At 43.6% G+C, this 57,671-nt stretch carries 57 protein-coding genes, 1 other RNA gene, 9 pseudogenes and 1 riboswitch (1 of these 68 running past the window's edge); of the genes and pseudogenes, 22 read left to right on the top strand and 45 right to left on the bottom strand.

Translation table 11 applies throughout. The features are described 5' to 3' along the window. A partial coding sequence (locus tag ABHN01_RS17000) for an IS3 family transposase (RefSeq protein ID WP_429876579.1) occupies positions 1–69 on the top strand: 69 nt, incomplete at its 5' end. Positions 70–148: 79 nt separating this feature from the next. On the opposite strand, the gene ABHN01_RS17005 is transcribed toward ABHN01_RS17000, so the two are convergent. From ABHN01_RS17005 to treP, 5 genes are all read right to left on the bottom strand, one after another. Next, the gene (locus ABHN01_RS17005) at positions 149–1,324 is read right to left on the bottom strand and encodes a NupC/NupG family nucleoside CNT transporter (RefSeq protein WP_429876514.1); all 1,176 of its coding nucleotides are present in this window, start codon (positions 1,322–1,324) and stop codon (positions 149–151) included. Positions 1,325–1,453: 129 nt separating this feature from the next. Further along, positions 1,454–2,272 (bottom strand): STAS domain-containing protein, encoded by an 819-nt coding sequence (locus ABHN01_RS17010; protein ID WP_429876580.1) that lies wholly within the window; start codon positions 2,270–2,272, stop codon positions 1,454–1,456. Between the two features lie 104 nt (positions 2,273–2,376). Continuing rightward, entirely contained in the window at positions 2,377–3,093 is a 717-nt protein-coding gene (gene treR / locus ABHN01_RS17015; RefSeq protein WP_429876515.1) for a trehalose operon repressor, read from the bottom strand. Positions 3,094–3,118: 25 nt separating this feature from the next. Further along, positions 3,119–4,804 (bottom strand): alpha,alpha-phosphotrehalase, encoded by a 1,686-nt coding sequence (gene treC, locus ABHN01_RS17020; protein WP_429876516.1) that lies wholly within the window; start codon positions 4,802–4,804, stop codon positions 3,119–3,121. Positions 4,805–4,879: 75 nt separating this feature from the next. Then, positions 4,880–6,289 (bottom strand): PTS system trehalose-specific EIIBC component, encoded by a 1,410-nt coding sequence (gene treP, locus ABHN01_RS17025; protein ID WP_429876517.1) that lies wholly within the window; start codon positions 6,287–6,289, stop codon positions 4,880–4,882. 458 nt (positions 6,290–6,747) lie between these two features. Between treP and ABHN01_RS17030 the strand changes: the two genes are divergently transcribed. Continuing rightward, positions 6,748–6,879: a hypothetical protein gene (locus ABHN01_RS17030; protein ID WP_290398349.1), complete on the top strand. Its 132-nt coding sequence runs from the start codon at positions 6,748–6,750 to the stop codon at positions 6,877–6,879. Positions 6,880–6,972: 93 nt separating this feature from the next. On the opposite strand, the gene ABHN01_RS17035 is transcribed toward ABHN01_RS17030, so the two are convergent. Continuing rightward, positions 6,973–7,731, bottom strand: a complete 759-nt coding sequence (locus ABHN01_RS17035) for a 2-phosphosulfolactate phosphatase (protein ID WP_429876518.1) — start codon at positions 7,729–7,731, stop codon at positions 6,973–6,975. Positions 7,732–7,960: 229 nt separating this feature from the next. On the opposite strand from ABHN01_RS17035, the gene ABHN01_RS17040 reads away from it, so the two are divergent. Next, the gene (locus tag ABHN01_RS17040; RefSeq protein ID WP_429876519.1) at positions 7,961–8,404 is read left to right on the top strand and encodes a MarR family winged helix-turn-helix transcriptional regulator; all 444 of its coding nucleotides are present in this window, start codon (positions 7,961–7,963) and stop codon (positions 8,402–8,404) included. 13 nt (positions 8,405–8,417) lie between these two features. Continuing rightward, positions 8,418–9,626, top strand: a complete 1,209-nt coding sequence (locus ABHN01_RS17045; protein ID WP_429876520.1) for an MFS transporter — start codon at positions 8,418–8,420, stop codon at positions 9,624–9,626. A gap of 145 nt (positions 9,627–9,771) precedes the next feature. On the opposite strand, the gene ABHN01_RS17050 is transcribed toward ABHN01_RS17045, so the two are convergent. The 6 genes and pseudogenes from ABHN01_RS17050 to ABHN01_RS17075 all read right to left on the bottom strand — a co-directional run bounded on the left by ABHN01_RS17050 (position 9,772) and on the right by ABHN01_RS17075 (position 15,823). After that, positions 9,772–10,845 carry an AbrB family transcriptional regulator gene (locus ABHN01_RS17050; RefSeq protein WP_429876521.1) on the bottom strand — a complete coding sequence of 358 codons (1,074 nt, stop codon included), beginning with the start codon at positions 10,843–10,845 and terminating at the stop codon, positions 9,772–9,774. A gap of 39 nt (positions 10,846–10,884) precedes the next feature. After that, on the bottom strand, positions 10,885–11,559 hold the full coding sequence (locus tag ABHN01_RS17055) for a response regulator (protein WP_429876522.1): 675 nt from the start codon (positions 11,557–11,559) through the stop codon (positions 10,885–10,887). Further along, positions 11,525–12,658 carry a PAS domain-containing protein gene (locus ABHN01_RS17060; protein ID WP_429876523.1) on the bottom strand — a complete coding sequence of 378 codons (1,134 nt, stop codon included), beginning with the start codon at positions 12,656–12,658 and terminating at the stop codon, positions 11,525–11,527. Before ABHN01_RS17060 ends, ABHN01_RS17055 begins: the two co-directional genes overlap by 35 nt. 70 nt (positions 12,659–12,728) lie before the next feature. Continuing rightward, positions 12,729–14,254 (bottom strand): annotated as a pseudogene (locus tag ABHN01_RS17065) (tripartite tricarboxylate transporter permease). A 32-nt stretch (positions 14,255–14,286) separates the two neighbouring features. Further along, on the bottom strand, positions 14,287–14,742 hold the full coding sequence (locus ABHN01_RS17070) for a tripartite tricarboxylate transporter TctB family protein (RefSeq protein WP_290398341.1): 456 nt from the start codon (positions 14,740–14,742) through the stop codon (positions 14,287–14,289). A 65-nt stretch (positions 14,743–14,807) separates the two neighbouring features. After that, a pseudogene (locus ABHN01_RS17075) lies at positions 14,808–15,823 on the bottom strand (Bug family tripartite tricarboxylate transporter substrate binding protein). A 182-nt stretch (positions 15,824–16,005) separates the two neighbouring features. Here ABHN01_RS17075 and ABHN01_RS17080 point away from each other — a divergent pair. Both ABHN01_RS17080 and ABHN01_RS17085 read left to right on the top strand, forming a co-directional pair. After that, a complete protein-coding gene (locus ABHN01_RS17080; RefSeq protein ID WP_429876524.1) occupies positions 16,006–17,493 on the top strand; it encodes a hypothetical protein in 1,488 nt (495 codons plus the stop codon). 159 nt (positions 17,494–17,652) lie between these two features. Next, positions 17,653–17,778: a hypothetical protein gene (locus tag ABHN01_RS17085; RefSeq protein ID WP_429876525.1), complete on the top strand. Its 126-nt coding sequence runs from the start codon at positions 17,653–17,655 to the stop codon at positions 17,776–17,778. A 64-nt stretch (positions 17,779–17,842) separates the two neighbouring features. Here ABHN01_RS17085 and ABHN01_RS17090 read toward each other — a convergent pair whose 3' ends face one another. After that, positions 17,843–18,487, bottom strand: coding sequence for a right-handed parallel beta-helix repeat-containing protein (locus tag ABHN01_RS17090; protein WP_429876526.1), 645 nt, complete (start codon positions 18,485–18,487; stop codon positions 17,843–17,845). 308 nt (positions 18,488–18,795) lie between these two features. Then, a complete protein-coding gene (locus ABHN01_RS17095; protein ID WP_429876527.1) occupies positions 18,796–19,062 on the bottom strand; it encodes a hypothetical protein in 267 nt (88 codons plus the stop codon). Between the two features lie 222 nt (positions 19,063–19,284). Between ABHN01_RS17095 and ABHN01_RS17100 the strand changes: the two genes are divergently transcribed. Genes ABHN01_RS17100 through ABHN01_RS17110 form a run of 3 tightly spaced genes read left to right on the top strand, consistent with a single transcriptional unit; the run spans position 19,285 to position 21,696 of the window. Beyond that, on the top strand, positions 19,285–20,457 hold the full coding sequence (locus ABHN01_RS17100; protein WP_429876528.1) for an MFS transporter: 1,173 nt from the start codon (positions 19,285–19,287) through the stop codon (positions 20,455–20,457). 48 nt (positions 20,458–20,505) lie between these two features. Continuing rightward, a complete protein-coding gene (locus ABHN01_RS17105; RefSeq protein ID WP_429876581.1) occupies positions 20,506–21,240 on the top strand; it encodes a threonine/serine exporter family protein in 735 nt (244 codons plus the stop codon). Between the two features lie 12 nt (positions 21,241–21,252). Next, positions 21,253–21,696, top strand: coding sequence for a threonine/serine exporter family protein (locus tag ABHN01_RS17110; RefSeq protein WP_290398329.1), 444 nt, complete (start codon positions 21,253–21,255; stop codon positions 21,694–21,696). 32 nt (positions 21,697–21,728) lie between these two features. Here the strand turns inward: ABHN01_RS17110 and ABHN01_RS17115 are convergent, their stop codons facing one another. The 4 genes from ABHN01_RS17115 to ABHN01_RS17130 all read right to left on the bottom strand — a co-directional run bounded on the left by ABHN01_RS17115 (position 21,729) and on the right by ABHN01_RS17130 (position 25,010). Then, complete coding sequence (locus tag ABHN01_RS17115) at positions 21,729–22,259, bottom strand: chromate transporter (protein ID WP_290398328.1); 531 nt, start codon at positions 22,257–22,259, stop codon at positions 21,729–21,731. After that, positions 22,256–22,831, bottom strand: coding sequence for a chromate transporter (locus tag ABHN01_RS17120; RefSeq protein WP_429876529.1), 576 nt, complete (start codon positions 22,829–22,831; stop codon positions 22,256–22,258). Before ABHN01_RS17120 ends, ABHN01_RS17115 begins: the two co-directional genes overlap by 4 nt. A 30-nt stretch (positions 22,832–22,861) precedes the next feature. Next, entirely contained in the window at positions 22,862–24,508 is a 1,647-nt protein-coding gene (locus ABHN01_RS17125) for a gamma-glutamyltransferase family protein (RefSeq protein ID WP_429876530.1), read from the bottom strand. A 145-nt stretch (positions 24,509–24,653) separates the two neighbouring features. Then, a complete protein-coding gene (locus ABHN01_RS17130) occupies positions 24,654–25,010 on the bottom strand; it encodes a winged helix-turn-helix transcriptional regulator (RefSeq protein ID WP_290398325.1) in 357 nt (118 codons plus the stop codon). A 191-nt stretch (positions 25,011–25,201) separates the two neighbouring features. Here ABHN01_RS17130 and hxlA point away from each other — a divergent pair, with 191 nt between their 5' ends. The 4 genes and pseudogenes from hxlA to ABHN01_RS17150 all read left to right on the top strand — a co-directional run bounded on the left by hxlA (position 25,202) and on the right by ABHN01_RS17150 (position 28,445). Continuing rightward, positions 25,202–25,834, top strand: a complete 633-nt coding sequence (gene hxlA / locus ABHN01_RS17135; protein WP_429876531.1) for a 3-hexulose-6-phosphate synthase — start codon at positions 25,202–25,204, stop codon at positions 25,832–25,834. A 12-nt stretch (positions 25,835–25,846) separates the two neighbouring features. Further along, positions 25,847–26,404 carry a 6-phospho-3-hexuloisomerase gene (gene hxlB / locus ABHN01_RS17140; RefSeq protein WP_256224478.1) on the top strand — a complete coding sequence of 186 codons (558 nt, stop codon included), beginning with the start codon at positions 25,847–25,849 and terminating at the stop codon, positions 26,402–26,404. 71 nt (positions 26,405–26,475) lie between these two features. Further along, on the top strand, positions 26,476–27,192 hold the full coding sequence (locus ABHN01_RS17145; RefSeq protein ID WP_429876532.1) for a 3-ketoacyl-ACP reductase: 717 nt from the start codon (positions 26,476–26,478) through the stop codon (positions 27,190–27,192). Positions 27,193–27,323: 131 nt separating this feature from the next. Then, a pseudogene (locus ABHN01_RS17150) lies at positions 27,324–28,445 on the top strand (zinc-dependent alcohol dehydrogenase). Positions 28,446–28,483: 38 nt separating this feature from the next. On the opposite strand, the gene ABHN01_RS17155 reads toward ABHN01_RS17150, so the two are convergent. The 6 genes from ABHN01_RS17155 to ABHN01_RS17180 all read right to left on the bottom strand — a co-directional run bounded on the left by ABHN01_RS17155 (position 28,484) and on the right by ABHN01_RS17180 (position 34,337). Continuing rightward, a complete protein-coding gene (locus ABHN01_RS17155) occupies positions 28,484–29,629 on the bottom strand; it encodes an ABC transporter permease (RefSeq protein ID WP_429876533.1) in 1,146 nt (381 codons plus the stop codon). Continuing rightward, a complete protein-coding gene (locus ABHN01_RS17160) occupies positions 29,630–30,751 on the bottom strand; it encodes an ABC transporter permease (RefSeq protein WP_429876534.1) in 1,122 nt (373 codons plus the stop codon). It lies immediately after the preceding gene. Positions 30,752–31,032: 281 nt separating this feature from the next. Then, positions 31,033–31,968, bottom strand: a complete 936-nt coding sequence (locus ABHN01_RS17165) for an ABC transporter ATP-binding protein (protein WP_429876535.1) — start codon at positions 31,966–31,968, stop codon at positions 31,033–31,035. A gap of 122 nt (positions 31,969–32,090) precedes the next feature. Then, positions 32,091–33,191 carry a sensor histidine kinase gene (locus tag ABHN01_RS17170; RefSeq protein ID WP_429876536.1) on the bottom strand — a complete coding sequence of 367 codons (1,101 nt, stop codon included), beginning with the start codon at positions 33,189–33,191 and terminating at the stop codon, positions 32,091–32,093. A gap of 11 nt (positions 33,192–33,202) precedes the next feature. Further along, positions 33,203–33,841 (bottom strand): response regulator, encoded by a 639-nt coding sequence (locus ABHN01_RS17175; protein ID WP_429876537.1) that lies wholly within the window; start codon positions 33,839–33,841, stop codon positions 33,203–33,205. 151 nt (positions 33,842–33,992) lie between these two features. Then, positions 33,993–34,337, bottom strand: a complete 345-nt coding sequence (locus ABHN01_RS17180; RefSeq protein ID WP_290398321.1) for a DUF3870 domain-containing protein — start codon at positions 34,335–34,337, stop codon at positions 33,993–33,995. 177 nt (positions 34,338–34,514) lie between these two features. On the opposite strand from ABHN01_RS17180, the gene ABHN01_RS17185 reads away from it, so the two are divergent. Both ABHN01_RS17185 and ABHN01_RS17190 read left to right on the top strand, forming a co-directional pair. Next, complete coding sequence (locus ABHN01_RS17185) at positions 34,515–34,919, top strand: MerR family transcriptional regulator (protein WP_429876538.1); 405 nt, start codon at positions 34,515–34,517, stop codon at positions 34,917–34,919. Continuing rightward, positions 34,916–35,843: pseudogene (locus ABHN01_RS17190) on the top strand (DMT family transporter). The gene ABHN01_RS17185 and the pseudogene ABHN01_RS17190 overlap by 4 nt, the downstream one beginning before the upstream one ends. 31 nt (positions 35,844–35,874) lie before the next feature. On the opposite strand, the gene ABHN01_RS17195 reads toward ABHN01_RS17190, so the two are convergent. The 8 genes and pseudogenes from ABHN01_RS17195 to ABHN01_RS17230 form a co-directional block, all read right to left on the bottom strand. Next, positions 35,875–36,483 carry a DedA family protein gene (locus ABHN01_RS17195; RefSeq protein ID WP_429876539.1) on the bottom strand — a complete coding sequence of 203 codons (609 nt, stop codon included), beginning with the start codon at positions 36,481–36,483 and terminating at the stop codon, positions 35,875–35,877. Positions 36,484–36,558: 75 nt separating this feature from the next. Beyond that, a pseudogene (locus tag ABHN01_RS17200) lies at positions 36,559–36,865 on the bottom strand (MATE family efflux transporter); the annotation flags it as partial. After that, positions 36,843–37,067, bottom strand: a pseudogene (locus ABHN01_RS17205) (MATE family efflux transporter); the annotation flags it as partial. The pseudogenes ABHN01_RS17205 and ABHN01_RS17200, both read right to left, overlap by 23 nt. A 43-nt stretch (positions 37,068–37,110) precedes the next feature. Continuing rightward, positions 37,111–37,466: pseudogene (locus ABHN01_RS17210) on the bottom strand (GIY-YIG nuclease family protein). A gap of 19 nt (positions 37,467–37,485) precedes the next feature. Next, complete coding sequence (locus ABHN01_RS17215) at positions 37,486–38,238, bottom strand: DUF2087 domain-containing protein (protein ID WP_429876540.1); 753 nt, start codon at positions 38,236–38,238, stop codon at positions 37,486–37,488. Between the two features lie 136 nt (positions 38,239–38,374). Further along, on the bottom strand, positions 38,375–39,568 hold the full coding sequence (locus ABHN01_RS17220; protein ID WP_429876541.1) for a nucleoside transporter C-terminal domain-containing protein: 1,194 nt from the start codon (positions 39,566–39,568) through the stop codon (positions 38,375–38,377). Positions 39,569–39,735: 167 nt separating this feature from the next. Then, positions 39,736–39,842: riboswitch (purine riboswitch) on the bottom strand. A 79-nt stretch (positions 39,843–39,921) separates the two neighbouring features. Further along, entirely contained in the window at positions 39,922–40,803 is an 882-nt protein-coding gene (gene purU / locus ABHN01_RS17225; protein WP_429876542.1) for a formyltetrahydrofolate deformylase, read from the bottom strand. Positions 40,804–41,044: 241 nt separating this feature from the next. Beyond that, positions 41,045–44,263: an efflux RND transporter permease subunit gene (locus ABHN01_RS17230; protein ID WP_429876543.1), complete on the bottom strand. Its 3,219-nt coding sequence runs from the start codon at positions 44,261–44,263 to the stop codon at positions 41,045–41,047. Positions 44,264–44,447: 184 nt separating this feature from the next. On the opposite strand from ABHN01_RS17230, the gene ABHN01_RS17235 reads away from it, so the two are divergent. The 4 genes from ABHN01_RS17235 to ABHN01_RS17250 all read left to right on the top strand — a co-directional run bounded on the left by ABHN01_RS17235 (position 44,448) and on the right by ABHN01_RS17250 (position 47,148). Continuing rightward, positions 44,448–45,335, top strand: coding sequence for a TetR/AcrR family transcriptional regulator (locus tag ABHN01_RS17235; RefSeq protein WP_429876544.1), 888 nt, complete (start codon positions 44,448–44,450; stop codon positions 45,333–45,335). Between the two features lie 373 nt (positions 45,336–45,708). Next, positions 45,709–46,140, top strand: a complete 432-nt coding sequence (locus ABHN01_RS17240; protein ID WP_429876545.1) for a MarR family winged helix-turn-helix transcriptional regulator — start codon at positions 45,709–45,711, stop codon at positions 46,138–46,140. Positions 46,141–46,188: 48 nt separating this feature from the next. Next, complete coding sequence (locus ABHN01_RS17245; protein ID WP_429876546.1) at positions 46,189–46,824, top strand: nitroreductase family protein; 636 nt, start codon at positions 46,189–46,191, stop codon at positions 46,822–46,824. 30 nt (positions 46,825–46,854) lie between these two features. Beyond that, positions 46,855–47,148: a putative quinol monooxygenase gene (locus ABHN01_RS17250; RefSeq protein WP_429876547.1), complete on the top strand. Its 294-nt coding sequence runs from the start codon at positions 46,855–46,857 to the stop codon at positions 47,146–47,148. Between the two features lie 71 nt (positions 47,149–47,219). Here the strand turns inward: ABHN01_RS17250 and ABHN01_RS17255 are convergent. The 8 genes and pseudogenes from ABHN01_RS17255 to ABHN01_RS17290 form a co-directional block, all read right to left on the bottom strand. Further along, positions 47,220–47,399, bottom strand: a pseudogene (locus ABHN01_RS17255) (ATP-binding cassette domain-containing protein); the annotation flags it as partial. A gap of 522 nt (positions 47,400–47,921) precedes the next feature. Next, positions 47,922–47,966, bottom strand: coding sequence for an erythromycin resistance leader peptide (locus tag ABHN01_RS17260; RefSeq protein WP_105980607.1), 45 nt, complete (start codon positions 47,964–47,966; stop codon positions 47,922–47,924). A 144-nt stretch (positions 47,967–48,110) separates the two neighbouring features. Beyond that, entirely contained in the window at positions 48,111–48,509 is a 399-nt protein-coding gene (locus tag ABHN01_RS17265; protein WP_429876548.1) for a VOC family protein, read from the bottom strand. A gap of 183 nt (positions 48,510–48,692) precedes the next feature. Next, positions 48,693–49,145 (bottom strand): hypothetical protein, encoded by a 453-nt coding sequence (locus ABHN01_RS17270; RefSeq protein ID WP_429876549.1) that lies wholly within the window; start codon positions 49,143–49,145, stop codon positions 48,693–48,695. A gap of 100 nt (positions 49,146–49,245) precedes the next feature. Beyond that, entirely contained in the window at positions 49,246–49,668 is a 423-nt protein-coding gene (locus ABHN01_RS17275) for a DUF1801 domain-containing protein (RefSeq protein ID WP_429876582.1), read from the bottom strand. A gap of 207 nt (positions 49,669–49,875) precedes the next feature. Then, positions 49,876–50,295 carry an arsenate reductase (thioredoxin) gene (gene arsC, locus ABHN01_RS17280; RefSeq protein ID WP_290398307.1) on the bottom strand — a complete coding sequence of 140 codons (420 nt, stop codon included), beginning with the start codon at positions 50,293–50,295 and terminating at the stop codon, positions 49,876–49,878. 22 nt (positions 50,296–50,317) lie between these two features. Then, on the bottom strand, positions 50,318–51,616 hold the full coding sequence (locus ABHN01_RS17285) for an arsenic transporter (protein WP_429876550.1): 1,299 nt from the start codon (positions 51,614–51,616) through the stop codon (positions 50,318–50,320). A gap of 18 nt (positions 51,617–51,634) precedes the next feature. After that, positions 51,635–51,982 (bottom strand): ArsR/SmtB family transcription factor, encoded by a 348-nt coding sequence (locus ABHN01_RS17290; protein WP_429876551.1) that lies wholly within the window; start codon positions 51,980–51,982, stop codon positions 51,635–51,637. Positions 51,983–52,287: 305 nt separating this feature from the next. Between ABHN01_RS17290 and ABHN01_RS17295 the strand changes: the two are divergent. Next, positions 52,288–52,967, top strand: a pseudogene (locus ABHN01_RS17295) (protein teg). Between the two features lie 162 nt (positions 52,968–53,129). Here ABHN01_RS17295 and ABHN01_RS17300 read toward each other — a convergent pair. Continuing rightward, positions 53,130–53,669 carry an AAA family ATPase gene (locus ABHN01_RS17300; RefSeq protein WP_429876552.1) on the bottom strand — a complete coding sequence of 180 codons (540 nt, stop codon included), beginning with the start codon at positions 53,667–53,669 and terminating at the stop codon, positions 53,130–53,132. A 163-nt stretch (positions 53,670–53,832) separates the two neighbouring features. Then, positions 53,833–54,279, bottom strand: coding sequence for an ArsI/CadI family heavy metal resistance metalloenzyme (locus tag ABHN01_RS17305; protein ID WP_429876553.1), 447 nt, complete (start codon positions 54,277–54,279; stop codon positions 53,833–53,835). A 338-nt stretch (positions 54,280–54,617) separates the two neighbouring features. Here ABHN01_RS17305 and ABHN01_RS17310 point away from each other — a divergent pair, with 338 nt between their 5' ends. Both ABHN01_RS17310 and ABHN01_RS17315 read left to right on the top strand, forming a co-directional pair. Beyond that, positions 54,618–54,956 (top strand): ArsR/SmtB family transcription factor, encoded by a 339-nt coding sequence (locus ABHN01_RS17310; protein ID WP_429876583.1) that lies wholly within the window; start codon positions 54,618–54,620, stop codon positions 54,954–54,956. A gap of 74 nt (positions 54,957–55,030) precedes the next feature. Then, a complete protein-coding gene (locus ABHN01_RS17315; RefSeq protein WP_429876554.1) occupies positions 55,031–55,204 on the top strand; it encodes a hypothetical protein in 174 nt (57 codons plus the stop codon). A gap of 200 nt (positions 55,205–55,404) precedes the next feature. On the opposite strand, the gene ssrA is transcribed toward ABHN01_RS17315, so the two are convergent. From ssrA to rnr, 3 genes are all read right to left on the bottom strand, one after another. Beyond that, positions 55,405–55,765: a transfer-messenger RNA gene (gene ssrA, locus ABHN01_RS17320) on the bottom strand. A 121-nt stretch (positions 55,766–55,886) separates the two neighbouring features. Further along, positions 55,887–56,354 carry an SsrA-binding protein SmpB gene (smpB, locus tag ABHN01_RS17325; protein ID WP_290398301.1) on the bottom strand — a complete coding sequence of 156 codons (468 nt, stop codon included), beginning with the start codon at positions 56,352–56,354 and terminating at the stop codon, positions 55,887–55,889. 105 nt (positions 56,355–56,459) lie between these two features. Next, on the bottom strand, positions 56,460–57,671 hold the 3' portion of the coding sequence (rnr, locus tag ABHN01_RS17330) for a ribonuclease R (protein WP_429876584.1). 1,125 nt of this gene lie beyond the right edge of the window; only the last 1,212 of its 2,337 coding nucleotides appear in the window; its start codon lies beyond the right edge, outside the window — the gene reads right to left on this strand; it ends in the stop codon at positions 56,460–56,462.

A 57,671-nucleotide genomic window follows, 5' to 3' on the forward strand; every position in this document is an offset into this window, starting at 1 on the left:
CGAATTAAGGCAAAGTTAAAGGGTATGAGTCCGGTTCAATACCGGACTCAGGCCCAAGAAGCCGCCTAATATTTTTGTCTAACTTTTTGGGTTCAGATCATCAGCAGCTGCGGTTGTTTTTTTAAATAAGGCAGACCTCTTATTAACACTAGATCATCATCCCAGCCACCGCTGCTGATAACAAGCTGACGAGCGTTGCTCCATAAAGCAATTTCAATCCGAATTTTGCTACTTCGTTCCCTTTTTGTTCATGAAGCCCTTTAACCGCTCCTGTAATGATTCCGATAGAAGAGAAGTTGGCAAAAGAAACGAGAAAAACCGAAACAATGCCGACAGTACGCTCAGAAAGCCCTTTAAGCCTGGTGAGATCAAGCATGGCCACGAACTCATTGGATACAAGCTTTGTTGCCATAATCGTCCCTGCTTTAACCGTTTCGGAAGAAGGAACTCCTACAATAAATGCGAATGGAGCAAACACATATCCTAGCAGCTTTTGAAACGTAATGCCGAATGCCAAATTGAATACATCATTGATCGCGCTGATAAGCGCTACAAAACCAATCAGCATGGCCCCTACGATGATGGCTACTTTAAAACCGTCCATTATATATTCACCCAGCATTTCAAAAAAGGTTTGCTTTTCCTCCTGAATATCGATGATATCCTCTTCTGCCGTTACTTCGTATGGATTAATGATATTTACAATGATGAATCCGCCCAGAAGGTTGAGCATTAAGGCCGTTACAACATACTTGGGGTCAATCAGCGTCATATACGCACCAAGAATGGAGGCAGACACCGTAGACATCGCAGATGTACACAGCGTATACAGACGATGACGCGGCATATGGCGAAGCAGCTTTTTAACCGAAATGAATACTTCTGATTGCCCGAATACTGCTGAAGCGACGGCGTTATAAGATTCCAAACGCCCTAACCCATTGATTTTGCTTAGGAAAAATCCAATCCATTTTATAACGAATGGAAGAATTCTCAAGTGCTGTGCGATACCAATCAAAACGGATATAAAAACAATGGGCAGGAGAACATTAAAGAAGAATGGCATGGCTCCTTTGTTCGCGATTCCTCCAAAAACAAAGTTCACACCGTCGGCTGCATAACCGAGAAGCTTTTCAAAGAGGTTAGAGATACCATGTATGATAAATAAGCCAATCCCTGTATTCAGAATGATGTAAGTCAACAGAATTTGGAGTACGAGCATGATTACAATAGGCTTAAATTTTATTTGCTTTCTATTATTGCTGACGGCATAGGCAAGTAAAAATACAACAGTAAGCCCTAAAATAAAAATAAGGTATTTCAAGTGCTAGCGCCTCCTTTAAATATTTTTTATTCAATACCTTATACTACCCTCCACACTGGAACCTTTATCCTTGAAATTCGTCATAAAAAAAGCCGCCTAAGATGATAGGCGGCTAAGAAGTACAATCGGTTATGAAGGTTGATATCCACTGATAATGACCGGGAGCGCCTGGCTCAAGTGGGCATACGTTGAGATGTTTGAAAAATCCAATCCAAGGTTAACGGCAGTCTGGGCAATTTCGGGCCTGATTCCCGTTACGGTCGTTTCTACACCAAGTAAAGAAAGTGAACGAACGACTTGGAACAGTTCATTGGCTACCATAGTGTCCATAATAGGGACACCTGAAAGATCAATGATTAAATGCTCCAGTTGTAATTCCGTACATTTGTGAAGACTGCTTTCTTTAATCATTTGGGCACGGTACGTATCGATTTCTCCTACAAGCGGCAAAACACCAATGCCTGAAAATACAGGGATAACCGGTGCACTCAGTTCCAGAATCATCTGCTGCTGAGACAAGAGTCTTGCATCACTGATCTGTTGATAATAAACGGTAAACAATTCAATCACATGATCAAAGCTGGCATTTACTTTTGCGCTCCACTCCCCAAGGGTTTGAAGGGAGATTTGTTCTTCATTTTCGTTTACAAATTCCATGATGACAGTCCAAAAAATGTTTCTGAAATATTTAAAACTTTCCAAGGTGTCTCTTAGTGGCGTATCCCCATTTGCTCTTCGTACTGCCACCTGCTCTGACCAGGCAGAAAAGTTGACCTTGTCATTGATAAAGATTTTCGCCATGTTCTCAATAAATGTTCGGTTATATTGTTTTCGTTCTTCGCTGCCCCGTTCCCGGGAATCATCGGATTTTTCCTCATGGAGCTTCTGCCATTTCTCATTTAAAGCTTCGGTATTTCTGATCAAATACTCGTATAATTCACTTTCCATTGCCAATGGTATTCCCTCCTTATGAATCAATCTTCCTCTCTATAGTAACACTATTAATCAGTATAAATAAAAAAACTAGGCAATGGTTCATTGCCTGGCATAAACTAATGATTTCTTCTCGCAAAGTCAACGAACCGAAATTTATCGGGGCGGTGCCTCGATTCTGTATACTGAAGAAGGCTTGCATCATCAAGATAAACATGGTTTTTAACGACCACAACGTTATGAAATCCCTCAAGCGTTAACAGCCTCTGATCTTCCTCTGTCGGCTCCTCAACAACGATCTCTTTTTTCGCAAAGCTGATTTTTAATCCCAGTTCATCCTCTATATATTCAAATATCGAGTCTTCACATATTTCTTTTGTTAAACCAGGTACAAACTTTTCATTGAATATGTCCTTGTCGAGAATAATCTTTTCACCATCGATCTCCCGTATCCTCGCTACTTTCCAAACCATATCGTTCTTCGTGATATTCAACTCGTGCTGCAAAAAACGGTCCGGAGCCATTCTCACAAGTTCGTGGACGACGGTTTTCCACGGTTTCCCCAATTTTGATGCCAATTCTTTAAAGCTGACCAGTCCTGAAACTGGAAAATCAAACTTAGCCAGATCAAGAACGATTGAACCCTTTCCGCGGATTTTCTGAATAAAACCGTTCTGGGCCAACAGATTTAAAGCCTTTCTGATTGTTTCTCTGGAAGTTCTATAGTGTTCAGCCAGTTCATGCTCAGAGGGCAATTTCCTTCCAGGAGGAAATTCCCCTTTCTCAATCCCCTTAGAGATCTCTTGATAAATCGCCAGGTATTTGTTTGTCTTCATTTTTACCACCTAGTCTATTGTAACATTACTTAATAATGCGATAAACGATGGATTCGTAAGGCCTGAGCAGTATCCTTTGGAACTCATTGGAAGAGTCCTCGTAGTTGGACAAGATGACTTTTGCCTTCACTCCTGTAAACGCGAGCTCCTGTGGCGCGTGAAATTCCGTTTCTTTTCCATAAAAGTTGTTGATGACCAGCAGCATTTCATCTTCCGTATTTCTCGTATACGCAAAAATTGAAGGATGGTCTTCTAGAATTAAGTGATAGTCTCCTTCTGTGAGCGCATCCAGGGACTTGCGCATGGAGATTAGTTTCTGATAGTGGCTGAACACTGAATTCTTATCCTGGACCGCCCTCTTTGCATTGATTTCCTTATAATTAGCAGCTACATGAATCCAGGGAGTCCCAGAAGTAAAGCCGGCATTAGGAGTCTCATCCCATTGGACAGGTGTACGTGAATTATCTCTTGATTTTTGCTTTAAAATCTTGATAATCTCCGCTTCATCCCTTCCATCCTCTTTCAGCTTCTGATAGATATTCAGGGTTTCAACATCACGATAATCATCGATCGATTCAAAACCCGGATTCGTCATCCCAAACTCTTCCCCCTGATAAATATAAGGGGTTCCCTGCATACAGTGAATCACTGTTGCCAGCATTTTGGCTGATAGGGTGCGGTATTCCCCGTCATCATCCCCATACCGGGAAACAATACGGGGCTGATCATGGTTGCACCAGAACAGGGCATTCCACCCTCCTCCCTCGTTCATGCGTACCTGCCATTTTGACAAAATCCTCTTTAACGCCAGGAAATCAAAATCAGCAGCACTCCATTTTTCTCCATTAGGATAGTCTACTTTAAGATGATGAAAATTGAACGTCATACTTAATTCTTTGCTTTCCGGGTTGGAATACCGGATGCAATGATCGATGGAAGTGGAGGACATCTCTCCCACTGTCAGACTGTCATGCTTAGCAAATACCTCGGAATGCATCTCCTTTAAAAATTCATGCACCCTTGGACCATCTGTATAAAACCTGCGGCCGTCACCTGGTGGTACTGTTCCGTCATCTTCAGGAAACTCCTGATTTTTGGAAATAAGGTTAATCACATCCAGCCTGAAGCCATCGACGCCTTTATCGAACCAGAAGTTCATCATCTCATACACTTTTTTTCGAACCTTTTCATTTTCCCAATTAAGATCCGCTTGCGATACATCAAAAAGGTGCAGATAATACTGTTCGGTTGTTTCATCGTATTTCCATGCGGATCCGCCGAATTTGGATTTCCAGTTGTTCGGTTCAGCACCGTCCTCCGCATCCTTCCATATATAAAAATCTCTATATTCATTGTTCTTGGAAGAGCTTGCTTGTTTAAACCATGCATGGTCAGTGGAAGTATGGTTCACCACAATATCCATGATGACTTTTATTCCCCGCTTATGAGCTTCGTTCAGCAGTTGTTCAAAATCTTCCATGGAACCATATTCTTCATGGATTTTATAATAATCACTAATATCATATCCGTTATCCTTCTGTGGAGACTCATAGATCGGAGTCAGCCAGACCACGTCTATACCGAGCAGCTTTAAGTAATCAAGCTTTTCAATGATTCCTTTTAAATCTCCTGTACCGCTTCCCGTCGTATCGTTGAAGCTTTTCGGATAAATTTGATAAACCACCGATTTTTTCCACCATGGCTGTTCCATAGTGCTCACCGCCTATCTGTTGAATAGTTAAATGTTAGAAGCCGGCTCATCAATATGAGCCAGCTGAGTTTGAAATTATTTTGCTTTTTTCACCTTGGCAAACAGGTACGTTAATACAAACGGTACAACAACTGCGATAGCCATCCCAAAAAAGAAAGGCGCCCACTTGTCCGGGAAGATGGAAAGAAAGCCTGGTACTCCACCGACACCAATGGATGAAGCTCTCACGCTGTTGATCGTAAGGATGACGCCAGCGATTGCTGAACCGATTATTGCACAAATGAACGGATATCTGAATCTTAGATTAACCCCGAACAGTGCAGGTTCGGTAATTCCTAAATAAGCAGAAACAGCAGAAGTAAAGGATAGCCCCTTCACTTTTTCATCTTTTGTGATAAACATCATTGCGAGAGCTGCAGATCCCTGTGCAATATTTGAAAGAGCAAGCATCGGCCATAGGAAGGTTCCTCCTTTGCTGCCGATCAGCTGCAAATCCACCGCCAGGAAGGTATGATGCATTCCTGTCACAACGAGCAGAGCGTAAAGCCCTCCATAGATAAGCCCTCCTAACGCAGCAAAGTTGTCAAAAATACTGACAAGTCCGTCCGTCAGAAAATTAGCCAGACCGAATGTAATCGGGCCGATCACGATAAAGGAGAGAAAACCTGTAACAAGAAGGGCAGCCGGAGCGACAATCAGCAGTTTAAATGCATCCGGAACTCTTCGATTGAGAAATACTTCGATTTTCGCCAGTACGTAGGATGCCAGCAGCACCGGAAGCACCTGCCCTTGATAGCCGATCTTCTCAATCTGTAATCCAAATAAATTCCAGTGGGGTACTTTTCCTGCTTCGAGTGCTTTTCCGTAATCCCACGCATTAAGAAGACTTGGATGTACAAGCATTAAACCAAGTACAATTCCAAGCAGAGGATTTCCTCCAAACTTCTTGACGGCTGACCACCCGATCAATCCAGGCAGAAATGCAAACGCTGTGTTGGCGATCACATTGATGATATCCGCCAGGTCTTTCCAGGCCGTGTTTACATCAACAAAGGATTTGCCTTCATAAAAAATCCCTTGCCCCGTAAGAATGTTGTTGATTCCCATGAGCAGACCTGCTGTAACGATCGCCGGCAGAATCGGAATAAAAATATCTGCCAACGTTTTAACAGCCCTCTGCAAAGGATTCAATTTCTTTTCCGCTGCATTTTTAATATCTTCCTTTGTAGCTTTGCCAATACCCGCAGCCTCGACGAGTTCGTTATAGACCTTGTCGACCAGCCCCTGTCCAATGACTACCTGAAATTGACCGTTTGTTGAAAAAGAACCTTTTACCGCATCTACATCTTCAAGCTTTTCTTTATTAACCAGACTTTCATCATTCAATGCAAACCGAAGCCTGGTTACACAGTGAGTAGCTGCACCGATGTTTTCTTTGCCGCCTACAGCTTCAACGATCTGCTCTGCGGTTTTCCTGATGTCCATATATCCTTCCTCCTTGATACCGTTTACATAAGAATCTATAAAAACAGTTTTATTTTTTGAATCGCTTTCATAAAGAATGACAACTTGTATATACATGCCTTGTTTTGTATTGTAACTTGTATATACATGGTGGTCAACACTTTTGTTTTTATTTGATGTAAGTCGAAACTTTCGATGAAAAAACAATAGTTGTGGGATTTTTTTCAAAAGTCAAATCAAAACACTTCTAAGCGGTATACTGTTTATGTGTAGAAATGGTATAGCCATAAATATCATTTTGATTGCTTCATTAATAAAACCGGGCGGATATGCCTTTATTCTAATAAAAAGGAATGAGGAAGCATGACAAAAAAACTTAAGGAGCTTATTTCCAAACTTCAAAAACAGGGTGTAAACATTGACATTTGTTCAAAAACCGCACTGCTGGCCTTTCAGAATGATTTTGGGAGTGTAAAAAAATGAAGGTTTGGATCGGGGAGACATTCGAAAAAACGATTGACGGCGAAAAGATCACGGTCATCGATATTTACCCTGACAGCGAGAAACCATCGGACAAAATCTTTCAGAAGCTGGTTTACAAGTGGGTATAAAAACAGCTAGCTGTAAAAATAAAAAGGGATAAAGATCCTGATGCCGATCGTTCCTATCAGGATCTTATTCGTATTCTGATTCAGCCAGCAAGTTCAGCTCTTAGTAAAGACATTGCCTTTCAACTGGGGTACAAGATCCAACTCATCCAGCTTCGTACAGTGCTCCACATCCTCTGAAAATCCTCGTTCACGCAGTTCCAGTCCACTGCCGCAGTTCCAAATGATCTCTTTAATGTTTTCCTTCTGGTAAAGATAGGCACCAATACATACTTGGGCTTCCGGAGATTTACTCCCATTAAGTTTCGAAAGTATCGCGCCTGCACCGAGATAATCCTCGATGCCTGGTCTGATGTTATTTTCAGCCTCCTTCGGATTTTCCCATCTCTCACCGCATGCCACCACGGTGATGTCAGCACCTGACTGCTTTTGCAGCTGTTCTGCCTTTTCCGCAGCGGCCGATGCATTCCGCAGACAGCCGATCAGCAGTGCAGGAACTTTTCTGGCAGCCCAAATGCACGCAGCACCATTCAACGAACACATCACAAACTTTTTTTCTTGATCATGCAAACTGAATGATGCCGGTGAAAGAGAATGCGTTCCCCATTTCAATGCTTCTGCTCTTCCTGATAAAAGCTCTGCTCCGACTTCCACTGCATATTTTTTGGCTTCTTCATTGATCGGCGGAGGATAGGGAAAAATCTTAGCACCATAACTCAGTGCAGTGACAACTGTCGATGAAAAGCTTAAAACATCAACCACAACAATAATGTCTCCCCGCTCTGCTGCTTCCCTTGCTCCCCTGACTCCCCACTCTGTTTTACATTGATAATTTTGCTGATGGAATACAGACATTTTTTCAGGCTCCTCTCCGTCTTTCTGCCTTAATCGTATCAGCAGGATCATTAAATAGGTAGACTATTTTTACAATATTTGTTAAACTGTATACTGAGGTCTGAACATTTTCCGAATGTAAACCCGCTGCTCTTGCAGGGGGTTTTTTTGTGATTTGCATTTATTGAAAATATATGTTTTACTTATAATTGTCACAACAAGTATTTTCGAAATGAGAGGAACGATCAAATTGCACTCACAGCAGAAAGATGAATCTGTCGGCTTTTTAATTAACCAGGCAAGCAGGAAAATTATACATTTGCTTATGCATCGCTTTCGGGAATTTGACATAACACCCGAACAATGGTCCGTTCTTTATCAGTTATTTGAAGAGGGGGGCATTACCCAGAAGGAACTTGCCCGCAGGACGGCTAAAGATCAGCCAACCACGGCCAGAATCCTTGACATCCTCATGAAAAAGGAACTGATCAAAAAGCAGATGAGCGAATCGGACCGAAGAGCATTTATCGTTTCACTTACAGCAAAAGGAGAAAAAATTGCTGCCAGCACCGTTCCGATTGAAGCTGAGACCATGAAAGAAATACTTACTGGAATTGATCAGTATGATGTGGAACGTTTCAAAAAAGTGCTCGATCAATTAACCGCGAATATTGATTCAATCATCAACAGTTAGGAGAGTAATGCTATTGAATACACATCAAGAAAAACTTTGGAGCAAGGAATTTATCATCATCACCGTTTGTAATTTGCTTCTATTTTTAAATCTGCAGATGATTCTTCCTTCCTTCCCTGTCTATACTAAGGATGCATTTGGAGCCAGCGACTTTGCTGTAAGCCTCGTTACCAGCCTATTTGCCCTTTCCGCCATCGCCACCCGTTTTTTCGCAGCGGGAATTCTTCAAAAAGGAAGAGCATCCGTCATTCTTTATTGCGGGATTGCAATCGCTGCTTTATCTACAGCTGGCTATTATTGGTGCGGATCCATCCTGCTGCTTCTTGTGATGCGGGTCCTTTTCGGGATCGGTTTCGGACTGTCAAGCACTACCTTGCCTACTATGGCTGCTGATGTCATTCCCCCTAAACGGATGGGTGAAGGAATCGGCTACTTTGGACTTTCGACCAGCTTGGCCATGTCCATTGGACCGATCATCGGCCTTTCACTGCTTGGAAACTATGGGTTTGGCACATTGACTGCCGTCGGCACCGCCGTTTTACTCATTATTTTCCCGCTGGCTCTTGCCAACCGATCTGCTGCCGTTCTCCCGGCTCCGCCCCTTGCAAAGCCATCGGAAAAAAGCAGTCACAATACAGGAGAAGCTTTTAAAAAAATCGCACTGCCCGGATTATTAAACCTGCTTTTATCCATTACTTATGGAGGTCTGCTCAGCTTCCTTGCTTTGTACGGGAAAGAAGCTCATCTCTCTCATATCAGCTACTTCTTTTTATTCAACGCTCTTGCCATCTTTATCGTCCGCCCCTTCTCCGGGAAAATCTTTGACAGTAAAGGCCCTTTTATCTTGCTGACGTCGGGTGCCTCCTCCGTGATGTGCGGCCTGTTTACCCTTTCTATCGCCTCTTCTACGTCATTTGTTATTTTATCCGCCATGTTATATGGCTTCGGGTACGGCATGATTCAGCCTTCTGTTCAGGCTTGGATGATTAAAGAAGTTCATGTGGAACAGCGCGGCATTGCAAACAGCATGTTCTTCAATACTCTTGACCTTGGAGTTGCTGCAGGTTCGATGCTGCTAGGGCTGGTTGCCATGCATTTTAACTACTCAGGCATGTATCGCCTGTCTGCTCTCGTAATGGCGGTGTTTCTTGTCCTGTGTCTGGCTGGATTCCTTTTGAAAAAAGGAAAAAAGCCTGCGGAAGATGTAAGAAAATCAGCTTGATGAGTTAGAACTGCGGAGGGAGGCTGGAATTGAGCCTAATACAGCCATAATTGAGCCTAAATCCGAATAATTGAGCCAAACTCAATTTTACGCTTCCAAAAAATAACAAAAAATTGAAGACCATCAACTGGTTCTTCAAGCTTTTTTATGCTGATTTCGTTAACTTTTTCCGTTTTCTCACCCACCATTGAGCAAGGGGCAGAACAGCAAACATGATAAAGAAGATCCGAAACAGCTGATAACCCGTAACCATGGAAAGGTTCGCATGTACAGCAGAAGCCGTCACACCCATCTCTGCGATCCCGCCCGGTGCCGCGCTCAAAAACGCCGTCGTGAAATCCATCGGCGTCCATTTACTAAGCAAGTAAGCAAGCAATAAAGAAAACAGGACGAGCAGAAGACTGTTTCCTACCGTGTAAATGCTCAGCTTCTTCATATCGCCCTCCAGTTGAGGATTGAACTGGCGGCCAATGTGAATTCCGAGAAAAACTTGGGCGATGACGATCAAATAGGACGGAACATGAGGAGCATGCAATCCTAACGAAACGGATAATGCAACAGCGATCAAGGGGCCTGTCAGAAAACCTGCAGGAAGCCGAATTCTCTTTCCTCCCCAGGCGGCAGATAAGGCGATGGCTGCAAAAACCGCATACTGCATCCATGTCCCAGAGTCAGCAGCATTCACCTCGGGAGCGGCAGATGGCCGAACCTCACCGCCAATTCCGTGAATCGATAAAAAAGGGACGAAAAAGATGACAGATAATGAACGGATCGTCTGCATGAGGACGACGGTCGTTGTATCGACCTCCTTCGTCTCTTCGCTCATCACCACGACCTGTGACATACCGCCCGGAACACTCCCAAAGATACTGCTCGCCAAATCCATTCGAATGTGTTTTACCGTATAGAAGGCCAGGGCGAGGCAAAATAGAACGGTAATCATCGTTGTTGAAGCCATAAAAGGAAACTGAAGGGCCATTTCCTTTACGGTTCCGGCCGTGAAAGAAGTTCCAAGCATGGCTCCCAGAAAAACAATCGCAGTATGCCTGAATCCGATCGGCCAGTACAACGGCCTTTTGGTAAGCTTTCTCCATACCACGACCGCAGTGAGCGAACCTAACAGCCATGGCAATGGCATATGTATGAGCATAAACAGCAGGGCTCCAAAAGATCCTATGCATGCGGTTTCTGCTACCTTAAAAATTTTATTGTCTTTCATCAGTCTAGCACCCTTTCCTGCTGCCGCTGACAGAACGTCTTAGCTTTTGATATAGCGATAGATCCGTTCCGGCCTGCCGACCGAGCCATAGGAAAGATCAGCATCAATTTCAAATGCGGACACCAGATATTCCAGATAACGACGCGCCGTTGTCCTGCTGGCTCCAATCTCTTTTCCAACTTCTTCGGCTGTTAGGCCGGTCTTATGTTGTTGGATCGCATAAAGTACCTTTTTTAATGTAAGATGGTCTATTCCTTTTGGTAAAAATGTCTCGGGTTTCTTTTTAAATTCTTTCCCCATCAACATGTCGATCTGATCCTGATCCATCCACTCATTGGCATTGGACAGTTTTCTTACATTGTCTCGATAGTCTTTATATTTTAACAGAGTTTCCTTAAACCGATCGAACATGACCGGTTTGATAATATAATCAAAGATTCCTCCATGCATCGCCTGTTTCAGCACATGAATCTCTTTAGCCGCTGTGACCATGATAACATCAATTCCGGGAACAGCTCCACGGATCCATTTCAGGAGTTCCAGTCCTGACATATCCGGAAAGTAGATATCCAGCAAGATGAGATCTGGCTTCAGACACTCGATCTGTTCTTGTGCATCTGTTTTAGTTGTCGCTATGCCGGCAACAGCAAATCCCGGAACCTTCTCAACAAACCGCCTGTTAATTTCCCCGTCTACCTCTCTGATGCCGGCCATCAATTATATCCGATTCTCTTACGATCAATTCCAAGGCTTCATCATATGATTTGAGCTGGATCAATCCAGAGATCAAGTAGAGTTTATTTGAATATTCATGGGTCTGCGCGCGGAGTGAGTCGGCATAGCTTCTGACCTGAGAGAGCTCCTGGGTGAGCCGGTAAAGCTCCGATTTATTTCTGAAGGAGGAAACGGCCCCGATTACTTTTCTATGGTTATCGTAGATCGGTATGCGATTCGTTACCACGATCTTACTGTTGATTACAAATTCCTGGTCGAATTGGGGAGCGCCACTGTTGATGACTTCAAGCAGCTTTGACTCCGGAAGAACTTCAAGCACGTGCCGGCCGCAGATCTCCGTCGGTCTTTTTACATCCAGCAATGACATAGCCGCAGTATTGGCTAATGTGATCTGACCTTCCCGATTGATCGCGATAATTCCTTCTTTTATCGCTTCGAGTATCGTTTCCTTCTCTTGATACAGCTGGCCGATCTGGGCAGGTTCCAGCCCGTGGATTGCCTTCTTGACTCTTCTTGCAATAAAAACGGATCCCATGATTCCTAATATAAGGCAGAACATGCCCATCATAAAAATTTTGACCTTGTAAGGATGTGAAACCTCTTCAATTCCTGTCAATAAAAAACCGACAGATACGACACCGATGACTTCTCCTCGTTCATCGAAAATCGGAGCCTTCCCCCGTATGGATGGACCCATAGAGCCGATTGCTTCTGAGATTTGTTCCTTTCCTGACAGTGCTTTTTCATTATCACCGCCGACCATCTTCTTTCCGATTCTGTCGGACAGCGGATGGGAATAGCGGATGCCTTCCTTGTTTCCAACCGTAATAAACTGAGCACCTGTTTTTTTTCTGATTTTCTCCACGTAAGGCTGAATGGTTCGAGAAGGTTCTTTATCCTTGAATCCTTCAACAACGGTCCGGCTGACCGCAATGGACTCTGCTACGTTCAGTGCTCTTTGGCCCATCTGCTCTTTTAGCGTATCTGAAAACATATTTTGATAGAGTAAGGACAGGAGAAGGATGACAATTAAAAGAAGCGAGCAAATAAATAGGATCAATTTCGTCTGAAGCCTCATATGCCACCTCGAGCCGCTCATTTTTCCAATGAAAAAGCAAAGAAAAGACTGGCTGCACGCAGCAAGTCTCCTAAGCCTCTTCATTAATAATAACTTGTTTGCCTCTTAATTTCAGCAGGACCGGAACCAAAATCCATAATACGGCAATGACAATAAAAATAAGTGAGACTGGTTTTTGAATAAACACTAAAAAATCTCCGTTTGACGACGTTAACGCTCTTCTCATATTGTTTTCGATCATCGGTCCGAGTACAAGCCCCAGCACTAGCGGTGCCAGAGGGAAATCGTTCGAAGCAAAAAAGTAGCCGACAATGCCGCAGCCGATCAATAAAAAAAGATCGAACGTATTCACCTGGACAGCATATACACCGAATATTGAAATGGCAACGATCAATGGGAGGAGATATTTTTCCGGCGTTTCAATGATCTTCGCGAAAACCTTAACGAGCGGCATGTTTAGGATGAGCAGCATCAAGTTGCCGATGAACATACTCGCGATCAGGCCCCACGCAACATCTGGATGATCTTCAAAAAGCAGCGGGCCCGGCTGGATATTATACATGATCAGCGCGCCCATAAGGATAGCCGTTGTTCCTGAACCTGGTATTCCAAGAGTCAGAAGCGGAATCATCGCCCCACCTGAAGCTCCGTTATTCGCTGATTCAGGCGCAGCCACTCCGGCAATGGCTCCCTTGCCAAATTTTTCGGGATTCTTGCTTAGCTTCTTCTCCATAATATAAGAGAAGAAAGAAGCGAGTGTCGATCCGGCACCAGGCAGGACTCCGACGAAGAAACCAAGCAAAGAACCGCGGACAATAGGCCCAGAGCTTTCCTTAAAGTCTTGTTTAGTAGGAAAGATCCTTCCTACTTTAGCAAGGTCGCCCTCATTGTTTTCTTTGTGGAGGATGGTTTTAAACACTTCTCCAAGAGCGAACACCCCGACTGCTACGGTCAAGAATTCAAGGCCGCCGTATAAGGATGCGATGTCATAGGTAAAACGGGAAACGCCTGACACCACATCCATTCCGATGGTCGACAGCATCAGGCCGAACACCGTCATCATCCATGCTTTGTCATTGAGTTTCCCGCCAGTCCGCTCACCGCTGCCAGGCCGAGAAGCATCAAAGAAAAATATTCAGCGGGGCCGAATTTCAGTGCGACCTCTGATAGTGGTTCGGCCAAAAGAGCCAATGCCACCAATGAAACGATTCCTGCAAAAAACGAACCGATGGCTGCGATCGCCAGTGCAGAGCCTGCCCTTCCCTGTTTTGCCATCTGATACCCATCAAGCGTGGTCACGACCGATGAAGATTCCCCTGGTGTGTTTAATAGAATGGAAGTCGTAGACCCTCCATACATGGCTCCATAATAAACACCCGCCAGCAATATGATCGAACTGGTAGCCGCTGCGGCAGGTTCCATGCCGCCTGTCATCGATGCGGTAACGGGGATCAGCAATGCTACTCCACTCATCGGTCCAATGCCTGGCAGTACACCGACTGCCGTTCCAATCAGCACACCGACGAAAGCAAATAATAGGTTGTGAGGCTGAAGAGCGGTTTGAAAGCCTTCAGTAAGAAATTGTATGGCACTCATGAATGTCCCCCATTAACAACAATTTTTCCGCCTTATCCAAGCCAAACCGGCAATCCCGGCAGTGTGCCCTTTAGAATTTCTGCAAACAGGATATAAACACCGGCAGAGAAAAGGGCAGAGATGATCAGTGTTTTAACGATTCTTCCTCTTTCCATCGTCTGAAAACCAACGGCCAAAAACAGGAATGTGCTAAGGACATAACCGAGCGGTTCGAGAAGAAAAGCGTAGAGAACAGAAGCAGCCAGGATGATGACAAAACTTTTGTAGTCGAGTTTTTCTTTTCCTTTGTTATGAGCTTCATACTTTAATGTTTCGATGAACAGTTTGATACTTAACAGGCCCAGAATCAGGCCGAGCAAGAAGGGGAACACATTCGGCCCCACATTGCTGCCATATGAAGAGTGTGAAATCCTCTGGCTTTCGATCATAAAGGCTGCTCCCAGCACAAAAAAGAGCAGGCTTGCATACCGGTCAAATGTTTTACTCATGTTTCGACCTCCGTTTTTTGATGAAAAAGAACGGAGAAGAGCCCTTCTCTTCTCCGAGAGCAGCGTTATTTCTTTTCCATTCCGAGCGACTTCAGCATATCTGTAATTTGAGTTTCCTGCTCTTTAAGGAAACTCGTAAATTCTTTGGAATCCTTATAGTCCGCTTCCCACCGGTTCCGTTCAAGTTCTGCCTTCCATTCTTTGCTCTCTGAAAGTTTTTTAAGCTTCTGCTGCCAATACTTCTTCGCATCGGAGGCCATTTCTTTCGGACCGAAAACTCCTCTCCAAATCACAAATTCCGCATCAATTCCCTGTTCTTTTAACGTAGGAACATCTTTAAAATCACCAGATAGGCGCTCAGGAGACTCCACGGCAAGAAGCTTAATCTTCCCTGACTTTAAATATTCGCCTAATGAGGATACATCCGTCGCTATGACATCACTGTTACCTCCAAGAAGAGAGGCTACTGCTTCTCCACCGCCATCATAGGCCACGTATTTAATGGCCTTCGGATCGATCCCGGCCTTATATGCCGGCAGTATAGCGACCAGATGATCCATCGAGCCAGGAGCTGAACCTCCAGCGACCGTTAATGATTTAGGATTTTTTTCAAGTCGGCCAATACTTCTTTTAGAGTGTTATACTTCGAATCGGCTTTTACTGCGACCGCTCCATAGTCCTTTGTCAGCTATGCAAGAGGTGTCGTGTCCTTATATCCGAAAGGGCTGTTTCCCTCCTCTTTAAGGTTGTTTACAAGAATAGGAGGAGAATTCACAAACAGCTTATAATCATTCTTTTTGTCCTGAGACGCGTACTCGGCCATAAACACGGCGCCTCCTCCACCCGGTTTATTCTCAACCGTCATCGTCTGGTCCACCAGTTTCGTTTCCCCTAAGATCTTAGTAAAAGATCTTGCTGTTAAATCCCAGCCTCCTCCGGCACCGGATGGAGCAACGACCGTGATGGCTTTTTCCGGATAATCGGATTTTGCTGTTCCGTTTGCTCCGCTGCTGCATGCTGCGAGACCCAAAGTCAGAGAACCTGCCAATAACACCTTCGACCACAATAATGTCCTTTTCATTCCATACATCCCCTTTTTGTTAGCGCTTACATAAAATTATCATATCAATAGTTTTCAGAATTTATAGTTTATATACATAAAGAGCATTTTGTTCATAAAGTTCATATGTGTTTTCTTGGAAACTTTTACGAAGTGTAGTTTTAAGTTAGTTGGGGGAAAGAAGAATGAAGAGGTGAATATACGTGCATCGATTAAAGAAGGAAGATCCTCCATTAAAATCTGCTTTTTTTCATTTTATTTTTCCGTTCTCTCTTAAAAATGAATGCTTGGACGGACTTGTGGATTATCTAAAGAGCATTGGCTATAAATTCTTTGACCTAGAGGACAAAGCACAAGAGAATGCTTATTATGGCGGTGAGAACAAAGTCTCTCATAAAAACCTGAAACACTACTTTCTTCCGTTTACTTCAGACGTTTTATTCCCAAAAACGGAGGATCCCATTACATTTCGAAGGTATTCAAAACGTGTGGATATAAATGCTGAACTGCAATCTGGCCAAGTAAAGGCACCATTCAAATTCCATTCCATCGATGTGTTCTTGCTGCCGTTTGAACTAGGCTTCATTACCATTCGTACGGAGCTTAACCAAGTTTCATATTCTGAAGCGATTGAATTTGCTGCACGTTTCAGAGTGCTTGAAAACCGATCACGCGAGGATCGTGAAGCGGTCATCACCCACGAGGGCCAGCCTTACAAACAAGTGGAGAATTTTCTGTTTAGTGCCCTGCTTCCCGGCTTTACTTCTTATTTGAATGTCGAGAAGGTCAATGGAGCGTATTTTGAATCACTGCCCTTTTTTATCGATGAACGGATGTATGTGCAGGGGCTTTTTCAATTTCAGAGCGGGGCGGAGTTTGAAGAAACAGACTTGTTTCGGGGCTCCCAGCTGGATGGGGTCGATGAACAGGGCCGTCCTCATATGAGCGCGAGCAGCCGGGATTTTATTTATGAATACTGCTTGCAGAACAGCCATACAAGATGGGCTCCTCACACTTACTTTTTGGTAGATGAACATGTTTTTTGCTGTTTGACGAGTGAAGAAGATGGACAGGCCGCAAAGATCATCGATCAGATGTACGGAGAATATTATTACGGTTTGCTGTTAAATCTTTTCCATAAAATTGTACTTCTTCAACTGTCCAATGAATATGCCCATGTTCATCTCGAACGGGACAACAAGAAAACACAAAAACTGATCGGTGAGATCACGATGTTCTCAGCCAAATACTTCTTTTTGGAGCTTGCGACGCAAAGCCAGGGGCGGGAAATCTTCATCCTGCTGAAAAAGACCTTTAAAAACCAAGATTTATATGAAGATGTCAAACAGACGCTGTCCACTCTCTATCAATACCAGGGCGAAAAATCGTCCAAAAGGAATAACTATCTCATATCCATTCTAACCATCTATACTGTGATAACAGGAATCTATGGAATGAACCAAGTGATCGAAGAATTAAAAGGCCCTATTAAATGGAAAGCCTTTCAGAAGTTTGGTTTCTTTGAATACATCGCGTTGTTCGTTACGGTATCCGGCATTACCGTCAGCATCCTGCTTGGAATCTCCTTTTTGACCAAGTGGATCCGCGAAAAAAGAAACATGAATGGTATTGAGGAAAGAAAGAAGAACCCCAAATCTGATAGACATTTAACTGTTTCTTCTAAACTTTGAAAAATAGTTGAAAACATAAACAGAGGTCTAGTCCGCCTTTTGCTCCCTATCATATGATATCTTAACCGGAATTTTATTCTGGAAACCATTTCAAGGGGGATGCTCTAATGGGCTACGAAAAGCAAAAAAAAGATAAACACGATGACTGGAAAAAGAAGCATGAATCATCTTCCTCTTCTTCCTCTTCTTCCTCTTCTTCAAGCTCTTGCCACTGCAGAAAGAGAAGGAAAAAACACTGCTGCAAAAGACGTCACTGCGGCTGCTTCAGCTGGATCTAACCTTTAAAAAACGTCTAAAAAAGAAGAATCCTTTTAGGGTTCTTCTTTTTTTCGCTTTTAGTTCCGTGTTTTCAATTTTTCATGATTCTCACTGGAATCAGATCTGTATTTTCCTTTGTGAAGGAATTATAGGCTTTATTGATCCGAATAAACCCTTCTGTCGGCGGCTTCACTTTATTCGTCCTTAATGCCTTGATGTCCTCTTCATTTAAATCATTATAAATCATATCGTATTGTGAACCCGGCCCATTGTTCCGCCAGACTAGAAACTGCATCGGTCTTGCTGCATGCTCTATTGCGTTATTTTCAAACGTTGGATGGATAGCGCCGCTGGCCAGTATCCCGCGGTAGCTCCCCGTTCCTTCCGCTACATTTTTGATGGTGTTGTCTGCGATCAAAGCATTGGACCAGTTCATGAGACGGATCGCATCCTGACGTGTTTTCTCAATGGCATTGTGCCGGATGACAACATGATCATGATATTTGCCGCCAGAATATTTATGAGTGCCAACCGGACGGTCAAGATCATAGAACTCGTTATCTTTAATCGTGATATCCCGGTTGGGCGTACGGTCGAACTTGCTCCATTTCTGGCTCCATCCCAAGGTAGAATGGTCAGGAGTATCAAGGTTGATTGCTTCTTTATTCCTGTTCGGCGATGGCTTGGAATTCAGAAAGCGATTACGTACGATGTCCGCATGGGAAGTTGCATCCATTTCAATAAAGTGGCCGGATCACATGTTTCGAAACGTGATATTTTCCACCCTAACATTTTGGTTATGCCCCGCGATGATCGCGATGCCATCCTGTGAGTAATTCATATCAATAGCGGCGAAGCCCTCTCCGATAAATGTAAATTTTTTTCTCCTTTATATCCCCCATACACTCCGCTCTTGGCCGATTTGGATGGCCTTATCAGCTGAAAGATGGATTTTGCTGATGCAAAGGCACTCGTACCAGTCTTTGTATCTTTAACAATTTTCACGCCATCCTTGAATTTAAGCGTAACATTCGAAGGAACGTACTATGTATTTGAGATCGAGTACGTTCCCTTTTTTAAGATGAGAGTACCTCCCCCGGTCTTTTCAAGCTGCTGTTCAAGGTATGACCGAATCAGGTAATAATGCTTTGTATAGAAATTGTACGTACTAAAGTTCATCATGAGCCCTTTATACGTTTTACTGCTCGGATTCACTGTGTAGGTTGGTGCGGCGGCGCTGGCTTGAGCTGGAAGGATGATACTGGCCGCCAGGGCTGCTGACAAAAACAATTTCATTGCCTTTTTACGCATGGCTATTTTTCCCCCTATGAATGGCTTTCCACCTTTATTATCGTCCACTGATTTCCATTATTAGTTCAATATCTAGAGGGGCGCAAACAAAGATGATGTATACTTTTTTTCTTGCTGTATGGTTAGAAAAGTGTAAAATAGGAAAGTCAGATGGTTAATAATATGAAATTTTATATCTGTTTTAATGAATAGTCAGTTTTCATAGAAAGGTGGTTCCCTTGTTTGAATAAAAAAATCATACTTTATTGTGTTGGTTTCGCTGCGTTTTTTGGCCCTTTCACCCAAACGATCTATACACCGATCCTCCCTGAGATCCAGCACGAATTTCAGACCTCGGGGTTCATTGTGAATTTAACCATCTCTATCTTTACCTTTGTGCTCGCGATGATGCAGATGGTATATGGCCCGCTAACGGATAAGATCGGACGCCGTAGAATTTTGCTTCCGGCGATACTGCTTTATATTGCAGCTTCTGCTGGAGCCTCATTGTCTCCATCCATCTGGGGATTGCTGTTTTTTCGGGCTGTTCAGGCAGCTGGCATTGCTGCGGGATCCGTAGTGGCAACCACTGTTATCGGAGACATTTTTGAAGGAAAATCACTTGGGCGATCAATGGGCACCTTTCAGACACTGGTGACCCTTGGTCCAGTGGTAGGACCGGTTGTAGGCGGCTTTGTTGGTGGTTATACTGGATATCAAGGTGTGTTTTGGGTTTTGACAGGAACGGGCCTACTCATGTTTCTCGCTAACGTGAAGCTGCTTCCAGAAACCAAACCGGAAGGGCCGCAAAGAAAGGGATTCAGTTTTTCCGACTTTACGATTGTACTGAAGAATCGAACTGGGCTTGCGGTTGTCTTGCTGGGATTTATTCAATATTATTCGTTTTATAATTTTCTTGTATTTCTTCCGAATCTTTTGGCTTCCTTCTACGGATTATCGGCGAGCCAAAAAGGATTGGTCTTTCTTCCGATGTCGATGTTCCTTGTGATTGGCAGCTTTGCAGGAGGGCGGCTGCAGGAAAGAGGCAATGCGAGGACTTTCCTCATTATAACTTCCTCGCTAAATGTGCTGGCGACTGTACTGTTTGTTATCCTTTCGCCTTTATCATTGCCCGTATTGATTTTTAGCATTTCACTGTTTGGACTGTGCCTCGGATTATCGCTTCCTGTTCAAACAACCCTTCTGGCAAGAGCTTTTACCCAGAACCGTGCAACGGCGATCGGTGTTTATAACTTTTTCAGATATTTGGGAATGGCTGCAGGGCCGATTGTCGGTTCTGTGTTTTATCAGCTTGGAGACCGTATCGAATTCTTGTTTGCTGCTTTTCTCTTTGCTGCTGCCGTCATTTTTGCCCGCCGCCAGTTTTTGAAGACGGAACACTTTCAAGTGAACTAATATGCTGAAAGGGGACTCATATTGATTCAGAATAAAATAGAAGACGTTATGGAGGTCTGCCTTTTAGCAGGCAGACTTATGCTTCAGAACGGTGCTGAGACATACCGGGTGGAAGATACCATCACACGCCTCGCACAAAACTATGGAATGGAAGCGGTCCAGGTTTTCGTAACACCAACAGCTATTATTCTCTCCTTGCTGGAAAAAGGAAGTACGATGGATTATACAAAGATTGTAAGAATCGTCGACCGGTCGACAGATCTGCATGTGGTTGTCCTTGTCAATGACCTGTCACGAAAAGTCGCCCATGAATCGCTGTCACTGGAGATCGCACAAAAAGAATTAAAGAAGATCGAGGCCACTCCTGAAGCGTACCCTGCATGGGCTCAGATCGCAGCAGCCATTCTTGTGAGCGGCTGTTTCGCTCTTATGTTCAAAGGCAACTGGAACGACTTTACACCTGCCATGATCGCAGGAGGAGCAGGTTACGCTATTTCCTTATTTTCAAAACGATACGTTTCCGTCCGCTTTTTCTCTGAGCTGCTGGCCGCCTTCTTTATCGGCTTGATCGCGAAGCTCGCCATTACGACCGGCTTGGGGGATCAGCTGGATAAGATCATTATCGGAGCGGTCATGCCGCTTGTGCCAGGTGTGCTGATCACCAATGCGGTACGGGATCTCATGGCCGGCCATCTTGTTTCCGGAATCTCATTAGGAGCAGAAGCGATGCTGACCGCCTTTGCCATCGGAACCGGCATTGCCTTTGTTATCGTGACGCTGTGAGGAGGAGATTTCATGAATATGATTGAAGCCATTTGGACGAGCTTTATTGCATCAGCCGGGTTTGGAATTTTATTTAATGTTCCTAAAAAAGCGGTCATCCCCGGCGGCATCTGCGGGATGATCGGCTGGCTGATCTTTGAAGGGATGTCCGGAAACAGCCAGTTTGACCTTGTTCTCGCAACAGCCATGGCCTCTTTTGTGGTCGCTGCTATCAGCCACCTGTACGCCCGGATTCGCCGCATGCCTGTCATCATCTTCAGTGTCGCCGGCATCATACCTCTTGTCCCAGGCGGAGGTGCCTATGACACGATGAGGCAGCTGGTCGAGAATGATTACAACGCCGCAATCCAGCTCGCTTCTCAGACCTTTTTGATCTCGGGGGCGATCGCATTCGGGCTTGTCCTTGCCGGAACCATTATTCCGATCATTTTACAAAGCCAAAGAACGGTGAGATAAAATAAAGAACTGACAATATGCCAGTTCTTTTTTTATGCCATGAAAACGGCCCCGTATCCAATAGCAGCCACGATTACGATGACTGGAGATACTTTGAATTTTTCCATCAGCAGAAAACTGGCTGCAGCAATGGATACTGTCTGGATCCATCCGGAGACGCTGACGGATTCGGCCAAAAAATCATAAGCCATCACTCCAAGAAGTACGGCGATGGTCGGCTTCACAAATAACGTCATCTTTTTTACTCTTGGTGAATCCTTGAACTTATAGATCACACTGAGAAAGACGATCATCAATATGAGGGATGGGGCTACCGTGGCAAACACAGCGACAAAAGAACCAAGAATCCCTCCCTGCATGTAGCCGATATAGCCAGACATCTTCGTGGCGATCGGCCCAGGAAGTGCATTGCCAAGCGCGAGCACTTCCGTAAACTGATTGACAGTCAGCCAGTGATAGCGGCCTACAACCTCATTTTCAATCAAAGGGATGGAAGCTGGGCCTCCCCCGTATCCCAAAATTCCCGGGATAAAAAAAGCAAGAAAAATATGCCAATAAATCATCCCATACCCTCCCCTCTCTCAGCAGGTTTCTCGTCATCTTTCTTTTCCGGCTTTAGAAGGGCATAAGCCAAGAGAATCCCTATCAAAACAGCAGGGTGAACCTTAAGGAGCTGCAGCAGCAGGATCCCGGCTGACACATGAATCAGGCTGAGCTTCATTCCAAGGCCTTTTTTTGCACTGGTGAAAAACTGCCACGTCAGCACTGCTAGCATTACGGCTACAACAGGAAGCACACCCTTGGTCATCCCTTGAACCCACGGGTTATCCTTATACTGTGCGAGTGAGGTCAGAAGGACAATCATAAGCAAAATGGTCGGAAGAATGGAAGAAAGAAGTGCCGTGAGCATTCCTGTCAATCCGGCCACCCGGTAGCCGATGTAACCCGCCATCTTTGTGTTGATCGGGCCCGGTAAAGCATTTCCAAGTGCAAGCACATCACCAAATTCCTCATCATTCATCCATTTAAACTTTTCTACCACTTCTTTATGTACGAGCGGTATGGAAGACGGACCGCCTCCATAGCCTAGGATGCCTGATCGAAAAAAGGCAATAAATAATTGTAGATAGGTCATTAATGCATCAAATCCTTATGAAAGTTATTTCTACCAGGCAGCCACAGCCCCATCTGTCCGGCCTTCTGTTCCTCCTGCCAGTACACCGGTCTCAGGATGCCGCCATATGATCTGCCCTCTCCCAAAATCCCCTGTGTCCAGTGAGACTTTGACGTGATGGCCTTTCCGTGCCAGCTCCTCGGCAATATGCTGTGGCAGTGAACGTTCAACCAGCACGTGCTTCCCTTCGATCCATTGCCATCTTGGTGCATCAAGTGCAGATTGAGGATTCTGCTGAAAGTCCACTGTATTCATGATGACCTGAACATGTCCCTGGGGCTGCATGTATCCTCCCATAACGCCGAACGGACCGATTGCGTTTCCTTCTTTTGTCAGGAAACCAGGGATAATCGTATGATACGTCCTCTTGCCTGGACGAAGGCAGTTATCGTGGGCGGGATCCAGTGAAAAATCATGTCCCCTGTTCTGAAGGCTGATCCCGGTGTTTGGCACCACGATTCCAGAACCAAAACCCATGTAGTTGCTTTGGATAAAGGATACCATGTTCCCTTCTTCATCAGCTGCAGCAAGATAGACTGTGCCGCCTTTTGGCGGTGTCCCCGGTCCAGGCATCATTGCTTGTCGGCCGATGAGTTTCCTTCGTTCTTCTGCGTATTGATCGGATAAAAGGGCTTCAGCTGCTACATTCATATGGGTAGTATCTGTCACATATTTTTTCGCATCCATAAAGGCGAGCTTCATCGCTTCAATCTGCTTGTGGTACCTGTCTGCTGACTTCGCTTCAGGAAAATTATATCCCTTTAAAATGTTAAGTGCCATTAACGCCACAATCCCCTGGCCATTCGGAGGGATCTCCCATACCTCATATCCTTTATACTCCGCCTTAATCGGTTCAACCCATTCCGGATGAAAAGCCGCAAGATCCTCTTTTCTTAAAAAACCGCCTTCACTTTCGGAGGCTGTGCTGATCTTGTCGGCCAATTTCCCTCTGTAAAAAGATTCTCCGTTCGTTTCAGCAATCTCTTTTAAAGTAGCCGCATGATCGGGTGAGCGCCATATTTCACCGATTTCCGGCGCTCTTCCATCAGGCGCAAAAGTCTCAAACCAGCTTTTAAATTCATCGGATTTCTGTTCATTTTTATAAGATTCAAAAGCTCTTTTCCAATACTTTCCGAGTACTGGAGAAACCGGATAGCCTTCCTCTGCATAAGTAATGGCCGGCTGAAGCACTTCAGTCAGGGGCAGTTTTCCAAAACGGCTCGATAATTCCGCCCATGCTGCAGGTGCACCGGGGACAGTTACCGGATACCAGCCGTATTTTGGAATTTTGTCGTACCCTTCGTGCTTAAGAGTTTCAATGGAAATGCTTTGCGGAGCCGGACCGCTTGAGTTCAAACCATGCAAACCGCCTTTCGTCCAGACGAGCGCAAAAGCATCGCCTCCGATTCCATTCGATGTCGGTTCAACCACGGTAAGGCAGGCTGCTGTGGCAATGGACGCATCAATGGCATTTCCGCCTTTTTTTAAGATATCCAGGCCTGCCTGTGCCGCAAGCGGCTGAGATGTTGCGACCATTCCTTTTTTTCCGTACGTTACTGAACGACGGGAAGAAAAAGGATATCGTTCATGATCATAAAATGTTTGTTCTGTTGTTTGTTCAATGGTTTGCTGTTTCATGTTCTCACCTCTCATGGCATGCATAACTTGCACATATATTCAGAATATTTTATAAATAGTTTAAATGTTGTTAGGAACAAATACAATTGTTTTACAAATAGCACTTTCATAAACATAAAAAAATCCCGTCCCTTTTCGGACGGGATTACTTTACCTCGTCTATCGGTTTCATATCCATGGTTACCATGTAATCCTTCCCCCATTGGTACATGGCATCCAAAATAGGCATCAGGCTCTCACCTTGCTTCGTCAAAGAATACTCGACTTTTGGCGGAACGACAGGGTAAACTTCGCGGTGGACAATCCTATCTTCTTCCAGTTCGCGAAGCTGGTTAACGAGCATGCGCTGAGTGATGCCGGGTATAAGAGCCTTCAGCTCACCAAACCGTTTCGTTCCTTCTTTCCCCAAGTGCCATAAAATAATCATTTTCCACTTTCCACCGATGACAGATAATGTTAATTCTTTCTCACAGTTAAACAATTTACCGTCCATTCGTGACATCGTATATCACCTCCATCCTTATTATACCTCATAGTATACTTTTTGACACTATGTAATATTAAAGTCAGTACTTCACAAAACGTAAACATGAAGAGTATACTTACAATTGTTCCTTGATGGATAAAACAGCCGCCAAAAGAAAAACTATGATGTGCATCATAGATAAAACACCACAGGAGGAGAAGGCAAAAATGGAACTACAATTAGCGATAGATCTTGTAAATACAGAAGAAGCCATCAAATTAGTGAAAGAGGTTGAAGAACATATCGATATCGTTGAGATCGGTACACCGGTTGTCATCAACGAAGGTCTTAGAGCTGTTAAAGAAATGAAAAAAGCATTTCCGAACTTGAAAGTCCTTGCCGACTTAAAGATTATGGATGCTGCAGGATATGAAGTCATGAAGGCATCTGAAGCCGGTGCAGACATCATTACCATCCTTGGGGCAGCTGAAGATGCATCCATTCAAGGTGCGGTGGATGAAGCAAAAAAACAAAACAAAAAAATTCTTGTGGACATGATTGCCGTTAAAGATATCGAAACACGAGCCAAAGAGCTTGATGAGCTTGGCGTTGACTATATTTGTGTCCATACAGGTTATGATTTACAAGCTGTCGGAAAAAACTCGTTTGAAGACTTAAAAGCGATCAAAGGTGTCGTTAAAAATGCAAAAACGGCTGTCGCAGGCGGAATTAAATTAGAAACATTGCCTGAAGTTGTTGCAGCTCAGCCTGACCTTGTTATTGTAGGCGGCGGTATTACTGGACAAGATGATAAAAAAGCAACGGCAGCTGAAATCCAAAAATTAGTAAAACAAAGCTAAGGATTTTTCAACATGAATACTTCACATTATTATACAGAAATAGTGAAGGAATTAAGCCGGGCAGCGGACTTAATTTCAGATCAAGAGGCCGAAAAGCTCGTAGATGAAATTCTGAAAGCCAAGAAGATTTTTGTTGCAGGAGCTGGCCGGAGCGGATTGATGGGAAAATCCTTTGCCATGCGAATGATGCACATGGGATTAGATTCCTATGTCATCGGTGAAATCGTTACTCCTAACCTGACCGAGGACGATCTCATCATTTTCGGTTCAGGTTCCGGGGAAACAAAAAGCCTTATTTCAATGGCCGAAAAAGCGAAAAGCATTGGGGGTAAAGTTATTGCAGTGACCATCTTTCCCGACTCGACTCTTGGCAAATTGGCCGATGTCTGCGTAAAATTACCTGGCTCTCCAAAAGATCAATCGGAAAATGACTACAAGACCATTCAGCCGATGGGATCTCTATTCGAACAAACACTTCTGTTGTTTTTTGATGCCGTGATTTTACGTTTTATGGAAAGAAAAGGGCTGGATACCGATACCATGTTCGGACGGCATGCCAATTTGGAATAGATATTCATTAAAAACGGGACAGGACTGCCAAGAGCAGTCCGTTTCTCGTCTACATAAAGGAGGAGAACTAATTGCAAACATTAATAGGAAAAACTGCGCTCATCACTGGAGCCGGAAGAGGGATCGGACGTGCAACAGCGATCGCTTTTGCTAATGAAGGTATCCATGTTGGCCTGATAGGAAAAAACCGTTCAAACCTTGAAAAAACAGCAGCAGAATTGAAAAAATATGGCGTGAAAGTATCGATTGCAGAAGCTGACGTTACGCATGGCAATGCTGTTGATCAGGCTGTAAAAAGCATTGTAGAGGAGCTCAACTCCATCGATATTTTAATCAATAGTGCCGGGATCGCTAAATTTGGCGGATTCCTTGAACTTTCTCCTGAAGAGTGGAAAAATATCGTAGACGTAAATTTAATGGGCGTTTACAACGTTACAAGAGCAGTTCTGCCGGGAATGATCGAAAGAAAAGCAGGCGATATCATTAATATTTCGTCATCAGCAGGGCAAAAAGGTGCACCAATAACAAGTGCGTACAGTGCTTCTAAATTTGCAGTATTAGGACTAACCGAATCCCTTATGCTTGAAGTAAGAAAACATAATATTCGTGTCAGTGCCCTAACACCAAGTACGGTGGCTACAGATTTGGCCATTGATACAAATCTGACGGACGGAAACCCGGAAAAAGTGATGCAGCCTGAAGATATGGCCGAATTCATGGTCTCCCAGCTGAAATTAAACCCACGCATTTTTATTAAAAACGCAGGCATGTGGTCTACAAATCCATAAAAGATGATAAAGAGCGGTTCCTGCTCATGAGGAAAAAAGGGCAGGAACCGCTCTTTATTGTTTATGTAAATGAAGGGTAAAAAAACCTCTCTAAGGGTATAGGATTTTATCCTAATTTTAGGAGGTTGATTATGAAGGCCGTTACTTTTCAAGGAACAAAGAAAATTGAAGTGAAAAATGTAGAGGATCCCAAACTGCAGGAAAAGGAAGACATTATCGTCCGCATTACATCAACAGCCATCTGCGGAATCTGATCTTCACATCTACCAGGGAGCACTCCCGGCTGAAAAGGATTATGTCATTGGCCACGAACCCATGGGAATCGTGGAAGAAGTTGGTCCGGAGGTAACAAGAGTAAAAAAAGGCAACAGGGTGGTGCTTCCCTTCAACATTTCCTGCGGCCACTGTTTCTATTGCCAGCACGATATGGAGAGCCAGTGTGATAACTCCAACCGAAACCCTGAAATGGATACGAGCGGGTACTTCGGGTTCACCGAGCGCTACGGAAACTACCTCGGCGGACAAGCTGAATACTTAAGAGTGCCGTATAGAAATTTCATGCCGTTCGTTATTCGGGAATCATGTGAGCTAGAGGATGAATCGCTCCTTTTCATGTCTGATGTCCTCCCCACTTCCTATTGGAGCGTTGAGAACTCCGGAGTAAAAAAAGGAGACACTGTCGTCGTGCTTGGCTGCGGCCCGATCGGCTTAATGACACAAAAATTCGCCTGGATGAAAGGTGCCAGGCGGGTGATTGCCGTGGATAACTTAAGATACCGTCTCAACCATGCAGTGAAAATCAACAATGTAGAAGCCTTCAACTTCGATCAATTCGAGGATAGAGATTACCGGAGGCGGTGCAGATGTTGTCATCGACTGTGTAGGAATGGATGGCAAGAAGTCGCCTGTTGAAGCGATTGAACAAAAGCTGAAATTGCAGGGAGCTACGTTGAGCGCCATCCAGATTGCCATCAACGCGGTCAAAAAGTTTGGAACAATCCAGCTGACCGGTGTATATGGGTCCATGTACAACATGTTCCCGCTCGGCAATATTTTTGAGAGAAACATCACACTTAAAATGGGACAGGCTCCTGTTATTCACTATGCCGCTGCTTTTTGATAAAATTTCAAACGGCGAGTTTGACCCGACCGAGATTATCAGCCACCGTGTCCCGCTCGATCAGGCAAGCCAGGCCTATCAAACGTTCAATGACCATGAAGACGAATGCATTAAAGTCGTCTTAAAACCGTAGAGCAAAAACCCCTTTGGCCGGCCCAAAGGGGTTTCTTATTAAATAAAGTTCCTTACATTGTTGCCGCGGCTGAATTTGTAGATGGCAATCAAGAAGAAAGCCAGTGCGAAAGCGAAAAGAATGGAGATGTTCAGCGAAAGGCTGCTCAGCGAGTGGCCTTTTTGCAGCTGTGTAAAGGTATCCAGCAGCCATCTCTGTGGAAGAAAGTCGGCGATTTTTTGCAGGGTCTTCGGCATGATATCCACCGGCCAGAAGCAGCCGGCCAGCAGACAAGACGGTGTCATGATCAAATTTTGCAGCGCTCCGGCTGAAGCCGTGGTGGATGCAAATGCGGTGATCACAAGCGATAATCCAACACCTGCTAGAGCGAAAATCATTAAAATCTCCACCATAGTCAAGAACGGGATTCCCGTAGATATATGGAACACCTGTGTCATAAACGTTAGTGTAATGAAGATCTGTACTGTCATGATGATCATGTTAACCACTACATTTGAGAAAACGTATTTACGGCTGTTGATCGGTGATGACATTAACCTCAAGTACGTTCTGTTTTCTTTTTCCTGAAGGATGATCTCTGATAATCCGCCTGCACAAGAAAGCATGATCATAATAAGGAAACCGACCGTCTGGTTCGTTATATCATTATTTTTGGAGGTATCTTTTAGTGACTGTGCTGAAACTTTAAAGTCTGAAGCACGATACAGCTCATACATTTTTTGAAACACAGCCTGGTCACCGCCAGCCGCCTTGCTTAAACCAGCTATATTAGACAAATAGGTATTCACATACGATTTGACGAAACCAGTGATCGATGCCCCTTTAATGGAAATGATCTCGATGTGTTCCGGATTGCCGTTCATCGCACTGTTTGAGAATCCGGAACCGACAACAATGACACAATCCAGCTTTCCTGAAGCAATTTTATCTTTAACCTGGGAAGGAAGAACGTTTGTTACTTTAACATTGGTTATTCCGTCAACAAATTTAGCGGTGTCATTGGCAATTTTGCCATGATCTTCATTGACGACGCCAGCATGCATGGTAGTGGGACCTGTATTGCCATAAACAGCGATTCCAATCAGAATCCCGATCAGTGGAACAAACAGGTAAGTAAAAAGCCTTCTTTTATTTTTAATGATGGAGCGAAGAGAATTTGTTACGAGCCAAAGAATCTCTTTCACTTAAAAACCCTCCCGTCGATTGAAAGCCACAATGGCAATCGTTAAAAAGATGATAGCTACCCCGAGATTTAAACCGATAACCTGCAGTGAAGCTGCAAGGTCATTATTATAGATAATTTTATTGATGGCTGTGTTTGCCCAAGTCAACGGTGAAAGGTTCGTGACGAGCTTCATGAAGCCATCGGGATTATCGATTTTAAAATACGCACCGCCGAAAAAGGAAGCGAGCTGAACTACGATGAGGATGATCGTCCTTGCAGCCTCTCCTGTTTTCGCCATGTAACTGATTCCGATACCAAAGCTTACAGCCAGGAAAACTTCAGATAGTAAGATGACGATGATCAAGCCGAGATGATCACCCCAGTTTGCATTAAACAGAACGGAACTCACAGCGATAATCAGTAGAAGGGACAGCAGGTTCAGCATAATGCTCCCGATAATTTTCCCTAGAAAAATTTCAGCCTTGCTGATCGGTGCGGTCGCCAAACGTACCGCTGTGTTTCTTGTCCTCTCTCCTCTGAGCAAAAAGGATGCCCCCATGGCTCCGTATAAAGCGATCATGGTCGTTACAGCCACTGCATAATAATCCATCGAACCCGGCGCTTTATCGGCATTCAATGACTTCTCTTTTACATAATCACCAGGCGTACTGTTTGCCAGCACCGTCTGTGTCTGATCCGGCTTCACTTTCGCCACTTGGCTGACGAGATTGTATTTATCAGCAAAAGCTGTCAGCATCCCTTCAACAATACTGCTTTGGATGCTGCTTCGTTCACTTCCGTAAAAGCTTAAGCCCTTATTGGAAACTTCCACATAAGCATCGTAGCGGTTCTTTCTCACTTCTTTTTTTCCATCCATCTTGTTGGAGGCTTTATAAAAATAAATATTTTCTTTTTTGGCAGCCTTCCTAAATTCTCTAAAATACGGGGAGAAGCTGGTGTCCTCCTTTTCTTTATAAAGGACATGCATTTTATCAATCTTAATATGGTGATCAAACGTATTGGATAAGGCAGAGCCGAGAACCAGCATCATCACGATCGGAAATGCCAGCATGAAGATCAGTGTTCTCGTATCCCTGATGCTGATTTTTAAATGTTGAAGTGCAATATTAAACACGTTCAATGGAGAGGACCTCCTTAGGTATTTTTGTTAGAGTTCATAGGTTCTTTGAGTTTTCTTATAGGTTCTTTGAGCTTTTCAAAAGGTAGGAAGAATTGACTGACGTCATTTTTCCTTGAAGAATTGACTGACATGACAAATGGTAGGAACAAATCGTCTAAAGCCGATTTTTCCTATTTGCTCTTTCTAGGTTGTTTTCTCCCTGTAGCCCGCAAAAAAGGAGTGCACTTTTTTGCTCTTTCGCCGTAGGGATTAATTGGCTTCTAGCGTAAGCCAATTAATCTTTAATCCCTCAAATTCCTTCCGGTTAGGGTGAGGAAGACGGTTTCGAGGTTTGGCGCCTGTTCCTGGAGAGAGCGAATTTCTATTTCCCGGTTGATAAAGTATTGGATGATTTTATTTAAGTTGCCGACTTCCGCTTGAGAATTGATTTTAATAATGTTCTCTTCCACCTGGACCGTGTTAACGCCGTTGATCTCTTTTAATTCATTTTCTTCAATGCTTTCGTTTGATTTCACGTTGACCCAGATGTCTTTCGTATCTGTAATAATGGCCTTCAGCTGTTCTTTTGTTCCTTCTGCGATGACCTTGCCGTGATCGACAATAGCGATTCTGGAACAGATTTCTTCGACTTCCTCCATATAATGGCTCGTGTAGATGACAGTACAGCCCTTCTCGTTCAGTTTTCTGACGGAGTTCAAAATATAGTTCCTGGATTGTGGATCAATGCCGACCGTCGGTTCATCCATGATGATTAATTTTGGCTGATGGGCAATCGCGCACGCGATGTTCAGCCTTCTTTTCATCCCGCCGGAGAAGTTCTTTGGAAAGCTTTTTTGTTTATCATGCAAACCGACAAAATCCAGCGCTTCTGTTACCCGGTTGTTTAGTTCAGCGCCTCTCAGCCCGTAAAGACCGGCGAAGAATCGGACATTTTCGTAGGCTGTCATATCCTCATAGATGGCTAGGTCCTGCGGCACAATCCCAATGTTCATCTTGGCAAACTTGCTGTGGTTTGCGATGTTCTTGCCAAGGATTTTGATCTCCCCTTCGTTGCTTCTCAGCAAGCCGACAATCATGTTGATCGTTGTACTTTTTCCAGCACCGTTCGACCCGAGAAATCCAAAAATTTCACCTACTTTAATGGTTAGGGACATATTGTCTACAGCGATGAAGTCACCGAATTTTTTTGTCAGGTTATTGATTTCTAAAACGTTCATCATCTCACCTCATGTGTATGGTTTATATTGTCATTATACGGAAAAAGAGTGAACCAACGGCAGTGCATTAGTTCACTCTTCTCACATGAGAATCTTCATAAATTGGATATGAGGCCCTTCACTTAGCCTATCGGAAGCAGCGTAGTGACTGAAAATCCATTCGTACCATCTACAATAATCTTACCGTTTACCGAAGCTGTTCTTTCTTCCATGCCTATGATCCCAAGGCCCTTGACTACTTTACGTACACCGATCCCATTGTCCTTGACCTCGGCTTTGATCATACGGTTCAGCACGTGGATCTCGATTGAAATTTCCGTGGCTTTGCCATACTTCATGGAATTCGTAAGCGCTTCTGTCCCGTTCTCCGCAATAATCTTCCATTGAATCGGAGTGATCACGTCCATATTTCCTTTATAGACAAAGAGGGTTCTGATCCGATGCTTGACAGAAAACTCTTCAATCATCAGCTTCATTCTCTGCACCCCCATCTGTTCGGTGGGTGGCTTCATATTTTTCAACGTAATCCGTATGTCCTCGATCCCCTTTTTTGAAATGACAATCGCATTCTCCAGCAGTTCTTTCGCTTTCCCTGTATCCATTCCCATCAGGCTTTTGGCTGCTTCCATCTGGATCAGTGCACCTGTCATGGAATGGCCGATGCTGTCATGGATTTGCTGGGAGATGCGGTTCCGCTCCTCCAGCCGATGTGTGTATTCAGACTGCTTAATAAATTCCTGATTTTCGTTAAGGTTTGCTGTCAGACACTGCATATCGTGTCTCATTTTATCAAGCTTGTCCTCGTACTGAATAAGTTTTTCAGAATAACGGGTGGTCATGGTGAACAGCACAAAGCTAAACGCAGAGACCAGACCATAGATGTACTTTCCCTGCGTCAGGTAGAACACGGGTATCAGGCCTAGCCCCAGAAGAATCCATTTCGCCTTAACATAGCGTGATGCCAGTTCATAGAAATTAATAGGAAGAAGCAGTATCAACAAGGGATGCACATACAGGAATGACAAATAGATCATCGCAATGGATAAAAGCAGCACAACGACTTTGAGTCTTTCACTATTCAAGATATACATGGCGATATTTAAGCTCACATATAAAAGGAGGCAAAATATGATCCATGGCAGATTTTCCACATTCATGTGGGCATAGCTGGACGCAAGAAAAAGGACGACGATCAGCTTGGTGTAAATGATCCATAGCTCCATTGTTTTATCTCTTACTCCACAGATCCCGTTAAATAATAAATAGCAATCTGTGTCCTGTGCTCCAACCCTGTTTTTCCTAAAATAGACGTAATGTAGTTTGCGACCGTACCTTCTGAGATAAAAAGCTGCTTCGCGATGGATTTATTAGAGTATCCTTTCGCGATGAGCGCCATGATCCCCATCTCGCGTTCAGTGAAAAGACTGGCATCGATTTTTGTCTCTGCTTTTTTGCTTCCGTCCATATTTGATTTCAGTTTATCCAGAACGACGTCCTGCATGACCGTGTTGCCATGATAGACACTCTTAATGGCGTCGCGGATCCGTTCAGGCTCCGTATTTTTTAACAAGTAACCCTTTGCCCCGTTTTTTATGGCATCCAATATGTACTCATCATCATCAAAAGTGGTGAGAATCATAGGCTTGGCTGATGTTTGTTCTGCGATCAGCTTTGTCGCCTCTACACCGTTCATATTAGGCATCCTCACATCAAGAAGCGCGATGTCCACTTCATTCCATTTACAATAGTGGAACGCTTCCTGGCCGTCATTAACTGTGGCAAGCACGTCAAAATCCCCATACGTGTTTAAAATAATTTTCATCCCTTCCCGAATAAAGGAATTGTCATCCGCGATGATAATTTTTATTTTCATTTTATTCAGCAGATTACGTCCCGCTGCTCACATCCTTCTGCTTGAACTTTCTTCTTTCTTTTAATTGGCTCTATTTTACTAAAAATCCTCTTCACGGGGAAAAAAAGAGCCCATCCGAATGGACAAGCCCCTTTCTGCTACATTTCGTTGATCAGGTTATTGTTTGAGAATATCTCATTTTCTCCAAATATCGTTTATAAGCCGCCTTCACCGCCATGATGACGGAAGGGGTGGAAGGGGTGTAATAATAATCTTCTATTCTCTGAATGAGTCCGTCAATCCCCTGTGCTAAATTATAATTGACGATGACTCTTCTCAGAAAATCGCGAGCTAGTTCCGTAGCAAACGTAAATTCGGCATTAACGATTTCATTGGTTTCCATGTTGATCTCCAGGACGATGCCTGATGTCTTGCAGACTTCAAACATATAGTTTGCCTGCGGTGCTTTCGCATACCCTGTTACGAGCACAGTCTTCATCCCCATTAATTCACCCATTTTTGCCAGACCCCTCTTTAGCTGTGATTTGTTTTTACTGCTACAACAAACCCTATGTGCTATCTTACGGGGTTTACTTGAAAAATATATATGTACCCAAAATAAAAAATTCCATTTGACTTAGAGTCAGCTCTAAGTTGTAAGCTTGATGAAAGCAGAAGAAAGGGATGATGGACGATGTATACGATCAGTGAGGCTGCCCGATACACAGGAATCAGTGCCTATACGCTGCGATACTATGAAAAAATGGGTTTGCTGCCGGCACCCGGAAGGATGAATGGACACAAGCTGCTGTATTCAACAAAAGATATTGGATTCATCAAGTTTTTAAAAAGCCTGAAGGGTACGGGCATGCCCCTGGAAGAGATAAAAGAGTTTGTACAGGATGGCTGTATATGGGACAGTATGGAAGAAGATCCGGATTACAAACCCGCTCCCACACTGACCAAAAGAGTGGACATCCTGGAAAAACATTTAAGAAACATGGAAGATAAAAACCGAGAACTGGAAGCCATCATGGAAATCACCCGGGAAAAGCTTCAAACGTACCACACGTTATTGGAAGAGGAAGAAACGAGATGAAGAATCTATCCGTTTATCTCATGCTCCTCGGTTTTGCGGTGTTTACCGGAGCCACGTTTAATCTTGGCAAATATGCAGTGGGTTATTTTGCTCCGGCCTCAGCTGCCGCCTGGCGCTTTGGCATCGCGGCACTCGTGATTTTCCTGATTTTAACCGCTAAAGAAGGTATAAAGAAAGCAACGATATCTCAGAATGCTGCTGCCTTCATCGCTCTCGGCCTCATCGGGGTGTTCGGGTTCAACGCTTTGTTCTTCGCCGGACTGAAATATACGTCATCGATCAATGGGGCGCTTATCATGAGTACAAACCCGATCTTGACGTCGTTTTTAGCACTGTTCCTGCTAAAAGAAAAACTGACTAAACAGCGCATGGCCGGCATTGTGTTCGCCTTCATCGGTGTCGTTTTAGTCATCACCCAAGGTTCCTGGGCAACGTTATTGAGCTTGTCCTTTTCCAAAGGAGATCTTATCATCCTTGGCGGAAACCTCTGCTGGGCAAGCTACGGAGTATTTAGCCGGGGTGAAAGGCAGTTCTTCTCTTGAAACAACGGCATATCCCATGCTGATCGGTGCCGCCGCATTAATTGCTATCTCCTTATTTACAGGCACTTCAGCAGAAAATGCATCTCATCCGCCTGGAGCCTGGGGAGCCATCTTATTCATGGCTTTATGTACGACGGTTCTCGGTTATTTATGGTGGAATGTTGGCATCAAAAAAATCGGCGCCGGCAAAACCTCTTTATTTTTTAACCTTGTTCCTGTCGTTACGATGATCATTTCGGCTATGACAGGAGTAGCCGTCACTGCTTCTCAGCTGTTCGGAGTGGTCTTTGTGATCTTAGGTGTACTGACGGCATCAGGAGTTCTTTCTCTTCCTCCTTCAAAACCGGTTCCCATCAAAGATGGAACAGCGAAATCACAATAAAAAGGCTGTCCGCCCTGACTGGCGGACAGCTTTAATGCTTTCTTCTTTTTTTCACAAATAGGATGACAAACAGCAGCAGCCCGACAGCAAGCAGGGCGTACATGATGTTGGAATAGATGTCCATGAACTGAACGACCTGTTCCCAGTTGCGGCCGAATGCTGCTCCGACATAAACGAGAATCGTGTTCCACACGAGCGTACCGATCGTCGTAAACAGAAGGAACAGACTGAATCTCATACCCGACATTCCCGCCGGAATAGAAATGAGGCTTCGGATAAGTGGAACAAGGCGACAAAGAAGCACGGCCCAGTATCCATATTTATCAAACCAGGAATCTGCTCTATAGATATCTTCTCTTTTTAACCGTAAAACTTTTCCCCAGCGGTCCACGATTTTTTCCAATCTGGGAACATCAAGAAAGGTGCCCACTTTGAAAAGAACAGCAGCTCCAAAAACCGAGCCTGCAGTCGCTGCCAGGATGACTCCCCAGATCGAAAGACTGGAGAAAGATGTCATCATGCCGCTGAACGTCAGAATGACCTCAGAGGGGATGGGCGGAAAAATATTTTCAAGGGCAATCATAAAAAAGACGCCGATATAGCCAAACTGCTCAATAATGTCTGTAATCCAATTCTGCATGTAAACCTCCTAAACAAGCATTCCACCATTTAATACGAAATAAAACCTTTTTGGTTTCACCCAAAGAGGTTTTTATTAATCGATCAGACGGACAATCTTCTTGTTTCTCCATGACAGCCGGTAATATCCATACTGCAATGCAAGGCCTGCGATAAAGGCTGCAGGATAACCAACCCAGATTCCTCTGATTTCAAGGCTCGTGTATTGAGAAAGATAATAGGCGGTTGGCAACTTCGACGAGCCAGATCGGAAGGATACTGAACACCGTCGGCCAAAGAACCGTTCCGCTCGCTCTCATCGCTGCGTTCAAGATGGCCGAATGACCCATGATGACATAGCTACACAGCGTGATCATCAACAGACTGTGAGCCATATCCACAGTTCCCTCCGCTCGTGGAGCTTCCTGAACCAATTCCGATCATAAAAGAAATGAGCAGGAAGAACAGTGGAAAGAAAGCAGAGATGGCAGCCACACTGTCCACCCCGAGCCATCTGCCGATAATGAACATCCCGGCCACCTGCCCGATCGACTGCATGATATTGCTGAAAAACAGCGGGACAAGAAACAAAAGCATCGGTTTCATTACAGTCGTCTTTGCAGGTTTCCCTTCAGCATTTCATTCGCATTCATTGCGCTTTCTCCTTATTGTAACCGCGTCTCCCAAACGGCTTAAGCTCCTGCAGCCATTTGTCTTCCAATTTCTCAAGCGCTTTTTTCTCATTAAAGTAACCACTCTCTTCTTCTCTAAAACCTCCAGCACTTCAAATTCAAAGGCGTCTTTACCAAATTTCTGCCAATCTTCCTGAAGTAGTTTGTTCATGCTGGTGCCTTGTTCCAGCTCAAATCTTTTCCCGTTGAACGTTTTTAAATTCAAAGTGCTTCCGATGAAGATTTTATGGTTAGCGGTATTCCTGATCTGGTAGACACCGGCTTCAATTTTCGTTTCCATGTACTGTTGTTTTAATTCTTTTTTCCTGTCCAAGGTACTTTCCTTCTCTCGTTTATTTTTTCAGCCAGTACGCACTTCCATCGGCTTTTCGATCCAGAAATCCATAAGCGATCATGTATCTTCTCAAAGTTACGTAATCATGATAGACCGTCTTTAATATTTCATTGACCTCTTTTTCGGTGTACGTTTTCTCAGCGGCAAATAAAGAGGAGATTTCCCGGATAACAATAAGCTTTTGTTTTTGCTTTGAGGGAAATGTTTTGAGTGCCATCGTTCCGTCAATAAAGTACTTTTTGACCATCTTCTCCTTCTCCTCCTTCGTCACATTGTAACGTTCATCGATCATGGTTGCCGTCTGATGAGGTGCGATCATCGGAGGAGCGTGCTGATCTTTTTCTTTCAGCAATTCCATCATCGTCAGCAGCATTTTTGCCTGGCGTTCCTTTTCTTTCAGTACGAAACGGTGATTCCTGATGGTTGATGTGCTGCCGACCTCCATCTCCTGTTTGATTTCCACATCGCTTTTCCCTTCATAAAAAAGGCGCAGAAGCCGGTTTTGATGATCCGTTAAGCCGGTGAGTTTCTTATTCAATCCGACCAGATATTGAAAAACGGAACCGTGCTCACGGCCAATATGAAGAGTCATATATTTTTCCGCTTCGTACAAGACGTTATTTTCAGGGTAGATGATGCCTTTTTCAATGGTGTTCCCGCATAAAAGACACACAAACTCCTGCTCATCCTCTTTATATCCTTTTTTCAAATCCTCCAACGGAGCTTCCCAAAACAAATCCGAAATCGACATATACAAACATCCCCTATAAATGTTTATTCATTTACAAACATAATATTATTTCGTTTGTGAATTTTCAATAATTCCTATGTAAAAAAATTCAAAACAAAAAACCTTCCGGAAACGTGTTTCCAGAAGGTTTTTTCACTTACCAAACAAACAATCCGACCAGCATCGCACTCAGCAGTGATACAGCCATTCCACTGACGAGCATCTTCCAGACGTTCTTGCCGATGATCGTAGATTTTTCGTCTCCTAAAACGGAGTTGTACGTTCCATAGATCATACCGACTGTGCTGAAGTTCGCAAACGATGTCAGGAATGTGGTCGCCACGGCGATCGTATGCGGAGGCAAGTTTTTAATCTCATTTTTCAAGTCCATCATCGCTACAAATTCATTGGTCGCCAGTTTGATTCCCATCAATTTTGCGACATACATCGCATCATGAACCGGGAGCCCAAGCAAAAAGGCAAAAGGACTAAAGATGAACGAGAAGATTTTTTGGATAGTCAATCCGTTGATAAAGAATCCAAGGATGCCGTTCAACGCGGACGTCAGTGCCACATAGCCGATAACCATCGCGAGAATGACAATGACCATGCGAATCCCGACAAGCATACTGTTAGAAATCGTTGAAAAGAAATCCTTCTTCTCTTCCTTTGCCGGGACGTAAACGACATCTTCCTCTTTTGACACATGAACAGGATGCAGGATACTCGCCAGGAGCAAGGCATTCAAACAGTTGAGAGGAATCGCAGCAAATACATAGGTTGCCGGCACCATCGTCAAATATGCTCCGATAATAGAGCCGCTGATACTGCTCATGCTCATCAGGCCGAAAGTGAGCAGCCTGTGCTGTTTCAGTACGACCAGCTGCTGACGGATAACGGCAAGTGCTTCTGTATTGCCAAGGAACATCATCTGAATCGAGAAAAAGCTCTCCAGCTTCGGCAGCCCCGAAATCTTTGAGATGACCCAACCGACTTTATCGATGATCCATGTTAAGATTCCAAAATAAGAAAGAATGTCAAAGAACGTAACGACGAAAATAATAGGAAGCAGTGCACTAAAGAAAAAATCGATGTTCTTATTGGCCATCACGGAAGGAAACACAAAGGCCGTTCCGTCGTTTGCGCATTCAATGAGCCAAGAAAAAAATGCGGCAAACTGATCAATGATCCTGGTGCCGATCTTTGTCCCTAGCATAAACCAGGTGATCAGCAATTCAACAGCAAATAGGATTCCGATGGATTTCCATCTTACCTTTTTTCGATCCGGAGAACATAAATAGACAACGCCCACCACAACTAGCACACCTAACAGATTCATCAAAAAATACAAATCTAACCACTCCCGCTGTATGTTTTTTCCGTATATAAAATGCCCTTATTTCCCTGCTTTCAGCCATCGGACCAGAAAGCATGAAAATAAGAGCATACACGTTCGTTCATTACAGCAGAGCACTATCGCAAAATGACCGATTCTGCTCAGTGTTGAGCGAGACTCTCGTTGGTTTCACACTTCCTTGTAGTCCGGCATTTGACGGCTGCCAGGTAGAGACTATCAGACCGATGGATTGAACTGATACTATACAAGGATACTATTTTAGTTTAAGGAATAAAGGTCATTTTAATATATTTACATGCTTTTTACAACGAAGCGGTGAAAAGTTATATTTTAAAAATAATTTGGAATTAATGAAAAACAATCGTCTTATTTTCGTGAACAATCACTCGGTCTTGCAGATGCCAATTTACCGCTCGTGCAAGTACACTTCGCTCAACGGAACGGCCGATTCTTTTCAAATCCTCGGCATTATGATGGTGACTGACCCGCTGCACTCCCTGTTCAATGATCGGACCTTCATCCAGATCATTGGTCACATAATGAGAAGTCGCACCGATCAGCTTTACTCCCCTTGCGTACGCACGTTCATACGGCTTCGCACCGATAAACGCCGGCAAGAAAGAATGATGAATATTGATGATCCGGTTCGGGTGCTGCGATACGAAGTCCGGCGTCAGAATCTGCATGTAACGGGCGAGAATGATCAGTTCGATTTGATTCTCTTCCAAAAGCTGCAGCTGTTTCTTTTCCACTTCTTTACGGATATCCTTATTCGCCGGTATGTAATAGTACGGAATACCGAGCGATTCAACAAACGTTCTGGAATCTTCATGATTGCTGATCACGAGCGCGATTTCTGCGTCAAGTTCCCCGCTCTGGTACTCCCATAAAAGCTCAAGCAGACAGTGCGGTTCTTTTGAAACAAAGACCCCCGTCTTTTTTAGCTGGGACGCCAGTGAGAGGCGCCAGTCCATTTCGAAGTTTTCAGCAATGGCGGCAAAAGCCTCTTTCAGGTTTGAAGCGTTTTCCTCCAAACCTTCATATTCAAACTCAATACGCATAAAAAATGTGCCGCCCTCCGGATCTGTGGAATGTTGATTCGATTCCACAATGTTCGCTCCCTGGCTGTATAAAAATTGTGACACCGCCGCCACAATCCCCGGCTGGTCGGCACAGCTGATCAGCAGCCTTCCTTTGTTTTTGTTTTGTACTGAATGATTCTTTTGCATGCTCTCTATTCTCCTCTTCCTATTTAGTATCTGAGTATACTGGATTATCAGGAAAAAGGGAAATGATGCGAGGGGATTAGTCTTCGAAGGTGAGGTGGTAGGTTCTGCCTCTTTGATTTCCCTCAGTCTCTGTTGAAATAGATTGAAGGATCCGACAGGCCAAAGGATTTGATTGTATCTATAGGAAAGTACAAAAAAAGCGGGCCTGCCCCAATCGGCAGACCCGCTCATCGTTCATGAATTATTCGGCTGTTTCTTTCTTTTTTCCACGTTTCACCTTCATCAAAAACTCGTATACGACTGGCACGATGACAAGTGTCAACAGGGTTGAACTTGTAAGGCCACCAATTACCGTCACTCCGAGACCTTTGGAGATCAAGCCGCCGCCTTCAAAGCCGAGCGCAAGCGGGATAAGAGCTCCAATGGTTGCCAGAGCGGTCATGAGGATCGGACGCAATCGGGTTGCTCCTGCTTCGAGCAGTGAATCACGTGTAGAGTGGCCTTCGTTCTCTTTATGGATCACGCGGTCAATGAGCACGATCGCATTCGTTACAACGATACCGATCAGCATGAGGGCACCAATCATTGCAGAGATGCTTATACTTTCACCGGAAATATAAAGTGCAGCCAGTGCGCCGATCAAAGTAAACGGCAATGAGAACAAGATAGCGAATGGGGCCAATGCTCCGCCGAATGTTACGACGAGTACAAAATAAACGATTGCAACCGCAGCAAGCATCGCAAGACCGAGCTGGCTGAAGGACTCATTGATATCCTCGGTCACTCCGCCCATCTTCACGTCTACACCGTTCGGAAGATCAAGCTTATCGATTTCCTTCTTCACGTCTGCCGATACTTTGTTTACATTTTTGCTGGTGACGTCGCCGCTTACACTCGCATAGATCTTATCGTTTTTGCGCGTTACTGTGTCTGCGGTTTCCCCTTTTTTCACTTTCGCTACGTCACTGATCGCAACTTCTTTTCCAGTCGCGGACTGAAGCTTTTTATCAGTCAGGTCGTTTATGTCTTTGTATATGCTTTTGTCTACTTTGACATAGACGTTAATTTCCTTGCCGTCTTTTTTCAGAGTGGTCAACGCTGATTTATCGCCAGATTCATTCAGTTCCATGCCAATTTGGCTGGCTGTCATTCCAAGCTTGCTCAGCTTCTTCTGGTCTGCGTCAATAGTGTATTCCTGGTACGATTTGGACAGGCTGGAGTCCACATTTCTCAAGGCGTTCTTATCATCCATGATGTTCTGGATCTTCTCAGCTACAGGCTTGATGTCCTTGATGCTGTTTCCATAGACTTGAACATCCAGCTTGTTGCTTCCGCCTGTTGCCCCGAAGTCTTGTGCCTTCCATTCCCCTATGTCCGCTGTTTTCTGCAGATCATCAATGACACGCTTCTGTTCTTTTTCAAAGTTCGGAGTATCTTTGTCGTATTCCATAAAGAACATTGCCTGGTTGCTCGCTGCCGGATTCATCGGATTTTCTCCGCCAACGGAATACTGGATCGTCTTCACATGTTTACGGTCGATCAGTAATTTTTCAGCATTTAGAGATGCTTTTTCCACATCTTTTCTCGTCTGTCCTGGTTCTGGGTTAAACGTTGCGATGACCATTTTCTGATCATCGGACGGCAGGAAGCTCACGCCGATCTTCGGAACCAGGAACAAACTTCCAGCAAGAAGAAGAATGGCCAGGCTGAATGTAACAATTTTATGGTTGAGCGACCAGTTCAGCACTCTATTATATAAGCCTGCAAGTGCACCTGGTTTATCGTGGTCAACTTCCTTCTTGTTCGTTAATCCTTTTTTAAACAAGGAATCGGCAAAAGCCGGAACGACTGTGATGGCCACGATCAATGATGCGACAAGGGCAAAAACAATCGTTAATGCGAACGGCAGGAAGAGTTCTCCGACCGGTCCTTTAACGAGACCGAGCGGCAAGAATACCGCGATGGTCACAATCGTCGAGGACATGATCGGGATGAACATCTCACGGGTCGCGGATGTGATCAGTTCCTTGCCTTTGACTTTCTCGCCTTTCAGTGACATCCGGCGGTAGATGTTCTCGATAACAACGATGGAATCGTCGACTACCCGGCCAATGGCTACTGTCATCGCACCAAGCGTCATAATGTTGAGCGTTATATCCATCTGCTTCAGCGCCAGGATGGCCATTAACAAGGATAACGGAATCGAGATGACTGCAATTACCGTTGAACGGAAATTCCGTAAGAAAAGCAGGATGATAATCACAGCGAACACGCCGCCGATCAATGCTTTGTTCAGCATCGTGCTGACTGATTCTTTGATCGGTGTTGCCTGGTCAAACACGTTAACCGTTGTTAATCCACGGTGATCTTTTTTAATCTGTTTCAATTCTTTATTTACATCGTCTGCTACGTTTACCGTGTTGGAATCCGCAGACTTAACAATCTGAATACCAATCGATTCTTGTCCATTCGTTCTGGAGATCGATTCTGCTTTGCCTACCGTTCTGATCGACGCGATATCTTTTAATTTAACCGTAGGAAGCTCTGTGGCCTGTGCCTGTTGCGGCGCAGAACCAGCTGCTGAAGCTCCTTGTTGTCCAGCACCGGCTGTGCCTCCAGCTTGTGCTGCGCTTTGTCCAGCTGCACCGGCAGGGGCTCCAGGAGTGTTTCCTGCTTGCTGCTGTGCATTGCCAGCTCCTGCTCCTGAAGCAGGGGGAGAAGCTGCTGGAATCTCAAGGTTCTTCAGTTCCTTGATCGTTGTGATCTTACCGTCGACTACGACAGATTTTTCTTTGTCATTAAAATTGTACAAACCGAGCGGCATGGAAGAATTGGCACCCTGAATGAACTGCTCAACAGTGTCCTCTGTCAGCCCTTTTTCCTTTAATTTCTCTTGCTTGAAGTCTAATTCAACTTCCTCCACGTTCTGGCCGGCAACCTGAACGGAGGAAACTCCTTCCACACCTTCAAGTCTCGGTACAACATCATCTTCTACTGCCTTGGTCAGGTCTTTAAGAGATTTATTTTTATCTGACACACTTAGAGATAAAATCGGGAATTCGTTGAAGCTCTGACGGGATACTTTTGGATCATCGACTGAATCAGGAAGACTGATGTTTGCAAGGGCTTCTTGCACTTCTTCCTTGGCTTTTTCCATGTCTTTGTCGAAGTTGTATTCGATTTGGACAGAAGAGATATTTTGATACGAAGAGGAACTTACGGAATCTACGCCCGATAAATTCTTTACCTTCTGTTCAATCGGCACGGTCACCTTGTCCGCTACCTCTTCCGGCGTAGCACCGGGATAAACCGCGGATACGGTGACGACCGGTGTATTGATATTCGGCATCGTTTCCAATTTCATATTTAAACCAGAATACAAGCCGGCTGCAACAACAAGCAGCGTTAAAAGCCATACGGCAAATTTATTCTTCAGACAGAATCTGATGATCGAACTCATTTCTTTCTGCTCCCTCCAAACATATGACTGACCAGTCGGATTGTATTATGATATAAATGAACGGTCATAATAGATATAAATATAATGGACCTTTTCCAGGAATGCAAGGATAAATATCAGCAGCAATTGACGAAAAATTATGTACTTAGGATAATAGAATCAGACATTAACTTGGAGGTAAGGAATGAAACAAAGAAAGATTAAAATTATTGAATCTGCCATTGCCCTTTTTGCGGAAAGAGGCTTTCATTCAACATCCATTCAGGACATTACGGACCATGCCGGGATCTCAAAAGGGGCTTTTTATAATTATTTTTCATCCAAAGAAGAATTGATGATTGCCCTCTTTCACTATTACAACGATAAAATCACCCAAAAAATATCAGAGATCGGAGAACAGGATCTGCCTCCGCGTGAGACCATTAAACGGCAAATGATCGCGTTGTTTACCACTTTTACCGAGCATAAAAATTTTATCATCATGCATTTTCGGGAACAGAATTCGACCATCAATGAAGAAATGCGCAAGCATATGCTGAAAACGCAATATAAATCGATGAAATGGCTGGAAGATAACTTAATTTCCCTGTATGGAGAAGAAATCACCCCACATTTGGGAGATCTGATTTTAATGGCTCAAGGGTTGCAAAACACGTACATTCGCATCTTTATTTTCGATGATGGGCTCCTTCAGCCGGAAGCATTAGCCGATTTCCTGCTTCAAAGGCTTGATGACATCGTTGCCGGTCTTCAGAAATCGAAAGATATAATGATCTCCATGAAGAATTTAGAAAACCTGTTTTCACGCCTTCATATGCATACGGAACAGTCTCTTCAGGACACCATTCATCAGAAGCTTTTAAACATGGGCAAAACGATGGACAAGCTTCCCCTGCCCGCTGAAAAAAGGGACGAACTGAAAAGCGTGATCGAATTTTTGCTAAGTGAGAATGAAAAAACAGACCCGAATAAGATGGTGTTCCAGGGCATGATAGCCAACTTAAAAGGGGTAAAGGAACTGGAGAACGACAGGAAAGACATTGCAAGGATCATGGGAATAGAGCTTCTTTAATTCCAAACCAAAGGGCTGCACTGGTAAAAGCTCAGCATTTTTTAACTTGAAAGGAGCCTCCAAGTGACGCAACAACAATTTATCTATACGTTATAACTGATTCCGCGATTAGCACATGGCCTCTGAATTTTTCCGTTACAGAATTGCATTGTTGAATGAGAACTTTCTAAAGTTGAATCATGGTATAACAAAAAAAGACCTGCCGAATACGGCAGGTCTCATCAATGGCTGAAATCATCGCCTTGATGTCCTAAATTGAGCATTGCCCTTGATTTTTTTGAAAAGCAGCGTTATATTAGTTGACATATCAAATATTGAGGCGTCAAATATTATTTCTTTCATCATTTTTTGAATTCGAAAGAGGAGATATAACATGGATCATTCATGTGCGAGAACCCATATCGCCTATATATTAAGAGAACTTCACAATCAAATCAGTCCGAAGTTTGAGAGATGTACCGGTATCAGCCAATCTCGCCTCGAACTTCTTCAGCATTTATATGAGATGGAAGAAATCAGCCAGTCCTCACTGCAAAAAGCAGTGAACATTGATCCTGCGGCTGTTACCCGACATTTAAAGCAGCTTGAAGCCTCCGGCAAGGTATCAAGGCGTAAAAACCCGAAGGATAACAGGGAAACCCTGGTCGCTCTTACGGATCAGGGCCGCAATGAAATCCTTTCCTATCGAAAAGAAAGAGATCAGTTCGTCTCGAATCTTCTGAAGGGCTTTAAAGAGGAAGAACTGCCTGTCCTTGTTGACATGCTTGAACGTATGCAGCGCAATGCTGATCAAATTGAGGGTTAACCTTCGGACATCTTAGAAAAACAACATTAGAAAGAGGAGAGTTTGCTCATGAATACAACACTGATGAATAACTATAACGAGATCTTAACTGGACGCCGTTCTATTCGGTATTACGATCCATCCGTTAAGATCAGCAAAGAAGAAATGACTGAAATTCTTTCCAAAGCAACATTGGCACCTTCTTCTGTCAACATGCAGCCTTGGCGTTTCCTCGTCATCGAGAGTGATGAAGCGAAAGAAACATTATTGCCTCTTGCACGTTTCAATCAGTCCCAAGTGGAAACTTCTGCTGCCATGATCGCTGTATTTGGCGATTTAAACAACTTTGACAACGGAGAAGAAATCTACAGCAAAGCCGTGGAACTTGGGTTTATGCCTCAAGATGTAAAAGAACAGATGATGGCTAAACTCAGTGGATATTTCTCCACTTTGGATCCTGAGGATAATAAAAATTATGTATTGATCGACGGCGGACTTGTTTCAATGAATCTAATGCTGGCTGCCCGTGCCCATGGCTATGACACTTGCCCAATCGGCGGTTATGAAAAGGATAAAATTGCCGAATCGTTCGGAATGGATAAAGACCGCTACGTTCCTGTTATGCTGATTTCTATCGGAAAAGCAGCCAATCCTGGCTATCCTTCCGTACGATTGCCTGTTGAAAAAGTAGCAGAATGGAAATAAATTGTTAATAACGAAGGGATGAAATCAAAAATGATTATTATTCATGCAAGAAATTTTGTGAATCCAGAAAAAGAAGAGGCATTTGTACAAGAAATTCAGGGGCTGATTTCAGCTTCCAGAGCGGAAAGCGGAAATATGGCATACGACCTGTTCAAAGATACGGAAGAAGAACATGCCTACATGATGGTTGAAGTGTGGGAAGACTTAGAGGCAGTGGATGCTCACAATAAGAGCAAACATTTTACTTCTTTTGTTGCCAAGGCGAGTGATTATCTCAGCCGTCCGATGGAGCTTAAAGTTTTTAATGGTAAACAGATCAAATAATAAAAACATGGGCATTTGTTAGCCCATGTTTTTTATGGTGATGTAAGACCACGACAGCTAGGTAAATCTCGGCCTTTTTCTGGCTTGATCTGACCGTTCATCAGCTTCAACAGCGTGCTTTTGCCAGCTCCGTTCTTTCCGACGATGCCGATACGATCAAACTGATGCACGGTTAGTCTCGGAATATTTAATACTAAGCGATCAAAATAAAAGAGTTCAATATTTTCTAATTCAAGACATACCTTTTCCATTGTTCATTACCTCCAATTCATTTTATAAAGCTATAACTTTCTTTCGATCAGTTATTGACTCCAACTAAAATATCTAAATCGACGGTGATCCCAGAAGAACCTCGATTGATAAAGCCATCATTATGTGCTTTGCCGGAGGTCCAAGCAGGGGAGACATAGTGACACCGTTTCATCATTTTTTTAGACCTTTTTTTCGGAACTATCGAGGAGCATTTTCCGCAGTTTTCTTATGGTATTGGTCATGTTTTCTCTTCCTTTCGAAAATAAAAAATCACAGGCAATCTGCCTGTGATTCAGCGTAAAAGGGAAGAAGACCCAGATTGGTTTAGAGGCTTTGAAGAGCCGATAGCAAATAAGCCTCCTTTTTACTTAACAAAAGAAGGGAAATTAGACATAAATAAAGAAAGGCAGAACGATCCGCCTTTCTAACATTGCATTTATTAAATGAAATGAAGATTATTAAAAAAGGACAGACTGATCCCGTTTACTCTGCATACACAAACAGAGCCTTTGACTATTTAATTACTGGTTCAAAGTTGGGAATCGAAGTCTCATAGAATGTGTCATTTTTCAATAATCCTCCTTATATAACAAAAGTTACTAGTTATTATAGATAGTTCCTTAAATAATGTCAAAGAAAAAATAATAATCCTTTCACTTCTTGTAAACTCTAAAAGAAAAAGCCGCCTGGTTCGCCGCTTTTCTACAAATTTATTTAGGCAGATCTATTTGCCACGAAACTCCGAACCGGTCATTAAGCCAGCCAAATTTTGTACTGAAGCCATAATCGTCTAATGGCATAAGTGCTTGTCCGTCTTCAATGAGTTTCTGATAAAGATGGCCAATCTCCTCTTCAGAATCACAAGCAACATAGATTGAGAACGAAGGGGTAAAGGAAAACTCATGCTTCACATTACTGTCAATGCACAAAAATTCTTGCCCTTTTAAGGAAAAGGAAGCCTTCATGACAGTTCCTTCGTCTCCGTTTTCATTGGCACCGTATCGGACAATACTCGTAATTTCTGAATCCTCAATCAGTGATGTGTAATAATTCATCGCTTCTTCTGCCTTGCCGTTTTGGAACATTAAGAATGGTGTAATCTTCCCCATTATAAACCGACTCCTTAGCATACGATTTGTTTTTTAATCATCGAGCCTCATTATATTCAACCACATGATTAACTATTATTTAATCATTTTTTTAAGATCAACATAGCCTGTTCTAAAAGACAGCCGCCAATGAGATGGCGGATAGCTAAAATTTTATGTTGAAACATCTGTTAGTTGAAGATCCTACTTACAGTTAACTATATTGTTCGTTATTATTGCGGGACCTAATGTTTGAGTATTCGAATTAGAAGGCCGTACCTGAACGTCAGCATTCTTCATTTCAGCAGAAATGAAATCGAATCTTCCAGCCCAAGTCGGACTATCCGTTTCCCGGGTAGGATACAGCCTAAACCTCCAGCTGATTTCTTCTGGTATTGACGCATACCCCTCATAACTATCGTAATTGCCGTAAGAGGATGGTTCAGGGAGGTGAACTGCGAGAATACTTATATTTGTTCTGGCGATCTTCGATGGGGGCAGCTGAACTTTATAGATCAATGCTGCACCCTTGGCATTGATCAATTCATTATCAACTGGTTCTAAAATTAAGCCGCACGGCATTGAAATCGCATTGGCGTGTGATGGATAAATACTATAAGCAGCCATGAGAAAAATAACCAAAACAAATTGTTTCATAAGGCACTCCTTACAACTTCTTTTCGTTAATTTCCCCTTCCTCCGCCAAATTATGATGAATCACCAGAAACCGGCGCTCCAGCTGAAAGCAAAAAATCAGTCAAGAAATTGAATACGTCTCTTTCAAAAACCTTACGGATTGACTGATTAACGCTTTTAAAACATCAACATCAATATCGGCCACTTTATTTATGTACACACACGCTTTACCTGTGGTATGTTTCCCAAAGTCCTTTAACAATTCTTTTCTTCTCGTGTCCCCCGTGGCAAAATACAAACTGATTTTTGCTTTGCGGGGTGAAAAGCCAACTAACGGCGCATCGCCTTCATGACCGGATTCATATTTATAATGATATGAACCAAATCCAATGATACTGGGCCCCCACATCTTCGCTTCATAACCGGTTGTTTCAGTAAAAATATCTAATAACTTATATGCGTCTTCACGCTTTTTAGGGCTTTCCACATTTTCAATGAACTCAACAACACTTCTGTCGGTCTCTTTTGTTTTTTGTTCGTACATCATTTGATCTCTCCTTTTCTTTAAAATGGGGTTAATTCTCACTAAAACTTCTCTATCTATTGCCATTTTCCTTTGATAAATCATCAGGTTTATCGCTTCGTAAATTGCAGAGTTTAAACGCTTTATATCCATCCCTTTTTCATATAAGCAATTGATTATATATTAATTAAAAGAAAGTGCCAAGAGTTCCCCCTTGGCAGTTTCCTTTTACTCTCCCGTTTTAGCAAACGTTGCGATGCGAGCCCCGATTTCATCCCGTACACGTTGGAAGAACTTCCACTTTTCTTCTTCTGTTCCCTGAGCTTTCGCTGGATCGTCAAATCCCCAGTGATCACGTTTCACATGAGGTGGTGTCATTGGGCATTTGTCTGCTGCGTCCCCGCAAAGAGTAACGACGAGGTCTGCATTGTTCAAGATTTCTGGATCAATGATATCAGAAGTCTGCTTTGAGATATCGATGCCTGCTTCTTTCATCGCTTTTACCGCATTTGGGTTAAGACCATGAGCTTCGATTCCAGCACTTTTCACGTCCCATTCGTCACCTAAATGCTTCTTTGCCCATCCCTCAGCCATTTGGCTTCTGCAAGAGTTTCCAGTACATAAGAAGTAAATTGTTTTTATGGCCATTGTGAAACACTCCTTTAAAGAATTAATGAATAATGGTTAACCAAATATAGAGGCCCGTTAGGGTAATGAATAACGTCGGTACTGTCAAGACGATTCCCACTTTGAAGTAATAGCCCCAAGAGATCTTGACGCCTTTTGTGTTTAAGACATGCAGCCAAAGCAATGTCGCCAATGAACCGATTGGTGTCAGCTTTGGTCCTAAGTCCGATCCAATGACGTTCGCATAAATCAAGGCTTCTCTCATGGCTCCTGTCGTGTGGGTGTCAGAGATTGCTAATGCGTCAATCATGACGGTCGGCATGTTATTCATAACCGACGAAATAATCGCAGCGATAAAGCCCATACCGATGGTTCCGATAAACAATCCATGATGTGTCACAGATTGAATGAGATCCGCTAAGAGATTGGTCAATCCTACGTTACGCAGTCCGTACACGACCACATACATTCCGATCGAGAAGAATACGACGGCCCACGGTGCCCCTTTGAGGACGGTTTTCGTTTGAACGGCTGAGCTTTTTCTTGCCGTTTGCAAGAAAACAATCGCAATCACTCCAGCGATAACCGAAACAGGTACTGAGAAGAATTCCCCCACAAAGTAACCCACAAGTAACGCTGCCAATACAAACCAAGACGATTTAAACATCTTCAGATCTTTGATGGCATCCACTGGCCTCTTTAACTGGTTGACGTCATAGGTGTTTGGAATGCTTTTTCTAAAGTAAAGATACAACACCAAAATACTCGCCAGTAAGCTAAAGATATTTGGAATAATCATTCGGCTGGCATAGGTCGAAAAACTAATGCCGAAAAAGTCAGCCGAAACGATGTTTACCAGGTTACTGACCACGAGCGGTAACGATGTAGTATCAGCGATGAATCCACTGGCCATGATGAACGGCAGGATCATCTTGTGTTCGAATTTCAAATTTCGAACCATGGCCAGAACAATTGGCGTTAAAATTAACGCTGCTCCATCGTTGGCGAAAAAAGCGGCAACGACCGCTCCGAGCACCGTCACCAGCAAGAACATCTTGATGCCGTTCCCTTTGGCAAAGCGAGCCATATGAAGGGCGGCCCATTCAAAAAATCCGATCTCATCTAAAATGAGTGAAATAATAATAACAGCAACAAAGGCAAGGGTTGCATTCCAAACAATGCCTGTTACGGCGATCACATCCTGGAAGGAGACCACTTGAAAGATAAGAGCAAGAATCGCTCCTCCACTTGCACTCCATCCGATGTTAAGGCCTCTCGGCTGCCAGATGACAAGCGTCAGTGTGACTAAGAAGATGATGCTGGCAATAATGACTGACCCCACAGAACTGATACCTCCTACTTAATCACAAGAAATTCGCTTTCCCTGTGTTTCTAATTCTTCAATACGATAACGTTGACTCGGTACGCCCTGAATGACTTGTAGGACGTACGGATGATACGGATAGGAGGAGTTGAGTGAATAATAAATCCACTGCCCCTTTCTACGCTCTTTCACCAAACCGCTGTCCCTTAATTTCCGTAAATGCTGGCTAACAGCAGGCTGACTCATTTCAAAGAGATCGACAAATTCACACACGCAGCATTCGTTTTCTGAGAGAATCTTTACCATAGCTAATCTAGTTTTATCGCCTAATAGCTTTAAAATGCTCGCTGCGGTCTCTAATTCCAATGTTTGATTGAATATCATCGATAAACACCTCCTAACAACATCTTTTTACTCCATCATTGTATAAGTATATTCTTATGTATGCAATAATAAACTTTGTTCGCCCTCAATCTGGGATCTTCAACAAACGGACCTTATAGTTGATTAGGACAAGAAGCTGCCAAAATCCAGTCCATGTTTGTAACTTCATTTGTCAGGCATGCTCAACTTTATGTGTGAATTATCCACCTTTTGTAATAGGTTAATATTCATTTGCCCATACAACAGACACGAGATAAACATACACTGAATGATACTTTGGCCAGATGAGAAAGGAGAATTCACCTTTGACAAAATACCGGATCATGACCTTTGATGGAGGCGGCACTTTAGGTGCTTTAAGTTTACAGCTTTTGAACAGACTGGTTCAGCAAAACCCAAAATTAATTAGAAACACCCACGTTTTCGCCGGAAACTCAATCGGTTCATCCCTATTTAGATGAAAAAGCGAGTGATGTGATACTGCGGAGCAGTGGTGCTCCCGCGAATCAACGAGCCTATCAAAACTACGTGGATGGATATGTAGTAGCAGCTAACCCCAGTACAGCCAGTATTTCATTTTGCAGTGGGTAAAGCCAAAGTGCCATTGGATCAAATTGCGGTATTATCCATTGGAACAGGAGAAGCCCCGACTCGGTTAAAAAGAGATACGCACGGGTGGGAAATGGTGAGTGCAGATAACATACGCCCCGAAAATCTGAAGGACCTTCCTCCAAACTGGGGAGTCCTTTTGGACCGATCGCCCAATGAACCCTTACTGCCATTTCTTTCGATTGTCGGCAGCGGATCCGGTTACTATGAGACCATGGTCAGTTCTAACCTTCTGGGAAACCGTTTTTTCCGGTTAAATCCACGGATCCCTAACTTGTCCTATACGGACCCTTCTGTGGTTCCCACTGCCATTGAAATTGCGAACAAAACCAATTTACAGCCTGCCGTTCAATTTTTAGGAGAAAATTGGGGCTGATTGTCCGGATCGGCGCGTATTTGATCCGAAAAATTCTTTCCTAGAATGATATACTCCTTTGGATAACAAAAGGTAAAACAATCCTACACTGGCTAACTTTCCTGCAGGCAGGGGACCTGATCCTTTCCTGCTGGAAGCTAAGGCGGTAAGAGATATAGAACACTAATCAGTTGATAATCTTTTCATAATTTCTGCGTAGAGTTCTTCGAGAGGGCGAGAACTATAGAGTGTTAAAAAAGGACTCTGTGAAATTGCCATTTGATAGGATTGTTCCGCATAAGTACCTGCCATACTTTTATCTTCTTCCGACAGATATGTTTTACACCATTGTAAAAAGTCATTTGTGTATTCACCATTTTCATCCAGCCACATTTGATTAAGAGGAATCCGTTCCATTTCCCTTCTCCTTAATCGTTCCATGCGGACTATATCATCAAGTGAAAGAAAAACCAAAAGGTCACGGTTGCTGAATCCATCAGGGCACCATGAAAAAATTGAACCAGATGCCACATAATTCTTGTTAGTTTTCATGTCGCTTTGATACATTTCAATACGTTTTTCAATTGGGTGATTTTCTGAAAAAAAATCATCTTTCCAAAGATAATGATCTGTATCAATCCACTTAATACTTTCATTTTCACTGATATATTTTGCTAAAGTGCTTTTGCCAGTTCCTGAGCCACCAATGATTTGGATTTTCACCTAAATCCCCCCTGTTTAAAGCCATTCTATCTTACTTTCTAAACTAAAGTCATTCGTTAATCTAGATTAAATTCCACCGTATGATGAACAGCGATAGAGAGGGACAAAAAGAACTAACCCTAAAAAAAGACCCTCCTATTCAGAGGGTCTCTCTTTATTCGTCTCAACAGCAAGAACTGTTTGTAATTTCAATCTTTTGGGTCTGCGGTGCACAACATGCTGAATCTTCGGTTTGCATGCTCTCTACATCACTCTTCGTGTAAAAGAATTCCCATTCATTCCCGTTCGGGTCCGTCACCCAAAATTTGTCCTGAGTGGCGTAACAGCAAGAAACATCCATTTCTTCTCGAGCAAAGAACCCTAACTTCTCTAAGCGGTCCTTGTGTTTTAGCACCTCTTCCACGTTTTCCACTTGGAAACCAAAATGACCAACCTGATTACCAGAGACTTCGTTTTTAAGGTTTAACGTAAAGTTAAGGCGTGGATCCTCGAGTAAGAACTTTGCATAGTGATCTTTCACTTTTACAGGTTCAGAATCAAATACTTGAGAGTAAAACTCAATAGATCTTTCTAAGTCCGTGACATTAATACCTACATGCATTTTCATCATAAAACCTCCATCTACGTTTATTTATGCTGCATGTTGCATCTTTGGATTCTTCCTTAACTTCCTTGATCTCGACCTTACAGCATTCTGTGCTTTTAGAGCTCTTGCCCGTTAATTTCTTAAACAAGTTTATTTCACTTCCTCCTTTATTAATCAATTTTTTTTGATTTAACTACAGTATATTAGCAGTTTTTGCTAATAGCAATATTTTTTATCAAAAAAATTTGATTTTTTTATCAAAAATTTTTGATGAATTAGTTGACAGATGAAAATATTGGATATACTATAAGTACATCAAGAAAGTTTGATATTCAATCGAGGTGAAAGACGTGCAAAAAGAAATCCCACTTACTGACGTTTCCAGTGAAAAGGCAGTAGATCCTTCAAATGATAAAGAATTTGAGCTGTATGAAAGCAAGTTCAAAGCGCTGGCCGACAAAAAGCGGTTACAGATTATGAACATCCTTACCCAAAAAGGAAGCATGTGTGTTTGTGATCTTGCTCCAATGATGAACATGACGCAATCAAAATTATCGTATCACTTAAAGATCTTATGGGATGCCAACATCCTTACCAAAGAAACGAGAGGCACTTGGAGCTACTACGACATCAACACTGAAGAAATCAATCATTTGTTGTCCCACGAGCTCTGTTGCATCTTTAAACCGAGCTGTTGTTAAATTTTTCGTTAATTAATCAATTTTTTTTGGTTAATATATCAAGATAATTTGATCAATTCAAAGGAGGAAGTTGTATGTTTCATGAGTATGCGGTTTACCAATGGATGAAAGCTCGTCAGGAAAAGGTCGAAAGGCACACACGCAACGCTTGGATGCATCAGCAGGTTCCAAAAAGTAAAAGTGAAACAAGAAACAAGGGTCTAACCGCATCGCCTGTGGAAGCATGCTGCAGCTGTGCGTGCTCATAAGGAAGTATAAAAGATTTGGATTGAGTCATTAAAATCATTTGTTGCCATCGCTTTACAATAAAAAGACCGCTTAGGAAAACCTAAGCGGTCTTTGCTTGATGATCATGCTGCATGAATAATATCCAAAACTTAAACCTTAAGCATAATTTGTCTAACAAAAAACTAAAGCATAAAAATAAAAAAACCACCAAATATATGTATGGTGGAGACGGTGGGAGTCGAACCCACGTCCAAAGATAACGGCACTTAAGCTTCTACGAGTATAGTCGATACATTGGCGATTCGCGGCTTCATTTGCCTATCGACAGGCGTTTGGAGCGCTAGCCTGATTGTGCTCTTCCTTCGTCCTCAGGCGGAGGACAGCCGGCGTAGCCCACTAAGAGTGAGACCCTTACCCTACCACATGGGCGATGGAGGGAGGATCAGCTAAAGTGCTATTACGCAGCTAAAGCTAGGTTGTTGTTAGTTTTGCCAGTTATAGGCGTTGGCGTTTTAACGAGGCCGACCCCCTCGACTCGCAACTTAAGCTCGAACTACCCCTGTCGAATCCGTAACGTCCCCATGGAATGTCCCGGGGTGAATCTACGGGAAAAGTTAAAGCTGCTGCAGTGTATTCAATTGTCAGCAACAATGCCATTATAGCATTTTTACGGTGTTTATTCAACCGGACAAGCTCTCCAGTTTATGCCTTTTGGCGGTCTCTGAAGGCCCGTTCGATCTCGCGTTTCGCGTCTTTCTTCTTCAAATCTTGGCGTTTGTCATAGTTCTTCTTACCTTTCGCGAGGCCGATCAGAACTTTGGCGAAGCCGTTCTTTAAATAAAGCTTCAATGGAACGATGGAATACCCTTGCTCTTTTGTTGAACCTAGCAGACGGTTGATCTCTTTCCGATGAAGAAGCAGCTTGCGCGTTCTCAGCGGATCATGGTTGTATCGGTTGCCTTGTTCATACGGGCTGACGTGCATGTTGTGAAGAAACAACTCCCCATTTTGCACGCGGGCGAATGAATCCTTTAGATTGATCCGGCCAGCTCGAATGGCTTTAATTTCTGTTCCCTGGAGGACGATTCCAGCCTCAAAGGTTTCTTCTATATGATAATCATGCCGCGCTTTTTTATTTTGTGCGACAAGTTTTCCTTCTCCTTTTGGCATATGTTCCTGACCTCCCCAAAACAGTGCGAACCTAATTATACTAAATTGGTCAGGAAACGTCAATGTAACAGGACTTCATCACAAAAACGTTCCCCGTACGATTCTTTATCTCTTTTTGTTCTTCTTTTTCTTTTTCGTGATGTTCCCTTTATAGAACGGCTTTTTCTTGCCTTTCTTTGAGCCGCCGTTATCTCCGCGTTCGTTTTCCGGACGGCGTGTTTTTCGTTTGCGTGCACCGCCTTCGATCACTTTCGGACGGTCTTTCCCTCGTTTTCTTGGTGTGCCCTTCATGCCTACGATTTCAAAATCGATCGCACGTTCTTCCAGGTTGACATTAATCACGCGAACTGAAATCTCATCACCGATTCTGAACACATTCCCCGTGCGTTCTCCGATCATGGCCATATGCTTTTCATCGTAACGGTAATAATCATCCGCCAGATAGCTCACATGCACGAGGCCTTCAATCGTATTAGGAAGTTCTACAAAAAGGCCAAAATTGGTGACGGAGCTGATCACACCATCATATTCTTCACCGATCTTATCCTGCATGAACTCTGCTTTTTTCAGATCATCGGTCTCACGTTCCGCGTCCACGGCACGGCGCTCCATGTCTGAGGCATGTTTTGCGATCTTCTCAAGCTTGGCGGTCCATTTCGCTGTGGTTGCCGGATCTGTTTTTTTATGAATAAGATACGTTCGGATCAGACGATGAACGATCAAGTCCGGATAACGGCGGATCGGCGATGTAAAGTGCGTATAGAACTCAGTTGCCAAGCCATAGTGGCCGAGACTTTCCGGGTAGTATTTTGCCTGTTTCATGGAACGCAGCATAATTTTGCTGATCACCATTTCTTCCGGCTCGCCTTTAACTTCCTCGAGAAGTTTTTGAAGAGCAAGCGGATGGACCTCCGTTACCGCATCCTTTAATACGTAGCCGAACAGAGCGATGAACTCCAAGAAACGAGAAAGCTTTTCTGCATCAGGGTCTTCATGGATCCGGTACATGAACGGCAATTCTGCTTTATGGAAATGCTGAGCAACGGTTTCGTTCGCACAAAGCATGAATTCTTCAATCAGACGTTCTGCGACAGAACGTTCTCTGAGAACAACATCCTGTGGTTCGCTGTTTTCGTTGACCAGTACTTTGGCTTCAGCAAAGTCAAAGTCTATGGCTCCTCTCTTGAACCTGCGCTCTCGAAGAATTTCAGCCAGCTCACCCATTCCTTTGAAAAACGGAATGAGCGGCTCATAGCGTTTTAATACTTCTTCATCCTCTTCCTGCAGGATTTTGCGAACGTTTGTGTACGTCATACG

Source organism: Fictibacillus sp. NRS-1165, assembly GCF_050468105.1.
GTDB lineage: Bacteria > Bacillota > Bacilli > Bacillales > Fictibacillaceae > Fictibacillus_C > Fictibacillus_C terrinigri.

Coding starts and splice junctions, on each gene's coding strand:
- ABHN01_RS17010 (WP_429876580.1), bottom strand. CDS start 2,272: ATGGAAAGTGAATTATACGAGTATTTGATCAGAAATACCGAAGCTTTA.
- treR (WP_429876515.1), bottom strand. CDS start 3,093: ATGAAGACAAACAAATACCTGGCGATTTATCAAGAGATCTCTAAGGGG.
- treC (WP_429876516.1), bottom strand. CDS start 4,804: ATGGAACAGCCATGGTGGAAAAAATCGGTGGTTTATCAAATTTATCCG.
- treP (WP_429876517.1), bottom strand. CDS start 6,289: ATGGACATCAGGAAAACCGCAGAGCAGATCGTTGAAGCTGTAGGCGGC.
- ABHN01_RS17030 (WP_290398349.1), top strand. CDS start 6,748: ATGAAGGTTTGGATCGGGGAGACATTCGAAAAAACGATTGACGGCGAA.
- ABHN01_RS17035 (WP_429876518.1), bottom strand. CDS start 7,731: ATGTCTGTATTCCATCAGCAAAATTATCAATGTAAAACAGAGTGGGGA.
- ABHN01_RS17050 (WP_429876521.1), bottom strand. CDS start 10,845: ATGAAAGACAATAAAATTTTTAAGGTAGCAGAAACCGCATGCATAGGA.
- ABHN01_RS17055 (WP_429876522.1), bottom strand. CDS start 11,559: ATGGCCGGCATCAGAGAGGTAGACGGGGAAATTAACAGGCGGTTTGTT.
- ABHN01_RS17060 (WP_429876523.1), bottom strand. CDS start 12,658: ATGAGGCTTCAGACGAAATTGATCCTATTTATTTGCTCGCTTCTTTTA.
- ABHN01_RS17070 (WP_290398341.1), bottom strand. CDS start 14,742: ATGAGTAAAACATTTGACCGGTATGCAAGCCTGCTCTTTTTTGTGCTG.
- ABHN01_RS17085 (WP_429876525.1), top strand. CDS start 17,653: ATGAATCATCTTCCTCTTCTTCCTCTTCTTCCTCTTCTTCAAGCTCTT.
- ABHN01_RS17090 (WP_429876526.1), bottom strand. CDS start 18,487: ATGGATGCAACTTCCCATGCGGACATCGTACGTAATCGCTTTCTGAAT.
- ABHN01_RS17095 (WP_429876527.1), bottom strand. CDS start 19,062: ATGCGTAAAAAGGCAATGAAATTGTTTTTGTCAGCAGCCCTGGCGGCC.
- ABHN01_RS17105 (WP_429876581.1), top strand. CDS start 20,506: ATGGAGGTCTGCCTTTTAGCAGGCAGACTTATGCTTCAGAACGGTGCT.
- ABHN01_RS17110 (WP_290398329.1), top strand. CDS start 21,253: ATGAATATGATTGAAGCCATTTGGACGAGCTTTATTGCATCAGCCGGG.
- ABHN01_RS17115 (WP_290398328.1), bottom strand. CDS start 22,259: ATGATTTATTGGCATATTTTTCTTGCTTTTTTTATCCCGGGAATTTTG.
- ABHN01_RS17120 (WP_429876529.1), bottom strand. CDS start 22,831: ATGACCTATCTACAATTATTTATTGCCTTTTTTCGATCAGGCATCCTA.
- ABHN01_RS17125 (WP_429876530.1), bottom strand. CDS start 24,508: ATGAAACAGCAAACCATTGAACAAACAACAGAACAAACATTTTATGAT.
- ABHN01_RS17130 (WP_290398325.1), bottom strand. CDS start 25,010: ATGTCACGAATGGACGGTAAATTGTTTAACTGTGAGAAAGAATTAACA.
- hxlA (WP_429876531.1), top strand. CDS start 25,202: ATGGAACTACAATTAGCGATAGATCTTGTAAATACAGAAGAAGCCATC.
- hxlB (WP_256224478.1), top strand. CDS start 25,847: ATGAATACTTCACATTATTATACAGAAATAGTGAAGGAATTAAGCCGG.
- ABHN01_RS17165 (WP_429876535.1), bottom strand. CDS start 31,968: ATGAACGTTTTAGAAATCAATAACCTGACAAAAAAATTCGGTGACTTC.
- ABHN01_RS17170 (WP_429876536.1), bottom strand. CDS start 33,191: ATGGAGCTATGGATCATTTACACCAAGCTGATCGTCGTCCTTTTTCTT.
- ABHN01_RS17175 (WP_429876537.1), bottom strand. CDS start 33,841: ATGAAAATAAAAATTATCATCGCGGATGACAATTCCTTTATTCGGGAA.
- ABHN01_RS17180 (WP_290398321.1), bottom strand. CDS start 34,337: ATGGGTGAATTAATGGGGATGAAGACTGTGCTCGTAACAGGGTATGCG.
- ABHN01_RS17185 (WP_429876538.1), top strand. CDS start 34,515: ATGTATACGATCAGTGAGGCTGCCCGATACACAGGAATCAGTGCCTAT.
- ABHN01_RS17195 (WP_429876539.1), bottom strand. CDS start 36,483: ATGCAGAATTGGATTACAGACATTATTGAGCAGTTTGGCTATATCGGC.
- ABHN01_RS17215 (WP_429876540.1), bottom strand. CDS start 38,238: ATGTCGATTTCGGATTTGTTTTGGGAAGCTCCGTTGGAGGATTTGAAA.
- purU (WP_429876542.1), bottom strand. CDS start 40,803: ATGCAAAAGAATCATTCAGTACAAAACAAAAACAAAGGAAGGCTGCTG.
- ABHN01_RS17230 (WP_429876543.1), bottom strand. CDS start 44,263: ATGAGTTCGATCATCAGATTCTGTCTGAAGAATAAATTTGCCGTATGG.
- ABHN01_RS17235 (WP_429876544.1), top strand. CDS start 44,448: ATGAAACAAAGAAAGATTAAAATTATTGAATCTGCCATTGCCCTTTTT.
- ABHN01_RS17240 (WP_429876545.1), top strand. CDS start 45,709: ATGGATCATTCATGTGCGAGAACCCATATCGCCTATATATTAAGAGAA.
- ABHN01_RS17245 (WP_429876546.1), top strand. CDS start 46,189: ATGAATACAACACTGATGAATAACTATAACGAGATCTTAACTGGACGC.
- ABHN01_RS17250 (WP_429876547.1), top strand. CDS start 46,855: ATGATTATTATTCATGCAAGAAATTTTGTGAATCCAGAAAAAGAAGAG.
- ABHN01_RS17265 (WP_429876548.1), bottom strand. CDS start 48,509: ATGGGGAAGATTACACCATTCTTAATGTTCCAAAACGGCAAGGCAGAA.
- ABHN01_RS17270 (WP_429876549.1), bottom strand. CDS start 49,145: ATGAAACAATTTGTTTTGGTTATTTTTCTCATGGCTGCTTATAGTATT.
- ABHN01_RS17275 (WP_429876582.1), bottom strand. CDS start 49,668: ATGTACGAACAAAAAACAAAAGAGACCGACAGAAGTGTTGTTGAGTTC.
- arsC (WP_290398307.1), bottom strand. CDS start 50,295: ATGGCCATAAAAACAATTTACTTCTTATGTACTGGAAACTCTTGCAGA.
- ABHN01_RS17290 (WP_429876551.1), bottom strand. CDS start 51,982: ATGATATTCAATCAAACATTGGAATTAGAGACCGCAGCGAGCATTTTA.
- ABHN01_RS17305 (WP_429876553.1), bottom strand. CDS start 54,279: ATGATGAAAATGCATGTAGGTATTAATGTCACGGACTTAGAAAGATCT.
- ABHN01_RS17315 (WP_429876554.1), top strand. CDS start 55,031: ATGTTTCATGAGTATGCGGTTTACCAATGGATGAAAGCTCGTCAGGAA.
- smpB (WP_290398301.1), bottom strand. CDS start 56,354: ATGCCAAAAGGAGAAGGAAAACTTGTCGCACAAAATAAAAAAGCGCGG.